General features: G+C 36.8%; 51 protein-coding genes and 3 pseudogenes (1 of these 54 running past the window's edge). 24 read left to right on the top strand and 30 right to left on the bottom strand.

The genetic code is table 11. The features are described 5' to 3' along the window. Window positions 1–1,301 (top strand): L-glutamate gamma-semialdehyde dehydrogenase (gene pruA, locus ACHABW_RS15875; protein ID WP_435756565.1); only part of this gene is annotated, 1,301 nt, incomplete at its 5' end. A gap of 108 nt (window positions 1,302–1,409) precedes the next feature. On the opposite strand, the gene ACHABW_RS15880 is transcribed toward pruA, so the two are convergent. Further along, window positions 1,410–1,544: a hypothetical protein gene (locus ACHABW_RS15880; protein WP_435756567.1), complete on the bottom strand. Its 135-nt coding sequence runs from the start codon at window positions 1,542–1,544 to the stop codon at window positions 1,410–1,412. Between the two features lie 252 nt (window positions 1,545–1,796). Between ACHABW_RS15880 and ACHABW_RS15885 the strand changes: the two genes are divergently transcribed. The 15 genes from ACHABW_RS15885 to ACHABW_RS15955 all read left to right on the top strand — a co-directional run bounded on the left by ACHABW_RS15885 (window position 1,797) and on the right by ACHABW_RS15955 (window position 19,130). Further along, entirely contained in the window at window positions 1,797–3,173 is a 1,377-nt protein-coding gene (locus ACHABW_RS15885; protein WP_435756569.1) for a sigma-54 interaction domain-containing protein, read from the top strand. A gap of 360 nt (window positions 3,174–3,533) precedes the next feature. Next, window positions 3,534–3,806, top strand: coding sequence for a hypothetical protein (locus ACHABW_RS15890; RefSeq protein ID WP_435756571.1), 273 nt, complete (start codon window positions 3,534–3,536; stop codon window positions 3,804–3,806). Window positions 3,807–3,835: 29 nt separating this feature from the next. After that, entirely contained in the window at window positions 3,836–3,979 is a 144-nt protein-coding gene (locus ACHABW_RS15895) for a hypothetical protein (protein ID WP_435756573.1), read from the top strand. Between the two features lie 389 nt (window positions 3,980–4,368). Continuing rightward, complete coding sequence (locus tag ACHABW_RS15900) at window positions 4,369–5,409, top strand: DctP family TRAP transporter solute-binding subunit (RefSeq protein ID WP_435756575.1); 1,041 nt, start codon at window positions 4,369–4,371, stop codon at window positions 5,407–5,409. A gap of 190 nt (window positions 5,410–5,599) precedes the next feature. Further along, a complete protein-coding gene (locus tag ACHABW_RS15905) occupies window positions 5,600–6,076 on the top strand; it encodes a TRAP transporter small permease (protein ID WP_435756577.1) in 477 nt (158 codons plus the stop codon). Between the two features lie 14 nt (window positions 6,077–6,090). Further along, window positions 6,091–7,374, top strand: a complete 1,284-nt coding sequence (locus ACHABW_RS15910) for a TRAP transporter large permease (protein ID WP_435756579.1) — start codon at window positions 6,091–6,093, stop codon at window positions 7,372–7,374. A 97-nt stretch (window positions 7,375–7,471) separates the two neighbouring features. Then, window positions 7,472–8,641, top strand: a complete 1,170-nt coding sequence (locus ACHABW_RS15915; RefSeq protein WP_435756581.1) for an aminotransferase class I/II-fold pyridoxal phosphate-dependent enzyme — start codon at window positions 7,472–7,474, stop codon at window positions 8,639–8,641. Window positions 8,642–9,153: 512 nt separating this feature from the next. Continuing rightward, window positions 9,154–10,767 carry an amidohydrolase gene (locus tag ACHABW_RS15920; protein WP_435756583.1) on the top strand — a complete coding sequence of 538 codons (1,614 nt, stop codon included), beginning with the start codon at window positions 9,154–9,156 and terminating at the stop codon, window positions 10,765–10,767. A gap of 51 nt (window positions 10,768–10,818) precedes the next feature. Next, window positions 10,819–12,183 (top strand): alanine/glycine:cation symporter family protein, encoded by a 1,365-nt coding sequence (locus tag ACHABW_RS15925; RefSeq protein ID WP_435756585.1) that lies wholly within the window; start codon window positions 10,819–10,821, stop codon window positions 12,181–12,183. A 490-nt stretch (window positions 12,184–12,673) separates the two neighbouring features. After that, window positions 12,674–12,805 carry a helix-turn-helix domain-containing protein gene (locus tag ACHABW_RS15930; RefSeq protein WP_435756587.1) on the top strand — a complete coding sequence of 44 codons (132 nt, stop codon included), beginning with the start codon at window positions 12,674–12,676 and terminating at the stop codon, window positions 12,803–12,805. Window positions 12,806–13,147: 342 nt separating this feature from the next. Next, complete coding sequence (locus ACHABW_RS15935) at window positions 13,148–14,764, top strand: amidohydrolase (RefSeq protein ID WP_435756589.1); 1,617 nt, start codon at window positions 13,148–13,150, stop codon at window positions 14,762–14,764. Window positions 14,765–14,843: 79 nt separating this feature from the next. Beyond that, window positions 14,844–16,019 carry an amidohydrolase gene (locus ACHABW_RS15940; protein WP_435756591.1) on the top strand — a complete coding sequence of 392 codons (1,176 nt, stop codon included), beginning with the start codon at window positions 14,844–14,846 and terminating at the stop codon, window positions 16,017–16,019. Between the two features lie 67 nt (window positions 16,020–16,086). After that, on the top strand, window positions 16,087–17,529 hold the full coding sequence (locus tag ACHABW_RS15945; protein WP_435756593.1) for a YfcC family protein: 1,443 nt from the start codon (window positions 16,087–16,089) through the stop codon (window positions 17,527–17,529). 764 nt (window positions 17,530–18,293) lie between these two features. Then, on the top strand, window positions 18,294–18,518 hold the full coding sequence (locus tag ACHABW_RS15950) for a hypothetical protein (protein ID WP_435756595.1): 225 nt from the start codon (window positions 18,294–18,296) through the stop codon (window positions 18,516–18,518). 108 nt (window positions 18,519–18,626) lie between these two features. Continuing rightward, window positions 18,627–19,130: a spore coat protein gene (locus tag ACHABW_RS15955; protein ID WP_435756597.1), complete on the top strand. Its 504-nt coding sequence runs from the start codon at window positions 18,627–18,629 to the stop codon at window positions 19,128–19,130. Between the two features lie 625 nt (window positions 19,131–19,755). On the opposite strand, the gene xerS is transcribed toward ACHABW_RS15955, so the two are convergent. The 3 genes from xerS to ACHABW_RS15970 all read right to left on the bottom strand — a co-directional run bounded on the left by xerS (window position 19,756) and on the right by ACHABW_RS15970 (window position 22,779). Further along, the gene (xerS, locus tag ACHABW_RS15960) at window positions 19,756–20,841 is read right to left on the bottom strand and encodes a tyrosine recombinase XerS (protein WP_435756599.1); all 1,086 of its coding nucleotides are present in this window, start codon (window positions 20,839–20,841) and stop codon (window positions 19,756–19,758) included. 763 nt (window positions 20,842–21,604) lie between these two features. Further along, window positions 21,605–21,775 (bottom strand): hypothetical protein, encoded by a 171-nt coding sequence (locus ACHABW_RS15965; protein WP_435756601.1) that lies wholly within the window; start codon window positions 21,773–21,775, stop codon window positions 21,605–21,607. Then, the gene (locus ACHABW_RS15970) at window positions 21,772–22,779 is read right to left on the bottom strand and encodes a TIR domain-containing protein (RefSeq protein ID WP_435756603.1); all 1,008 of its coding nucleotides are present in this window, start codon (window positions 22,777–22,779) and stop codon (window positions 21,772–21,774) included. The genes ACHABW_RS15965 and ACHABW_RS15970 overlap by 4 nt, the downstream gene beginning before the upstream one ends. A 691-nt stretch (window positions 22,780–23,470) precedes the next feature. On the opposite strand from ACHABW_RS15970, the gene ACHABW_RS15975 reads away from it, so the two are divergent. Continuing rightward, window positions 23,471–24,373 (top strand): LysR family transcriptional regulator, encoded by a 903-nt coding sequence (locus tag ACHABW_RS15975; RefSeq protein ID WP_435756605.1) that lies wholly within the window; start codon window positions 23,471–23,473, stop codon window positions 24,371–24,373. Between the two features lie 16 nt (window positions 24,374–24,389). On the opposite strand, the gene ACHABW_RS15980 is transcribed toward ACHABW_RS15975, so the two are convergent. The 7 genes from ACHABW_RS15980 to ACHABW_RS16010 all read right to left on the bottom strand — a co-directional run bounded on the left by ACHABW_RS15980 (window position 24,390) and on the right by ACHABW_RS16010 (window position 31,923). Next, window positions 24,390–25,010 (bottom strand): hypothetical protein, encoded by a 621-nt coding sequence (locus ACHABW_RS15980; RefSeq protein WP_435756607.1) that lies wholly within the window; start codon window positions 25,008–25,010, stop codon window positions 24,390–24,392. After that, on the bottom strand, window positions 25,007–25,636 hold the full coding sequence (locus tag ACHABW_RS15985) for an aspartate/tyrosine/aromatic aminotransferase (RefSeq protein ID WP_435756609.1): 630 nt from the start codon (window positions 25,634–25,636) through the stop codon (window positions 25,007–25,009). Before ACHABW_RS15985 ends, ACHABW_RS15980 begins: the two co-directional genes overlap by 4 nt. 20 nt (window positions 25,637–25,656) lie before the next feature. Then, window positions 25,657–26,418 (bottom strand): ABC transporter ATP-binding protein, encoded by a 762-nt coding sequence (locus ACHABW_RS15990; RefSeq protein ID WP_435756611.1) that lies wholly within the window; start codon window positions 26,416–26,418, stop codon window positions 25,657–25,659. A 23-nt stretch (window positions 26,419–26,441) separates the two neighbouring features. Then, on the bottom strand, window positions 26,442–28,076 hold the full coding sequence (locus ACHABW_RS15995) for a dipeptide/oligopeptide/nickel ABC transporter permease/ATP-binding protein (RefSeq protein ID WP_435756613.1): 1,635 nt from the start codon (window positions 28,074–28,076) through the stop codon (window positions 26,442–26,444). Beyond that, on the bottom strand, window positions 28,069–29,073 hold the full coding sequence (locus ACHABW_RS16000; RefSeq protein ID WP_435756615.1) for an ABC transporter permease: 1,005 nt from the start codon (window positions 29,071–29,073) through the stop codon (window positions 28,069–28,071). The genes ACHABW_RS15995 and ACHABW_RS16000 overlap by 8 nt, the downstream gene beginning before the upstream one ends. Beyond that, window positions 29,066–30,700, bottom strand: coding sequence for an ABC transporter substrate-binding protein (locus ACHABW_RS16005; protein WP_435756617.1), 1,635 nt, complete (start codon window positions 30,698–30,700; stop codon window positions 29,066–29,068). Before ACHABW_RS16005 ends, ACHABW_RS16000 begins: the two co-directional genes overlap by 8 nt. 1,001 nt (window positions 30,701–31,701) lie before the next feature. Further along, on the bottom strand, window positions 31,702–31,923 hold the full coding sequence (locus ACHABW_RS16010; protein WP_435756619.1) for a hypothetical protein: 222 nt from the start codon (window positions 31,921–31,923) through the stop codon (window positions 31,702–31,704). Window positions 31,924–32,455: 532 nt separating this feature from the next. Here ACHABW_RS16010 and ACHABW_RS16015 point away from each other — a divergent pair. Continuing rightward, a pseudogene (locus tag ACHABW_RS16015) lies at window positions 32,456–33,140 on the top strand (IS110 family transposase); the annotation flags it as partial. 1,159 nt (window positions 33,141–34,299) lie between these two features. On the opposite strand, the gene ACHABW_RS16020 reads toward ACHABW_RS16015, so the two are convergent. Then, window positions 34,300–34,548 carry a zinc ribbon domain-containing protein gene (locus ACHABW_RS16020; protein WP_435756667.1) on the bottom strand — a complete coding sequence of 83 codons (249 nt, stop codon included), beginning with the start codon at window positions 34,546–34,548 and terminating at the stop codon, window positions 34,300–34,302. A gap of 116 nt (window positions 34,549–34,664) precedes the next feature. Here ACHABW_RS16020 and ACHABW_RS16025 point away from each other — a divergent pair, with 116 nt between their 5' ends. Then, window positions 34,665–35,690: an ROK family protein gene (locus ACHABW_RS16025; protein WP_435756621.1), complete on the top strand. Its 1,026-nt coding sequence runs from the start codon at window positions 34,665–34,667 to the stop codon at window positions 35,688–35,690. Between the two features lie 284 nt (window positions 35,691–35,974). Here the strand turns inward: ACHABW_RS16025 and ACHABW_RS16030 are convergent. From ACHABW_RS16030 to ACHABW_RS16070, 9 genes and pseudogenes are all read right to left on the bottom strand, one after another. Further along, window positions 35,975–36,328 (bottom strand): annotated as a pseudogene (locus tag ACHABW_RS16030) (transposase); the annotation flags it as partial. Between the two features lie 176 nt (window positions 36,329–36,504). Further along, window positions 36,505–37,716, bottom strand: coding sequence for an FAD-dependent monooxygenase (locus ACHABW_RS16035; protein WP_435756623.1), 1,212 nt, complete (start codon window positions 37,714–37,716; stop codon window positions 36,505–36,507). Between the two features lie 321 nt (window positions 37,717–38,037). Next, the gene (locus ACHABW_RS16040; RefSeq protein ID WP_435756625.1) at window positions 38,038–38,535 is read right to left on the bottom strand and encodes a DinB family protein; all 498 of its coding nucleotides are present in this window, start codon (window positions 38,533–38,535) and stop codon (window positions 38,038–38,040) included. 2 nt (window positions 38,536–38,537) lie between these two features. Then, complete coding sequence (locus ACHABW_RS16045; RefSeq protein WP_435756627.1) at window positions 38,538–39,482, bottom strand: fumarylacetoacetate hydrolase family protein; 945 nt, start codon at window positions 39,480–39,482, stop codon at window positions 38,538–38,540. Window positions 39,483–39,802: 320 nt separating this feature from the next. After that, window positions 39,803–40,906, bottom strand: a complete 1,104-nt coding sequence (locus tag ACHABW_RS16050; protein ID WP_435756629.1) for a cupin domain-containing protein — start codon at window positions 40,904–40,906, stop codon at window positions 39,803–39,805. A 216-nt stretch (window positions 40,907–41,122) separates the two neighbouring features. Next, window positions 41,123–42,394 (bottom strand): TRAP transporter large permease, encoded by a 1,272-nt coding sequence (locus ACHABW_RS16055; protein WP_435756631.1) that lies wholly within the window; start codon window positions 42,392–42,394, stop codon window positions 41,123–41,125. 2 nt (window positions 42,395–42,396) lie between these two features. Further along, complete coding sequence (locus ACHABW_RS16060; protein WP_435756633.1) at window positions 42,397–42,885, bottom strand: TRAP transporter small permease; 489 nt, start codon at window positions 42,883–42,885, stop codon at window positions 42,397–42,399. A gap of 2 nt (window positions 42,886–42,887) precedes the next feature. Continuing rightward, window positions 42,888–43,904 (bottom strand): TRAP transporter substrate-binding protein DctP, encoded by a 1,017-nt coding sequence (gene dctP, locus ACHABW_RS16065; RefSeq protein ID WP_435756635.1) that lies wholly within the window; start codon window positions 43,902–43,904, stop codon window positions 42,888–42,890. 698 nt (window positions 43,905–44,602) lie between these two features. Further along, window positions 44,603–44,918: pseudogene (locus ACHABW_RS16070) on the bottom strand (IS4 family transposase); the annotation flags it as partial. A gap of 207 nt (window positions 44,919–45,125) precedes the next feature. Here ACHABW_RS16070 and ACHABW_RS16075 point away from each other — a divergent pair. Genes ACHABW_RS16075 through ACHABW_RS16090 form a run of 4 tightly spaced genes read left to right on the top strand, consistent with a single transcriptional unit; the run spans window position 45,126 to window position 49,280 of the window. Next, window positions 45,126–46,733 carry a spore germination protein gene (locus tag ACHABW_RS16075; RefSeq protein ID WP_435756637.1) on the top strand — a complete coding sequence of 536 codons (1,608 nt, stop codon included), beginning with the start codon at window positions 45,126–45,128 and terminating at the stop codon, window positions 46,731–46,733. Continuing rightward, window positions 46,734–47,843 (top strand): GerAB/ArcD/ProY family transporter, encoded by a 1,110-nt coding sequence (locus tag ACHABW_RS16080; protein ID WP_435756639.1) that lies wholly within the window; start codon window positions 46,734–46,736, stop codon window positions 47,841–47,843. Further along, complete coding sequence (locus ACHABW_RS16085; RefSeq protein ID WP_435756641.1) at window positions 47,836–49,059, top strand: Ger(x)C family spore germination protein; 1,224 nt, start codon at window positions 47,836–47,838, stop codon at window positions 49,057–49,059. The genes ACHABW_RS16080 and ACHABW_RS16085 overlap by 8 nt, the downstream gene beginning before the upstream one ends. Then, entirely contained in the window at window positions 49,056–49,280 is a 225-nt protein-coding gene (locus ACHABW_RS16090) for a hypothetical protein (RefSeq protein WP_435756643.1), read from the top strand. Before ACHABW_RS16085 ends, ACHABW_RS16090 begins: the two co-directional genes overlap by 4 nt. A gap of 268 nt (window positions 49,281–49,548) precedes the next feature. On the opposite strand, the gene ACHABW_RS16095 is transcribed toward ACHABW_RS16090, so the two are convergent. From ACHABW_RS16095 to ACHABW_RS16135, 9 genes are all read right to left on the bottom strand, one after another. Continuing rightward, on the bottom strand, window positions 49,549–50,406 hold the full coding sequence (locus tag ACHABW_RS16095; RefSeq protein WP_435756645.1) for a hypothetical protein: 858 nt from the start codon (window positions 50,404–50,406) through the stop codon (window positions 49,549–49,551). Beyond that, complete coding sequence (locus ACHABW_RS16100) at window positions 50,399–51,034, bottom strand: hypothetical protein (protein ID WP_435756647.1); 636 nt, start codon at window positions 51,032–51,034, stop codon at window positions 50,399–50,401. The genes ACHABW_RS16095 and ACHABW_RS16100 overlap by 8 nt, the downstream gene beginning before the upstream one ends. 208 nt (window positions 51,035–51,242) lie before the next feature. Beyond that, the gene (locus ACHABW_RS16105) at window positions 51,243–51,593 is read right to left on the bottom strand and encodes a hypothetical protein (RefSeq protein ID WP_435756649.1); all 351 of its coding nucleotides are present in this window, start codon (window positions 51,591–51,593) and stop codon (window positions 51,243–51,245) included. 202 nt (window positions 51,594–51,795) lie between these two features. Continuing rightward, complete coding sequence (locus ACHABW_RS16110) at window positions 51,796–52,515, bottom strand: helix-turn-helix transcriptional regulator (RefSeq protein WP_435756651.1); 720 nt, start codon at window positions 52,513–52,515, stop codon at window positions 51,796–51,798. 1,052 nt (window positions 52,516–53,567) lie between these two features. Next, window positions 53,568–54,691, bottom strand: a protein-coding gene (locus tag ACHABW_RS16115; RefSeq protein ID WP_435756653.1) for an IS3 family transposase whose coding sequence is annotated in 2 segments (ribosomal slippage) — window positions 53,568–54,436 and window positions 54,436–54,691 — 1,125 coding nt in all. Because the reading frame shifts where the segments join, the coding sequence is not laid out codon by codon here. Window positions 54,692–55,240: 549 nt separating this feature from the next. Next, window positions 55,241–55,852, bottom strand: a complete 612-nt coding sequence (gene wrbA, locus ACHABW_RS16120; RefSeq protein WP_435756655.1) for an NAD(P)H:quinone oxidoreductase — start codon at window positions 55,850–55,852, stop codon at window positions 55,241–55,243. Between the two features lie 209 nt (window positions 55,853–56,061). After that, window positions 56,062–56,478, bottom strand: coding sequence for a DoxX family protein (locus ACHABW_RS16125; RefSeq protein WP_435756657.1), 417 nt, complete (start codon window positions 56,476–56,478; stop codon window positions 56,062–56,064). A gap of 422 nt (window positions 56,479–56,900) precedes the next feature. Next, entirely contained in the window at window positions 56,901–57,122 is a 222-nt protein-coding gene (locus ACHABW_RS16130) for a glycerate kinase (protein WP_435756669.1), read from the bottom strand. 53 nt (window positions 57,123–57,175) lie between these two features. Continuing rightward, a complete protein-coding gene (locus tag ACHABW_RS16135) occupies window positions 57,176–57,406 on the bottom strand; it encodes a helix-turn-helix domain-containing protein (protein ID WP_435756659.1) in 231 nt (76 codons plus the stop codon). Window positions 57,407–57,596: 190 nt separating this feature from the next. Between ACHABW_RS16135 and ACHABW_RS16140 the strand changes: the two genes are divergently transcribed. Next, window positions 57,597–57,671, top strand: the 5' end (the start) of a protein-coding gene (locus tag ACHABW_RS16140) for a ParM/StbA family protein (protein WP_435756661.1). Its footprint extends 777 nt past the window's final position; the window shows 75 of its 852 coding nt (coding positions 1–75); the start codon lies at window positions 57,597–57,599; the stop codon falls past the right edge of the window.

Here is a 57,671-nt window from a genome sequence, read left to right on the forward strand (position 1 = left end):
ATCAGACATTTCAAACTTGGAGAAATGTCAATGCAGAAGAAAGAGCGAACATCCTTGTTCGTGCGGCCGCCATTATTCGTCGTCGAAAGCATGAATTTTCAGCATGGCTCGTAAAAGAAGCAGGAAAGCCTTGGAAAGATGCCGATGCAGATACGGCTGAAGCGATTGATTTTCTCGAATATTATGCACGCCAAATGATTGAGTTAAAAAACGGCAAGGAGATTACTAGTCGTGTCGGCGAACAAAATCGATATATTTATACGCCAACTGGTGTTTGTGTGACCATCTCACCGTGGAATTTCGCCTTAGCGATTATGGCTGGAACTACTATAGCACCGGTCGTAACAGGAAATACAGTGCTATTAAAACCTGCAAGTACAACACCTGTGGTTGCCTACAAGTTTGTAGAAATTCTCGAAGAGGCAGGTCTTCCAAAAGGTGTTGTAAACTTCATTCCAGGAAGTGGGGCAGAAGTAGGCGATTACTTAGTTGACCATCCGAAAACTAGCTTAATTACATTTACAGGATCTCGTGATGTCGGTGTCCGCTTATATGAACGAGCAGCGATTGTTCAAGAAGGTCAGAATCATTTGAAACGGGTCATCGTTGAAATGGGTGGAAAAGATACTGTTGTTGTTGATAGCGAGGCAGATTTAGATCTAGCTGCAGATTCGATTGTCGCATCTGCCTTCGGGTTTTCTGGACAAAAATGTTCAGCAGGATCCCGTGCCGTCATTCACCAAGATGTTTATGATGAGGTGTTAGACAAAGTTGTCACGTTAACCAAGGAACTAACTGTGGGGGAGCCAAATTCTAGGGAAATGTATATGGGACCTGTCGTAGATGAAAAAGCTTATAATAAAATCATGAGCTATATTGACACTGGCAAAGAGGAAGGTCGTCTCTTGGCAGGAGGAGAAGGAGATAGTTCTAAAGGCTTTTTTATTCAGCCGACTGTCTTTGCAGATGTAGATCCTAAGGCTAAGATTATGCAGGAAGAAATATTTGGTCCAGTTGTTGCATTAAGTAAAGCAACAGACTTTAATCATGCGATTGAAATTGCGAATAATACAGAATATGGTCTTACTGGGGCAGTCATTACAAAGAATCGTGCTCATATTGAACAGGCAAAACAAGACTTTCATGTAGGAAACCTTTATTTCAATCGAAATTGTACTGGGGCAATCGTAGGGTATCATCCGTTTGGTGGATTCAAAATGTCAGGTACAGATTCGAAAGCCGGCGGACCAGATTATTTAGCCCTTCATATGCAAGCTAAAACCGTTTCAGAAATGTACTAGGATCGTTTTATAAAAGGGTGTTTTCTAAGAGGGTTTTCTTATAAATGGATATGAGGGCACTTGAATTTACTACAGGCGGACGCTTTCACCACAAGCACAAGTGCAACATCAGCAAAATCTTCCTATCAGTCGGTTTAGCTGTCTTTTCTTTGCCGCCGGGTAACACCTTCCTGCGGGGTTTTCAGCTAATCTTCCGTCACTTCGTTTGCTCGTCGCAGAAAGACCGGTTGTTGGTTTTCCCACTGGAGCCGCCACCCTTCGCTTCTCCGAGGCTTTCAACAAAAACAATAAAGTTTGCGAAAACAGGCACGATCGTCCAGTGGTTCATTTCATGAGTGTATTTATAAATGATTAAATAGAAACTATACCAGTGGGATATAGTTTCTATTTTTTTGTGAACTTGAAATTCCTCATCCGTAATACATTAATGTTCCAAAATGATTAGGTGATGCGATCGTTAAAGTATGGTATTCTGATTTTGGATAGGAGTGGGTCATGTTGAATATTGATTTTGATTTGAAAAAATTTGAAAACCTAGCTGATTTTGATCATATCTTAGTAGCAGATAAAAATGGAATAATTATCTTTTATGATGTAGGGGATTTAAACGTGTTAAAAGAACTCGGTATAAGACCTGAAGAGTTTTTAGGGAAAAATGTGAAGGCATTTTATAAACACTTTACTGATGAAAATAGTACAGTGATGAATGTCTTGGCGACTGGAACTGCTCAATGCAATGTCAGGCAAGACATGCTTACGAATGATGGAAATAAGATTATTTCTCAAAGTTCCACATACCCGATTAAAGAAAACGATAAGATTGTTGGAGCGATCGAATTTTCGAGTCGCCTATTTGCAAAAGAAAACATTCAATCCTTAGATAAACTTGCAGGACATAAATTATTTAGAAAAAACAATACGATTTTTACAATAGACGATATCATAACCGTCAACGAAACGATGGAAGCGATTAAAAAAAAGATTAACAATATTGCTAAAACGAATTCAACGGTTTTAATTAATGGGCGAACCGGGACTGGAAAAGAAGTTGTAGCTCAGGCAATACATAATTTGAGTGACAGATATGCAAAGCCATTTATTTCGTTAAATTGCAGTGCAATTCCTGCCAGCTTAATGGAAAGTACGTTGTTTGGAACGATGAAGGGGAGCTTTACTGGTTCGGAAGATATGCCAGGTTTATTTGAACAAGCAAATGGAGGAACGTTATTTCTAGATGAGATTAATTCCTTAGATATTTATCTTCAAGCAAAACTTTTGAAAGTTATTGAGGAGAAGGCAATCAGAAGAATAGGTGGCAAGGAAAGTCTCAGTCTAGACATAAGAATCATTTCGGCAACCAATGAAGAGCCTAATACCTTGCTCGATGATAAAAGACTAAGAGAAGACTTATTTTATAGACTTGGTGTTGTACAGATTGACTTACCAAACTTAACCGAGCGAATGGAAGATATTGAGGTACTTGTTGAGAGTTTTATAAATTTTTATAACAATAATATGAATATAGTCATTGCGAATATCGATCGGGAGGTTTTAGATAGTTTTAAAAGATATCATTGGCCAGGGAACGTTAGAGAACTGAAAAATGCGATTGAAATGGCTTATAATCATGTTTCGTCAAATCAAATCACAATCAATGATGTCCCTAGAAGGATCGTAGAATTTACTGGGAAGACGACAGTTCAGCGGAAGAATGTCAACATAAATTCTTTGAAAGACGCGGTAGATGGATACGAAAAAGAGATTATCGTTAATATACTAAGTACAGGAGGAAAAATAGCAGAAAGTGCACGACGTTTAGGTATTTCTAAACAATCTTTAAAGTATAAAATGGATAAATATCATTTAAGGTAAAAATATTTTTACGAAGGAGGGGGAAAATTTCCCCCTCCTTCTCTTTTATATGGTCCAATTGACCCTGAATATTCGAAATAATTTTTTAAAAATAAAAAATATATAAACTCTTTGAAGTAAGGAATTCCCTCTTTTTTATAGGTTAATAAACTGAAAATTTAATTTATACTAAATTTTGGCACGGAAATTGCAATTTATAACATTAAGGAATAAATTTTTTAAAGGGAAGGTGTTTAGAAGAACATCATCATTTAAGGATTTTACACAAAAGCAGTTTAGTTTTAATGCAGCCAAGAAGAAACAATACATCGGTATTGTTATAGGAGGAATGAGATTATGAAAGATACACGTATTTTTTAGATGCCATACGCCAACGCCATGGTGGTGCTAGAGGGAAGAGTTACTTGGATTGGGATTGGTGAAAAGAAAGATTTAGAAGAGGAGTTAGTTAGTCATAGTATAGATTTACAAGGTCGCAGAGTACTGCCAGGTTTTATAGATGCTCATTTACATCCGTTATATCTAGCTAATGCATCGAAGCAGATTGCGTGTACGCCGCCAATTGTTTACTCAATTCAAGATTTAGTTTTAGAAATCCGCAAAAGGCAAGAATCTCAAAGTACGGAAGAGTAGATTGAAGGTTGGGGGTATGATGAAGAGAAATGACTGAGAAAAGGGCACCAACAAGGGTAGATTTAGATCGAGCCACCACGGATGGCTCCAGTGATCTGGTTAATCCATTTGTTGGGATAAAGGCAGCTGTGACACGTATTGCCCATGATGGGACAGATACTGGTCAGGACTGATGTCGGTACTGCTATTTCACTTTATACTCGATCAGCTCTCAGCTCAAGCAATGACTTGAATTCCAGGTATTGGACAGTTAGCTCCTCAATATCACGCTGACTTTATTGTTCTTGATTAAGATATCTTAGAAATGAATCCGGAACATATTGATCAAACTGAAGTAGTGCATACGTATTTAGGGGGAGAGTTGGCTTATGAGAAGGGATAGTGTGTTGAAATAATACAATAAGCCACAAACTAGTATTCATTTGAAGCACATTAGGGGTAAGGCTACATTGCAATGAAAACATTTCAGGCAGGGAATGTTTTTTCAAAGAAAGTGTAAGTCTTAGAATATTCTTTATTGAGTAACAAATAAATAACAAGCAGAAAGAAGGGGGAATTTTAGATGAAAAAATACTTAGGAGTCATGATGTTGTTAATCGTTTTAGTGATCAGTGCCTGTGGGAGACCTTCTGGTGGTGACTCGGTGTCAGAGTCCAATAGTTCGGGTTCAGGAGATGGGGATAAAAAGTATAAGTTAAACGTTTCTCATGTCATACAGGAAGAGGCATCTGGTCATGTCGCTGCAGAGTTATTTAAGAAGAATGTTGAGGAAAGAACGGACGGTCAAATTGAAATAGAGTTATATCCTAACGGTCAGCTCTATGGTTCGGATCGTGAAGCAATAGAAGCTGTTCAATTGGGGAACCTTGAAATGACGCTTGTAGCGGCTGCTCCTGTTGCTTCATTTAACAGTAAGTTTATGGTTTTTGATCTTCCGTTTTTATTTAAGGATCGTGAAGCAGCTCATAAAGCTATAGATGGAGAGCTTGGCCAATTATTATTAGAAGACCTTGAAAGCAACTCGATCAAAGGACTTGCTTTTGCAGAAAATGGTTTTCGCCATATGACAAATAACAAAGGCCCGATTGAGAGTCCTGATGATTTAAAAGGTCTAAAATTCCGTACTCTCGAGAACCCTCTTCATACAAGTACATTTAATGATTTTGGAGCTAATGCATCACCTTTTGCGTATGGGGAGCTTTATACGGCACTACAGCAAGGAACATATGATGCAATGGAAAATCCGATTGCTTTAATTTACTTCAGTAAGTTTTATGAAGTTCAAGATTATCTAACGTTAAGTGGTCACGTTTATGCACCTGGTCTCATGCTCATGAATAATGACCTTTTTAACAGTATGCCAGAAGACTTTCAAACGATCATAATGGAAGAAGCCCAAAATTTAAAAATAGAACACCGTAAGCTCGCAGCTGAAGAAGAGACGGAATATTTCAAGAAGCTCAAAGAGACAGGGATCAAAGTGAATGAGTTAACGGAAGAACAAAAGGATTTATTTAGAGAAAAGGCAGAGTCTGTTTATGAAAAGTATACACCTGAAATTGGAGAAGACTTAATAAATAAAGCACTTGAAGCTAACGAATAAAGAGGAAAGTAGTCGAGTCCGCATCCAACCAAGTGAAGAAAAGGTATGCGGGATTCACTTATAAATTTCACCACTCGATTCAATAAAGATTGTTTGTGAACAAGTATACCTCACCCCATGGTCACTCTATGAATCTATTGACAGTGATACGAGCTCGCTCCCCCCCTAAGAAAGGAGAAATCAAACTATAATGAAGAAAAAAGTTTTGTACCTAGAAGAATTTCTCTTAATACTAACCTTGATCGTAATGGTCATCCTAATTTTTGGTCAAGTAGTTGGGCGTTATGTTTTTCAAACTTCTCCGAGCTGGACAGAAGAGCTTGCCAGGTATATCCACATTTGGCAAGTTTGGATAGGAGCAAGTTATGCGATAAAACTTAGACGTCATCTACGAATTGAAGCATTTGTCAATTTACTCAATTCCTTTCAGCAAAAAATAATAGAAACGGTTTCGGTTATTGTCTGGTTTGTTCTTGCTGTATTCCTTGCGGTTACAGGAAGCCAAATTGTACTTGGGAGTATCAATTTTGGTCAAGTAACACCAGCTATGCAGGTACCAATGTGGATTGTCTTTTTAGCTATTCCTCTTGGTAGTATTGGAATGGTGCTTCGATTAATAGAACAACTGTGGCTCTTATGGAGGCCATCTAAACCTGAACCAAGTTAAGGGAGGCGATCAATTTGACGGTCACAATTCTTTTTGCTTCATTATTTTTGTTCCTTCTATTGGGGATACCGATTGTTGCATCAATTGGAGCGGCTACCCTGTTGACGATGTATTTCACGACAACGTTGCCATTAACGATTATCGCTCAAAAAGCATTTAGCGCACTAGATTCCTTTCCTCTATTAGCGATTCCATTCTTTATGCTAGCTGGTTTATTAATGGGAAAGGCTGGGGTATCTCAGCGGCTACTGAATCTAGCTACGATTCTAGTAGGGTGGATGGTTGGTGGACTAGCGATGGTGACCGTTTTAGCCTGTATGTTTTTTGCAGCTATTTCAGGATCTGGTCCAGCGACAGTCGCAGCAATTGGTTCTTTTATGATACCTACTATGCGTGAAAAAGGATATAATGAGGGATTTGCAGGAGCTCTTACGGCTGCGGCAGGTTCCATTGGAGTTCTTATTCCACCAAGTATCCCATTTGTCATCTACGGTGTTATCGGAGGCGTATCGGTTGGAGGGATGTTTCTAGCGGGCATCATTCCAGGGGTGATTTTAGGGATAGGATTAATGGTTGTTTCTTATTTTATCGCTAAGAAAAAAGATTATAAACCTGAGAAAGTGATTAATTTAACTTTTAAAGAAGTGTTAAAAGCTCTCTATGATGCAAAATGGGCATTGCTTATTCCAGTTATTATCTTAGGTGGAATTTACGGGGGAGTTTTCTCTCCAACTGAAGCCGCAGTTGTTGCAGTTGTTTACTCATTGATTATAGGGTTATTTGTACATAAAGAATTGTCTTTAACCGATTTATACGATTGTTTCAAACAAACGGTTATTATAAACACGATCACGATGATCATTATAAGTTTCTCGATTACAATGTCTTATATTATGATAGTTGAACAAATCCCGGGTACGATTGCTTCATTTATTATGGGATTATCTAACAGCCCGATCGTGATTTTATTAATAATAAACGTTTTATTGCTCATTGTCGGGATGTTCTTCGATACAATATCTGCCTTGGTTGTATTAACACCTATTTTACTACCTATTGTTACAGCAGTCGGAATAGATCCTATGCATTTTGGCGTCATTATGGTCGCAAATTTAGCGATTGGCTTTATTACTCCTCCGCTTGGTGCAAACCTATATGTCGCCTCGAGTGTAAGTGGAATTAAAGTAGAAAAGATTACGAGGGGAATCATGCCCTTTTTGTTATCGTTGATTATTTGCTTGCTTGTCATCACCTTTGTTCCAATATTATCAACATGGTTGCCAGGTCTAATGCAATAAATTCGTTTAAGAGTAGTGTAGTAGGATATAGACTGCCTTTATTTAACTAGCATTCTATTTTTAATAACAAATTTTCACACGAGAGGTTGATATAGATATGGGACGTTCACTAAATTCGCGTGTTTTGAATATAGAATCATCTGGAATTCGAAAGGTATACAATCAGTTAATCTATTATCCTGATGCGATTAACCTAACAGTAGGTCAGCCAGACTTTTCTACACCAGAACATATTAAGGACGCTGCGGTTTCATCCATCATGGCCAATGAGAATGGCTACTCTGTTAATTCTGGATTGTTGTCACTCCGCCAAGAGATTCAATCTTATTTTGAAGATCGCTATAACTTGTTTTATCGAGCTGAGGATGAGATTACTGTTACGATTGGTGCTAGTGAAGCTCTTGATATTACATTTAGAACGATTCTTGAAGAGGGAGATGAAGTCATTTTATTTGCCCCTGTTTATTCAGGATATATGCCGTTGATTAAATTAAATGGCGCTACACCTGTTTTAATAGATACTTCATCTAATCATTTTAAGCCTTCGCTAGATCAATTGAAAATAGCTGTTACAAACAAAACAAAAGCGATTGTGTTTAATTATCCATCCAATCCTACTGGAGTGACTTTAACGGGAGAAGAAATAAAAGTATTGACTGATTGGATTCAGACACAGGATTTATATGTCATTAGTGATGAGATTTATAGTGAGAATACGTATAATCATAAGCATGTTTCTTTTGCTTCAATGGAAGGAATGCGAGATAAAACGGTTGTCATCAACGGCTTATCCAAATCCCATTCGATGACTGGTTGGAGAATTGGGTATACACTGGCCCCGGCCTTTTTAACGAAGCAATTGGAAAAAATCCATTTATTTACAGTTGTCTGTGCACCAATCACGAGTCAATACGCTGCCATTCAAGCATTGAAGTACGGACGTAGTGATGCAGAGCCGATGAATGTTGAATATAAGAAAAGGCGTGATCTCGTATATAACCGCTTAATAGAAATGGGTTTAGAAACAGAAAAACCTGAAGCTTCTTTTTATATATTCCCAAAGGTTCCAGCTGCTTTTAAAGATTCGTTTACTTTCACGATGAGGCTTCTTAAAGAGGGGAGAGTGGCTGTTGTACCTGGGGATTCATTTTCATCTTTTGGAGAAGGATTTTTTAGGATTTCATATGCCGCTTCAATAGAGCAGTTAGAAGAAGCGCTAAATCGAATAGAGAGATTTTTGCATCATGCATGTGTAGAGACGAATTAGTGTTAAGTGAAGTTGTTACTAAAGTTTAAGTTTCCAACTTCACTAAATACAGTAAGGTTATTAAACTAACTTTTATGAGAGTGGTATATCAACAAGTTCCCGCCCCCCATGGAGGTATAACTATAAAGTGCTGAAGGGCAAGAGCTTTTTCCCTACAATCTTTAGACCTATACCCATTACCCTACTTGCCTGAATTATTTATAGAAAATTAATGATAGGCTACAATCGCCTATCTCATAAGGTATTTTGTTAAAAGGTAGTGTATTTTAAAAATAATGACGACAGACTTCACTATGTTCATTCAAATATGAACTTGCTTCGTCAAAAGCTCTATCAAATCATTGCCGGGTATTATAGAAGAGTATTAAGCTAAGAAAATAGTAAATGAAAGCTTTTAGATTAGTGTTTAAGTGTAAATATTTAATACTATTCAAAAATTGGTATGATATTTGCTAGTACTAAAGTAGAGGTGAAATATATTACTGAATTATTAATAGGAAGGGGTAATTAGTATGAATGAATTATATGAATGCGCTTTCTTTAATGGGGGAATTTTCACATCTAATCCGGAACAGCCCTATGCAAATGCAATGGCCGTTTCTCAGGGGAAAATTGTATGGATTGGTGATCAATCTGAATTGGATACAGAAGGAAAATCAGTTGTAGACCTCCATGGGAAAAGAGTAATCCCCGGATTGATTGACGCCCATATGCATCCGTATTTTACTGCAATGGTGACAAAGCAAGTACCATGTTTACCTCCAGTTGTGAATTCAATAAAGGAATTTATAGATAAGATTCGAGAACGTATTGCCTCTCAAGAAAAAGATGAATGGATAGAATCCTGGGGATATGATGAAGGGAAATTAGCAGAAAAAAGAGCACCACTGCGTAATGATTTAGACGAAGCTTCGACAGAGGTTCCTGTTGTTGCAACCCGAACATGTGGACATATTATTTCAGTAAATAGCAAGGCATTAGAAATTGCGGGAATTACAAAAGACACGCCAGATCCAAAAGGTGGGAAAATTGATAAAGATGAAAATGGGGAACCAACTGGTATTCTGCAAGAAACTGCGCGAAATTTAGTATTAAGCAAAATACCAAAGAAGGAATTAGAAGAATCTGCAGATTTACTTGTCGAGTTAAGTCCTAAATTATTTTCTTATGGAATAACGGCTGTTACAGAACTTTATGCTAGAACACAACCCTTAGATTATTTAACAATGTATGATAAAGCAAAAGAGAAAGGTTATAAACACCGTACTGCTTTGTATTATATCTGGGAGGATATAACTGATGCACCTACCTTTACAGAAGAACAGAAGAACAGAGAAAATCAGAACCATATTGGTGGGATTAAACTAATCGCTGATGGTAGTGTTTCTGGCCACACCGCATGGGTAAAGGAACCATTTGTAGGAGGAAATGACGATTATGGAATTCAAACCTGTTTTGAAGATGAATTACTAACAGCTGTGGAATCTGCAAAGGAAAATAGTGTCCAATTGATCGTACATGCTATGGGGGATCAAGCGATTGATTTCGTTGTAGATACACTTTATCAGCATAAACCTTGGATAGAAGATGGGCCATCGATTCGCATAGAACATGCAACTTTACCCTCCGAACAAACACTTAAACGATCAGCTGAGGCGGGGATTGCTTTTGTTCCACAACCAATCTTCCTATATGCTGAAATTGAAAGCTATTTAAAAAACCTCGGTGTAGAGAGAACAAAGAAAGCATACCCAATTAAAACAATGCTAGAAGCTGGTCTCAAGGTCGCTATCTCATCTGATGCACCTGCAACTGCATTGGTTGACCCCATAAATCCATATGTTGGATTACATTTAGCAGTGAATCGAATAGCGTATGACGGAACGGACACAGGGCAGGACGAACGGATTGATATAACCACTGCCATTGAGCTTCACACCCGTGTAGCTCAAGAAATAACAAGAATACCGAATATTGGACAACTTAAACCAGGCTACTATGCAGACTTCGTCGTACTTGATCAAGATATTCTACAAATGGATTCAATTGAAATTGTCCAGGTTCAAGTGGACGAGACGTATATTGGTGGGGAATTGGTTTATCAAAATGAGCAAGTAAAATCTTAATATAATATTGTGAATGGTTGGTTAACAATAAAATAGAAGGAGAATGTTCATATGGATACATTTATGGAAATAGTAGGAAATATTACTAAATTATCATCGGTACCTTTAATGATATTACTGGTTGGTGGTGGTATCTTTTTAACCTTTAAACTAGGGTTCTTTCAATTCCGTTACTTCCCACATATTATGAAATCAACATTTGGAAAGATGTTTAAAAAATCAGAAGGAGAAGGAACGATCACTGCATTCCAGGCTCTGGCAGGATCACTTGCCTCAACAGTTGGCGCAGCAAATATTGTGGGGGTTCCAGTTGCGATTGCTTTAGGTGGACCAGGTGCAATTTTTTGGATGTGGATGGTAGCTTTGATAGGAATGGCAACAAAATACTCCGAAGTTGTTTTAGGTATGATGTATCGAACCAAAAATAAAAGAGGGGAATACGTTGGGGGGCCAATGTATTACATTGACAAAGGTCTTGGCTGGAAATGGATGGCGATACTTTTTGCTTGTGTCCAACTCTTGGTTGTATTTGGAAGTACCTCTGCTCAAGCTAACTCTCTTGCAGGGGCAATCAGTGGTTCTTTCGAAGTCCCAGGCATTATTACAGGAATAGTTGTAAGTGTACTAATTGCTTTGGTTATGTTTGGTGGACTTAAATCGATAGGAAACTTTGCTGAAAAGGTAATTCCAATCATGGTAGTACTTTATATTGTAGCTTCACTAATCGTTCTTATTGTTAATATCACTGTAATTCCAGAGGCTTTTGCATTAATCTTTAAATATGCGTTTACACCGATCTCTGCTGCTGGTGGTTTTGCTGGAGCTGCAATTGCTGCGGCAATTCGTAACGGGGTAGCAAGAGGATTATATTCTAATGAAGCTGGTATGGGTAGTGCGGCCATCTTTCATGCAGGAGCTAAAATAAAACATCCTGCAAAACAAGGATTTTGGGGAGTTTTTGAAGTATTTGTTGACACAATCATTATTTCTACAATAACTGCACTAGTCATTCTAACGACTGATGTTTGGCAAGTAATAGAAGTAAATGAAGCGGCTGGTATGACAGCCGCAGCCATGTCATCCGTATTTGGTAGTGACTTAGCTGGTATTATTATCACTGTTGCCATCTTCTTCTTCGCTTTTACAACAATATTAATGGTTGTATATGCTGGGGAAAAACAAGCGGAATACTTATTTGGATACAATGCATCAGTTATTTTTCGCTACATTTTTATTGGTGCTATCTTATTTGGGTCTATGAGCAGCCTCATATTAATTTGGTCATTATTAGATATCTTGTTAGCCTTAATTGTAATTCCTAATATGATTGCTGTTATTTTATTAAGCGGAAAAGTAAAAGAAATTACAACAGATTACTTTACGAATCACTATAAGAAAAAAACTAATTTAGATTAACTATAATAGGTAGCACAGATCCTTGATATTTGGATGTGTTCGAAAATTATTAGTAGTCCTAAAAAACTTAAAGTATTGAGTTTTTAGGGCTATTTTTTTCTTTCATATCGTAGAAATGACTAATAGCATTTATACATAATTTGCAAATATAATTATGGATTTTCATACAATATGTAGCCTGAATTATTCATAGAAAATTAATGATAGGCTATAATGGCCTATCTTATAAGGCATTTTGTTAAAATGTAGTGCACGGAGCGGGGGTGTCTATCGGTAGCCTTGACGGCTCCTGCTACTGTGGGGATAGCACAGTCCATATCTGAACTTCCATAATATTCAGGTATTGAATTAAGGTTGACTGGTCCAATTATTGTGACTAGTTTTGGAATATGGTACGTGAGCAGATATGCAAGTAAAGTTTTACATGACCCTTCTACTAGTTATATATATGAGGATGAATATGATTCGGACTTTTTGGATGATAGTCTAGATGAGTCTCCATAAATTAACAGGCATTAATATACTAAGTACTACAGGAGGAAAAATAGCAGAAAGTGCACGACGTTTAGGTATTTCTAAACAATCTTTAAAGTATAAAATGGATAAATATCATTTAAGGTAAAAATATTTTTACGAAAGAGGGGGAAATTTTCCCCCTCTTTCTTTTTTTATTATTCAATTGACACCTGAATATTCGAAATAATATAAAATTTTTATTTTTAAATGGTATATAAAAACCCTTTTCAGTAAGGAATTTCACCTCTTTTTTATAGATTAATAAACTGAAAAATTAATTTGGCACGGAAATTGCACTTTATAACATTAAGGAATAAATTTTTTAATGGGAAGGTGTTTAGAAGAACATCATCATTTAAGGATTTGTTACACAAAAGAAGTTTAGTTTTTTACTTAATGCAGCCAAGAAGAAACAATACATCGGTATTGTTATAGGAGGAATGAGATTATGAAAGATACACGTATTTTTTACAATGGACAGATTTTCACATCAAATCCTATGATGCCATATGCCAACGCCATGGTGGTGCGAGAGGGGAGAGTTACTTGGATTGGGATTGGTGAAAAGAAAGATTTAGAAGAGGAGTTAGTTAGTCATAGTATAGATCTACAAGGTCGCAGAGTACTGCCAGGTTTTATAGATGCTCATTTACATCCGTTATATCTAGCTAATGCATCGAAGCAGATTGCGTGTACGCCGCCAATTGTTTACTCAATTCAAGATTTAGTTTTAGAAATCCGCAAAAGGCAAGAATCTCAAAGTACGGGAGAGTGGATTGAAAGTTGGGGGTATGATGAAGGGAAATTGACTGAGAAAAGGGCACCAACAAGGGTTGATTTAGATCGAGCCACCACGGATGCTCCAGTAATTGTAACCCGAACATGCGGTCATATTATTGCGGTGAATAGTCTAGCGTTAAAATTGGCAGGTATCGATAAGGACACTCAGGATCCACCAGGCGGTAATATTGACAAAGACTCAAACGGTGAACCAACGGGTATTTTACGAGAAAGTGCGAGAGATTTAATTCATGCCATCTTACCAGAGCAATCAATCGAGGAGAGTGCAATTTCTCTTGCTGAACTTAGTCCGAAACTTTCTGTCCATGGGATTACGTCCATAACAGATCTTTTGGCAAGGAAGGAACCAGTTGATTATTTGGATATGTATAATGAAGCCAGAGAGAAAGGGTTAAAGCAACGTACAGTTCTTTACTATAATTGGGATGATATAAAGGAACAGCCTAGTTTGAGTAAACAAAAAACGAATAGAGAAAAAGCGGTTCATATTGGGGGCGTGAAGGTATTCTCTGACGGGAGTGTTTCAGGCCAAACTGCGTGGGTGAACCCGCCATTTGTAGGTGGAAAAGAAAATTATGGAATCCCTACGACTTCTGAGACTGATTTATTGGCTGCGGCTGAGGGGGCGAAACAAAACAATATACAATTGGTTGTTCACGCAATGGGAGAGCAGGCTATTGATTTAATTGTTGATACATTCTATAACAAAAAAGGCTGGTTAAAAGATGCACCTTCTATTAGGATTGAGCATGCTGCGATGCCTACTAAAAAAGCCATTAAACGTGCGGCTGAAACAGGTATTGCCTTTGTTCCACAACCCATCTTTCTATTTGCAGAAATTGAGAGCTACCTTCAAAATCTTGGAACGATACGAACGAAACAAGCATATCCTGTGCAGACCATGTTAAATGCAGGAATAAAGGTAGCGTTCTCTTCTGATGCACCTGCAACAGCGTGGGCGGATCCAGTAAATCCATTTATTGGAATTCAAGCTGCGGTTACACGGATAGCTTATGACGGGACGGATACAGGTCAAGATGAAAAAGTAGATGTATCGACAGCTATTACACTATATACACGAGCAGCACAAGAGATTACAAGAATTCCTGATGTTGGACAACTTGCACCAGGCTTCCATGCAGATTTTATCGTACTAGATCAAGATATTCTTCACATGAAACCAGAGGATATTGGTCAAGTTCAGGTAGAAGAGACTTACATAAGTGGAGAATTGGTTCATCAAAAAGAAATAGTGAAACAGTGAGCAGATAAATTTTATTGGAATAGTTGTAGCATCCTGTTCTTGTAACGGGAGACATTTACTTTTTAGGGGAGGTATATTAATGGACACAGCAAGAGTAAATCAGGAAGTGGAAAAGGTTGAGCAAGAAGTGATTGATTGGAGACGACATTTCCATCGTAATCCGGAATTATCTATGGAAGAATTTGAAACGTCGCAATATATCTATGACACGCTTCAGTCCTTCGGGAACATTGAAGTAATCCGTCCTACAAAAACGAGTGTCGTTGGACGATTAATTGGAAATTCAGCAGGTAAAACCATCGCTATTCGCGGTGATATTGACGCATTACCGATTCATGAAGAAAATACATTTGATTTTGTTTCAGAAAAACCTGGAGTTATGCACGCGTGTGGTCACGATGGTCATACTGCAATGCTTCTTGGTACGGCAAAAGTTTTGTCTGGTTTAAAAGATGAGATTAATGGCGAAGTTCGATTTTTATTCGAGCATGCTGAAGAGAAATTTCCAGGTGGAGCGAAAGATATGGTGGAAGTGGGTGTCATGGAGGGCGTCGATCACGTCATTGGTGCTCATCTGGTGTCAACGCTTGATTTGGGGAAATTTGGTTTAATATCTGGCCCGATGACAGCTGCCGCAGACGGCTTCTGGCTGACTGTAAAAGGAAAGGGTGGTCACGGTGCGAGGCCGCATGAAGCGGTGGATAGTATTGTGGTGGCATGCCAGGTAGTGACAAATCTTCAGCAAATCATTTCCCGTAAAGTTGATCCGCTAGATAGTGTGGTCTTAACGGTTGGGAATTTTGTTGCCGAAGGGGCTGGAAATGTTATTGCTGATAGTGTGCAAATCAACGGGATTGTCCGGTCATTTGATCCAAAGTATCGAGAGACTGTACCACAACTAATGGAACAAATCGTTAAAGGAATTACTGACGCACATGGTGCAACATACACATTGGAATATGTACATGGTTTTCCGTCTATAAATAACGACGAATATATCACAAGTATAGTAGAAGAAACAGCCGTAGAGCAATATGGTGAAGAAGCAGTAGATCATATGAGGCCGACGATGGGCGCTGAGAGTTTTTCCTATTTTTCAAATGTTGCACCCGGTACGTATTTTATGGTAGGTGCCCGTAATGAAAAAAAAGGGATTGTCCATCCGCACCATCATCCGAAATTCACTGTTGACGAAGATGCATTTCAACATGGGATGAAAATTTTTGTGAATGCTGTATTCAAAATTCTTGACTAGTTAATAAATTATTGTAATTAACTCTTTAGAAGGACAAGGCTTCTATGAAAATTCAGGGGGTAAAAAGATGGACTCAATGCATAAGGAGAAAGTTGAATCATACGGAGCAAACAGTACAGGAGAAAACAGAAAAACTGGATTTAAAATGCCGCACGTATATGTTATTATGCTTTCTCTTATACTTTTTTCCTTTTTACTTACATTATTAATCCCTAATGGGGCATATGAAAGACAAGAGCTTCCGAATGGAAGAACTGCTGTCGTGCCTGGGACATTTGAATTTATAAATACACCAAATATTGGGTTTTTTGACTTAATTTTTTCGATACCATTTGGTATGGTGAAGTCTGCTGAATTGATTTTAGGTGGTATCTTTATTGGTGGTTTGTTCGCAGTTGTTCAAAGAACGGGATTGCTTGCTCTTGTGATCCGATTTATTATGAAGATTTTTCGGACAAAAAAATTGCTCGTTATTCCTGTACTTATGATTATCATGACGACATTTACAGCAGTGACGGGAGCAATGGAGATGGCACTTGTATATATTCCTGCACTCATTCCGTTGATGTTGAGAATGGGATTTGACCGATTTACTGGTTTCGCGGCTGTCATAGTAAGTACGGGAGCGGGGTTGTCGGTAGCTTTAACTGCTCCTGCAACTGTAGGGATAGCGCAGTCCATATCTGAACTCCCTTTATATTCAGGTATTGAATTAAGGTTGATTGTTCTAATTATTGTGACTGGTTTTGGAATATGGTACGTGAGCAGATATGCAAGTAAAGTTTTACACGACCCTTCTACTAGTTATTTATATGAGGATGGATATGATTCGGACTTTTTGGATGATAGTCTAGATGAGTCTCATAAATTAACAGGCAGAGAAATTATCGGTGTAATATTTATGGTTTTCGGATTTGCTGTTATGCTTTGGGGACTTCTTTCACAGGGCTGGTATTTCTTGGAGCTCGGTGGTTGGTATGCATTTATGGGGATTATGTTAGGTATTATTTACGGTATGAAGCCAAGTGCCATTGCCGAAACTTTTAATGACGGTTTCAAAAGATTCATTATCGCCATCATGGTTATTGGTTTGGCCAGGTCCGTTTCGATTGTTCTAGAAGATGGACAAATTCTTGATACGATTATTTATGGTTTAAGTGAACTTGTTAGCATGGTGCCAGCGTATATTTCTGCTGTGATGATGATGATCGTTCAGGCATTGTTTAATTTTCTTGTCGGTTCAGGAAGTGGACAAGCTGTCATTACGATGCCAATTATGGCCGGGTTAGCAGATATTGTTGGTATTAATAGGCAAACGGCTGTTCTGGCATTCCAGTTCGGTGATGGATTCAGTAATATTATTTATCCAGTTGGAATGCTTTTGGCATTTTTAACCCTTGCTAAAATTCCATACACGAAATGGCTTCGTTTTGTTATTCCGTTGTTAATTGGCTGGTATACCATTGGGGCGGTTACACTAATTGTTGCCCAGTTAATAGGATGGCAGTAATTTCTCCGAGAAATTTTAACAGTGAGTGGTGAATCTAACTAATACTCAGATCCCCTTGGTGAGGGCCTCTTACCAAGGGAATTGTTTCACCTTGATCTTTTGCACAACCAGTTTTTTGGATGAGCTGTTCTTAAATTGTGAATAAGAACCAACTAAATTACAAAATAAAAAAAATTATTAGAATCTACGGGTGAGTTCAGTCCTATTTAGTATGCTTAAGCATAAGGTCCTTAAGAAGACTTCAGTCTAAAGGACGACTTTAAGTAGCGGACACTTTATGTCTAAATCCACCTACTTTAGCAGGTGGTCGGTTAATAGTCTGTTTGGATATTGATTTGAAAGAGTTTGAGAGTTTGTCTGATTATTAGTAGATGAACATGGAACGATTTTTTTTGATGTGGCAGATTTAAATGTGTTAATAGAACTCGGTTTAAGGCCAGAGGAATTTTTGAGTAAAAATGTGACGACTTTTCATCAAAACCTGGGAAGCACTTATCGAATTATTACGAATAAAGCAAGCATTATGTGTATGATATTAAAAACTATGTCAAGGATGGTACGTTTCATTCGCTGTAATCAATTTGATGAAAAGATAGTTTATGATATAAAATTTCCTTGAATTGTAAAGGGAAACTTGAGAAATAGGCGGATCATTGGTATCATAGAATTAAAATTACATATTCATAGGGAATCCCCCAGTCAAAAACACGTGTGTCATTTGTGTTTTTTTCTGGGGGAATTTTTTTTAGGAAGAGGGATGAAGCGTGAAGATATCCATCATTGGTAGCCAGTATTTATTTTTGGAAGGTATCAGAGGTTTGTTAAAATCAGACGGATTAGATTCATCTATTCACTTATTTGATGAGAAGAACGTAAATGACTTAATTATGGATGAACCTGATCTAGTTATATTTGAAATGGATGAGAAGACAGCAGAAAAATGGCTTCGAGATACTATGGGGTTAACGGTCATTCTAATGATGGAGTAATTACCGATTTTAAACAATAAAAGGTTTCTTTAAAGCCCAATAACTTCGAGACAAAGTCCCAAATACTCTTCCTTGAATAGTGTATGAAGTATTAAGGAGGAAGAAAAAATGGAAAATTATCATCCACCAGATCATCTTGCCTGGCATGAAACATTGGAAATTCATGAATTGACTTCTTTTCAATCTATTGGACTAATGAAGCTAAAGAAAGCTTACCCAGAAGTTACTGATCCTGCTTTAAAAGAATTGTACACCCATGCTATAAAGGGTTTGAGTACAAATATCCTTGAACTTCTCGAGTTTTACCCTTTGGCCCCCAGATCAAATGAAGATGAGCTTCGTAAAGATAATATCCCTTTCTATGCTGGGGATTTGTTGGCCCTTTTTAAAACAGGAGTAAGGAATTATGCTATTGCAATTACTGAAACAGCAACTCCTACTGTTAGAGATGTTCTTAAACAGCAATTAAACCGTGCCATTGATACACATGCCAAAGTATTTAATTACATGTATGAAAGAAATTATTATCCATCTTACAATTTAGAACAATTACTCCAGAACGACATAAACCTTGCTAATAAAGCATTAACTAAACCTTTTAACCACAGATGAATCCTATGGTTTTTGTTACTAGAGACTTAGCTATGCATTATTGTTACTAGAAAAGTAGAGCAAAAAAGATTAATGAAAGGAAGAAACAGAGAAAAAAAGATTAATCAGAAATCATGTAATAATTTTGGTTGATATGTGATTATATGCAATGGCCGTAAACTGTATCCTATAAAAAATAGCCTCCTTCTTCCAGGTCAATACCATGTATTTGAAGGGAGCTGAGGTAAAAAGTGAATGTAAAACCACTACCCAACACCGTGAAGACCAATACGAAGTAACTAGTTAAATAAACGGAATATGTAGGAGAGGCGGATAATTCTAGCTTCTTCTTTTTATTGTTACTACAACTCTTTTCCTCTTTAGGTCAACAGGATTTTCCAATACAAGTGTATATATTAATTTATATACAACTTAACCTACATATAAAATTATACATCATTAACGATATCAGACTGCCAAAAACATCATTAGTTAATTGCTTTATACAGCTCACTAATAAAAAGAAGGCAAACTGGTAAACAGCCTGTCATTTACTGGTACATTCTTTGTCATTCAGTGGTAAGAACTATGTCAATGGTGGTACATATCAGTGGCTGTAATCACTAATCCGATTTGTGGCTTTTGATTATTTTTGATCAGTGTATTCATCCATCTTATCCATTTGCTTTTCTAAATCGGTTATATCAATATTCGTATATATTGTTGTTGTTTCCATAGAATTATGTCCCAACTGGCGCATAAGAGAAACCTGATCTTTATTGGCTAACCAGTGCTTTGTAGCAAACGAATGACGAAATTTATGGGGGGACATTCTTTTAAGAATAAACGTTTCTGTATATTTTCCAACTATATGCTGAATAGATCTTATAGATAAAGGATTACATTTTCCTGCGTACTTTGTGACAAAAACATACTTTTGATTATCAAGGGCAATGTATTTTTCTTTTCTGACCTTCAAGAATTCTCTAACATCATCTAGAGACGTTTTTGTGGCCATAATAACTGATTTTTTATTTCCTTTTCTAAGGACATTTAACGAATTCTGTCTAAAGTTGATATCATCAAGAGTTATTTGTACCAGTTCAGACACACGGATGCCTGAACCTAGAAAAAGCGAAACGATGGCAAGGTCTCGTTCTATATTTCGCTGATGATGAGCCAAAGCGCGATGACTTAATTGTCGGGGGTATTCTTCGACCATATGCTGAAGAAATTCTTTATCTGTATTTCCTTGAAAGATTTTACTAGCAATGGTTGCAGCTTTTTGTGAGTGATCCTCTTCACTACGAATGAGATCGATTTTAGCAAATACATTCCGATAGAAGTAACATTCACCATCGGCATCTTCCGTTTGTGTAGAAAGGTACTTAAATAAGGATTTCAAAGATGAGATGTTACGATTTACCGTTACGTCAGACAACTCACGATCTATGTGTAAGAAATCTATATAGGATTCGGCATCTGACTTCCTTAACTCCCCGAAGCTCTCAATAGGGACATCTGAGAGTTTTCTCTGATGGGTGATGTCCTGTTCAATTAACCATTTTAAAAAGTTAATATAATCCCTCGAGTACTGAGCAAGAGTAGTAGGAGACATACGATGTTTCTTTTTAGCCTCAATATATTCGGTAATGTACCAGGGGAACTCTTTTTTTAGTTCATTTACCTTTTTAAGATGGATTGATTTTTCTCGATTAAATCTATCGGCCATTGTAGTTTTTACCTCATTTCTGTAAGTGCTGGATTTTTACGTGATTTTTTTTACTTAAGTATAGAGTATAATTTGTACTAATGAACAGCTGTAGTTAGTTATTTAAACTTACTTCGGTTAATTTATGTGAATTTGACCATTCATAGTATTTCATTTGTTGTAAAAAACCTGTGATCCTAATAAATTCACTACTAAATAAATTTGAGCTTTTTCTTCCTGCTTGAATAAGGTGGGTTAGTAACAATAATTCTAACCATTCCTAAAAGAATGTCCATGGACTCTAAACCAATTTCGTTTACTTTTGTTGTCAATTCTCTCTGGTAATTTAATAGCGGAATCACAAAGGTTTTCGTTTACATCTTTATGTTTTAAAAAATGGGGCATAATATAATTAATAATCATATAAAATATTATTAATAACTCGTTGCGCCATTGTTTAGCGACGTGACATATCTGCTATTTATAATTTTAAAATTTTCTCCTCGGTAGATGGCTTGGATGTTTAATTGGTTTAGGAAGTTGTTCTTTTATATTCAGTCGCTTCCTAAATTATGATCTGTGCATTTATATTACTAAGTTTTCCGTAATTTCTTATTAATCCGTACACAATTATAAAGTTAAGAGAGCATCTCGTGGAGCCATTAAATTCCATGCGATGCTCTTTTTATTATACCATATTTTATATTCGTGAAATTAGAGTTTCACGCAAATATATATAATAGGTATCAAAAAAGATCGGATATAATTATCCGGTCCTCTACTTTTATTCTGAACGAACGTAGTCAGCTTTATCGTATTGTGCTTTTCTTTTATAAACAACGACTTCTGTGTCGGTTCTTCGTGCATATCTTCCAGCTGGTTTTACTGCTCTGCCGACTTTATGTGAGGCTTTATCAACTGGATTGATTGTCGGATATGATGTGTTCTTTTTCATGAAGCATCACCTCCAAAGATATGATTAGCTACCCTTAATAGTTCGTAATTAGTCATGAATAATAAATCTATACTTTCTTCACTTAATTCATCTTTCGAACCAGTCAAATGGATTGTAGCAACTAAGTTATTTCCTATAGGATAGCATAATAAGTACGTTTTCACAATATAGTCATCTTTAAGGATCACTATATCTTCACTTTTAAGGAAACTGTCGACAACTTGTATTTTTTCTTCCTCTGGCTTTCCATCGTTTACATCAAAAGCGAAAGATCTCCCTTTACCTTCGTTTCCCGAGACATGACTTAACGCATTATTATCTGCTTTCCAAATGGCTCCGCCACTAACTGTAAATCCTTCAGGGGTGGAATATGCGGTTCGTAAGCTTTCATAAAGGGCATTATATTTGTCTGTAGGATTATTTAAAACATGCTTTGAAAAAGGGAATAGAAATTCAATGACAATTGAACGTTCGAAGTCTTTTTTATGAAGTTCTTCAATTATGCTATGAGGATTTATAAACCCTCCTAATTTTTCAATTTCTTGCTTAATGATTGAACAAGGTCGATTTATTGCTGCTAAATGCTTGCCATCTGATCGTACTTCGTATTGCAAAGGGGTTAGTCCAGTAAAATCAGTTGGTATCCTGATTCCTTTTACTTCTTGACCTTCAACTTTAGGTAGTTTGTCCGGCATTAAAAAGAATACACGTTTTCGTTTGAGTTTCCCCCAAAATAATCCTAATTCGAATAATGTATTGTCTCGTGAAATAAAAAGTATTTCGTCGCGAATGTTTACTATATCATCTGGAGAAAATACAAAGACAGCAAAGTCAGCATTATCAAGTTCTCTTTCTAAGTGTTCCATGTTGTATGTATTAGGAGTTGTGAATGCTGTGTGCCAAGGTGTGACCTCTGCACTGTAACTTAGTGCTTCATGTATAGCGTCAACATACTTCATTGACTCTCTTGCTGATCCAATAAATACCTTTGCTTTGTTAGGCATAATATCCCCCTCTAAGTTCCATGATACATTAAATATTACGATATTGACGAAAATTTAGTAATTAGATTATATTGATATTGGATGACGTAGAATGTAGGGACTTTTATGTCATTAATAAAAACGATCATAAGGTTATGTATGATCGCCAGGTATCCTAAATTTGTCTTTTCTCATTAGAGGGGTTTGGTAGATCTTACTACTCCTTCCACTCGGAATTCCTATTTCAGACATAATGGAGCCTATATTTATATATTTTGTATATTAGTATTAACTCCGTACCCCACCAAATTAAAAAGCAGCCGGATATCCAGGTGCTAGTTTAAACCCATTTCTTTTAATTTCTGGTCAAAGATATAAACCCTATAACCAAATAATTCTTTGTAATTTGAACTATCATCCAATTTATTATTAACAAATTCTTTTAATAAAAATAGAACCTGGGACTGCTGTACGTTGAAGCAAATATCCCTACATTAATGAAGAGAATATCCCTACATAACATACAATATGGCCCTATAAATAAAAAAAGGGCGAAATTCTTATTAAAGAATAGCGCCTGATTGTTAAATAGGCATTACTTAACTACAATGATATATTAATAAGATATCCAGAGTGAATGGCATTGAAAACCATTATCATTATCTTTATAATTAATTTAAGTACTTTTTTATACCACATAGAGGTGACTCGTTTGAAAACGATAGACAAACTAAAAACACTTGTTATTTTAGCAGAATGCAACACTTTTACAGAAGCCGCAGAAAAGCTCTATTGTTCACAACCAACTGTAAGTACGCAAATTCATTCTCTTGAAGAAATTTTTGGGGTGAAATTATTTGACAGGATAGGTAGAAATATTTCGATAAACCAAAATGGTAAAGAATTACTATTGTACGCACAAAAAATAATTGATCTCTTTAATGAAGCACAGCTACACTTTAACGACAAAGAAAAAGGAGCACAAAAAGAATTATCAATTTGTGCTAGTAATTATATCGCGATATATATTCTTCCAATTATATTAGGGAATTTCAGAAAAAAATACCCTCATATAAATATTAAACTTCAAAATTATTCATATGCTGAGATTTTGGATTTGATTTTTTCTAATAAAATTGACGGTGCCTACATGCCTTTCTATGAATTAGATCCTATTGATTCCCGATTATCTATCGAAACACTAGTAGAAGATCCTTTTGTCTTAACAGTCTCACCGTCACACCCATGGGCAAAAAATGAATTCATTACAAAAAGTAATCTCGAACAAGAAACCATATTACTTCCTCAATCTACTTCTGCAATGAAAAACTTTCTAGAAAACAATTTGAAATTAAATGATATCACAATAAATAATGTTATTGAACTAAGTAATATAGAAGCCATTAAGAAAGGGGTTATATCAAATCTTGGTTTCTCTATTATCCCAAAACTTGCAATAGAAACTGAATTACAGCAAGGAATTTTAAACACAGTTGAATTAAGTGAAGTAAATATAAAAAGGAAAATTTGCTATGTTCAACATAAAAATAAAAAACTGTCCACAACAGAAAAAGTATTTCTTGACTTAGTTTTACATGATTTAAAACCGAAATGACCACCTACAAATAAAATCAGCAGGTGGTTAAATTTTTCTTGTATTCGTCTTGAATCCATCGTAAAAATCCATATAAAAAGTCTTCCGTTTGAGGTATAAACCTTGCTCCAATATGGTACGTAGGATCAAGGGTTGTAGCAATCAACTTCCCTTTAAAACTTACATCATCTTCATAAATGATAGCGGCACCTTTTTCATTCGTGAGGACGATACGCGCTCCCTCTGGAGGCCAAAATACGCCATGATAATGCCAACGGGCATCATCTACTGTAATATAGTTAAATAAAGAATGTTCGGGATCTGGTGCTATAAGTGGAAGCTCTCCCCCTTCTTTTATCCACCAGCTAAAATTGGTCTTACAAAATTCCCAACCTGTATTTGGAAGCCATGGCCGATACACTTCTCCTAAAGATATAATCCATTTTCCTTCATTTAAAAAGTGCAGAAACTTGTCTTTGTATTCATAAAGAATTTCCTGGTTCGTTCGAGCTGGTATGATTAACATATCGTATAAAGTCAAATCTAATTCAGGTAAGTCAAGTATATAAATGTAATCATTATAAAATGATCGAAACTTTTCATTATTTATAAATTCATAATGATAACTATGACCAGAATATAGTATTGCCGATTTCACATAAATCCCCTCTTCTTTTGTATTTCTTCATACTCATCCTCTATCCATTTAAATAATTGTGGTCCAATATTTTGTGCAGTACTTGGTGTTGAACCAGCATATCCTAATAAATCAGCACCAGCTGTAGATAAAATCGTGCCCTTTGTTGAATGATGATCAATATACATGACTGTGTAGCCACGGTGGTCTTCTATTATAACTTCTGCTTCTGATGGGGGCTCAATCGTTCCTCTATAAAAGAAACCAGCAACGCCCTCTTTAAAATTAAGGTCATACTCATCAACTCCTGTAAAAATAGGATGTTTTTTCTTAAATGTAACCCTATGATCCTTTAAATTAAGGTCCGTTTTTTTCCATAGAGTATTTCCAGGCAACCATGAGCGAAAGTTCTGTACGAATGAGCAAACAATTTTACCCTGATTTAAAAAATCCTTTATGATTTCTTTTTCTCTAAAAAGGAACTCTTCATCTGCTATACGTGGTACGATAAGGCCGATATAAGAATCAAGAGAAAGGGTGGGTAAATCATAGATAGGAATCAAATCTATGATATTGTTATACTTTTCTTTACTAAATTCTATGTCCTGAAATATTACACCTGAATATAAAACAGCAATCTTAGCCATCGTTCTCCCTCCCCTTGCCATTATTTACGAAATTTAGGATGTGAAATTGGAATAGCTTCTAATAATTTCTGAGTATAGGTTTCATGAGGATACTCAAATAGCTTTCTTGTCTCAGCTAATTCAATTAACCTTCCTTTTTGCATGACACCTACTCGATTTGCAATCGAATGAACGATTTCAAAATTATGCGTAATGAGTAAAATGCTTAGTCCTGTCTCTTGATGAAGATCTTTTAATAAGTCGATGACTTGTCGCTCAATTAATACATCTAAAGCTGATGTAGCTTCATCCGCTACGAGAATTCTTGGTTCCAATGCTAAAGCTCGAGCTATTGCTACTCGCTGTTTCTGTCCTCCTGATAACTCAGTAGGAAGTCTGTCCTTTACATCTAAAGAAAGTTGCACTTGATCTAATAACAGTTGGATTCTTTTTCTTCTATTTGACCGTGGTACATTATGAAGAAAGAGCGGTTCCTCAATAAGCTCTCCTACCGTCATTTTTGAATTCAAAGAACTATCCGGATTTTGAAATATCATTTGAACTTCTTTTGCATAATTTTTCCTTTGATAAGAATTAATATCTTTTCCATTCAACTGAATTATTCCACCACTCGTTTGTTCCAAACGCATGATCATGTGAGCAAGTGTAGATTTCCCTGAACCACTTTCTCCAACAAGAGCAAAAATTTCTTCCTTTTTTACGGAAAAACTAACATCTTTCACCGCTTCAATCTCTTGCCCCTTATGTATAAACTTTTTTCTTACATCCTTTATTTGTAACAAACTTTCACCCCTTTACGGTTGCCTTAAAGTTTCAGGAGTCGTCTACTCCCTATTAATTCTTTTGTATAATCGTGTTTAGGCTTATTAAATACATCCCATACCGATTCATTCTCTACTATTTCCCCATTTTTAATAACGGCCACCGTATCTGCTAATTCGGCGACAACCCCCATATCATGAGTAATAAATAGCATCGATAAATTATACTGTTCTACTTTTCCTTTAAGTAAGTTCATCACTTTCTTTCTCGTAATCGTGTCTAAAGAACTTGTCGGTTCATCTGCTATGAGTAATTCAGGTTCACAAGCGAGAGCCAGTGAGATCGCCACTCTCGTACACATTCCACCGCTTAGTTCATGCGGATATTTAGTTATCACTGATTCATCTAAGCTAACGCTCGCTAGCAGTTCCTTTGTTCTTGCTCTAGCCTGTCTTTTCTTCATTCTAAAATGATAGATCAATACTTCATCCACTTGATCCCCAATTTTCATCACAGGGTTTAACGTTTGTTTAGCATCTTGGAAGATCATCGATATATCCATCCACCGGAGTTTTTTCTGCTCCTTGGCACTCACTTTTAATAGGTTTTCTTGTTTAAATTGAATTCTCCCGGAAACGTCACAAGTAGACAACATTCCTAGAAGAGCTTTCGCAATCGTTGTTTTACCTGAGCCCGATTCTCCAATCAAGGTCAAAATTTCTCCTTTTTTAACAGACAGTGATACGTTTTCAATAGCTGTCTTATATTCATATTGATTTATATCAATAGGATATTTAATTTTCAACTGATTGACTTTTAATAAAACGTTGTTGTTTAATAATTCCATTTTCGTATCTTCTTTTTTAGGTGATAACGAAAACTTCCTATGAACTATTTTTTTAGCTTCTTTTCCATAACCTAAAAATGCAAAGCTTACGATCAACAAAGTAATACAGAAGGTTGGCGGCAACACCCACCATTTCCAAGCTGATGTAATGAAAGTACTATCCGATTGAAAGGCATAGTGAAGCATCGTTCCCCAACTAATCTCTGAAGCATCTCCCAATCCCAGAAAAGAAAGACTTGCTTCTGTTACAATGGCAGACTGAGTAGTGATGATAAATTTTGCAATTGCTAAAGGATAGATCCCTGGAAGAATATGCTTAAATAGAATATAGGTTTGCCTTGCTCCAAAAGTACGAGCCGCTTTTACATACTCTCTTTCTTTTAAAGACATAACCTCTGATCGAATAACCCTGGCATATCCTGGCCATGTAAGTAAACTTAAAACTAAAATCACATTCCATAACTCCGCACCTGTAAACGCAACAACGATAATGACTATTAACAAATTTGGAATAGCTAAAATCATATTACATAGTCCCATAACATAAGGATCTAACCTGCGATTAAATCCTGATAATAGACCTAAGCCAACACTTAAAAACGTACTGATAATCCCAACTGTTATTCCGATAATGAGTGAGATTCTCGATCCATAAATAATTTGACTAAGGATATCTTGACCTACATCATTTGTACCTAAAAGATACTCATGACTCGGAACTGATAAGGTTGGACCATCAAAGTCATGAGGATCGGCTGGACTAATGGATGGAGCCATTATAGCGACGATTGTAAACAAAACTAATATTCCTATTCCAAAATATTTATGCATATTTCTTATTATCCTTTCTACGAATCCGTGGATCTAGTATAGGATAAAGTAAATCCGTCAATAAATTCATTAACAATATCGCTGTTGTAAACACTAAAAAGAGCCCATGCAGTAAAGGGTAATCTCGTGCAATAATCGCCGTATGCAAAAGCTTCCCCATACCAGGATATGAAAAAATCGTTTCTACCAGGATTGCTCCTGTAAATAAAAACCCTATTCTCAAACTAACCAAAGTAATCACAGGCAACAAGGCATTTCTTAACGTATAGTGAAATAAAATTCGTATACGTGATAGCCCCTTTGCTTCAGCTGCAAAAATATATGGCTCACTTAAAATATTTAAAGAAGAATTACGTATGAGTAAATAAATACTAGATATATTGGCTAGCGTTAATGTAATGACTGGGAGCGCAGCATGGTGGAACAAATCCTTCAGATAACGAATACTCCCCATCACACCCCCTCCATAGTCAGCAAAAGGGGTTAAGCTCCCACTTAAAGGGAACCACTGAAAATGAATACTAAACGCTAATAATAAAAGAATGGCAATAACAAACTCTGGTATTGCACCGAATGATAGAAGTGATGCAAACATAACATAATCTCGCTTTTTCCCTCGTAACCATGCCGAGATGACCCCAAGAAAAGTGCTGATGAGTATTGTTAGGAAAATTGAAACACCAACTAACAATAATGTCCATTTCGCATGTGAGAAGATCACATCGATAACCGGCGATTTCAAATGGATGGACATTCCTAAATCACCGTGAATCATTCCTGCAAAAAAATGCGTAAATTGTTCATAAAGGGGCTCGTTTAAACCGTAATAAGAAAGTAACTTCTCTTTTTGCTCCTGTGTCATAACTGACATCATGGATTCATCTCCACCGCCTTCAAGGTAGGCAATAGGCCCCCCCGGCATTAACCGAGGAAGCGAAAAGTTAAGAAGGCTGATACAGATAAATAATCCGAAATAAAACAGTATCTTTCTATTCATGTGGTAAAAACGCCGCCTTATTTTCCCAAAGTGGAATACCATTTGCTATGCCACCCCACGTGTTAAACCATCCATCAAACGTTGAAGGATCATATGCCCAATAAAATGGACGATGATAAATTGGCAGTGTCGGAATCTCATCTGCTAGGATTTCTTGAATATGGTCGACGACTTCTTTTCTTTCATTAAAATCAGCAATGGTTAACTGCTTTTGAGTAAGCTCATGGAACTTTTCATTATTTAACACAGAACCTCTTGCAGCAAACTCATTATATTCTGTACCTGTAAACCAGCGACGCAGAAAATCCGGATCACCACTAACACCAATATGACCAGTAATCGCCATATCATAATTACTTTCTCCCATAGATGCTGTAAATGTTGCCTTATCAACTTTTTGTAAATTCACTTGAATACCAACGTTTTCTAACATATCTTTCATTAACTGACCATCACGCTCATTACTTGCTACCATTAAATTCATTGATAATGGTTCACCAGTAGACGATTCTAGAACCCCATCATTGTTTTCATGATATCCTAATTCATTAAGGATTTCCTTTGCTTTGTCCTGATTAAAGTCATACGCTTTGACATCAGGGTTATACCATGGAGAGCCAGGAGGAATAATTCCAGCGTTACCAACAACAATGTCACCACCTAGCACCTTTTCAGCAAGCGTTGCCCGATCAAGAGCGTAAGCAATCGCTTGTCGCATTTCTTTTTGTCCTAATAATTTATGGTCAAGATTAAAGACAATACGTACAATACTTCCATGTGGATCACTTTCCATCACTTCATAACCAGCGTTTTCAAAATCCTGAATTTCCTTATAATTAATTCTGTAAGCATCAAGATCTTTGTTTGTAAGAGCGAGTGCCCCATTGTCTATCGTAATATATGTAATTTCATCAAATTCCGGTTTCCCTTTAAAATAATTATGATGTGCTTCGAATTGATATTGTCCAGATTCTTGTTTGTGAGTCACAAGCTTATAAGGACCTGTACCAACAGCGGCACCTTCCCCACGAAAGGCTACTGGATCATCCACATTGGACCATACATGCTCAGGAATAATCGGTATAATACCCAATACTTCTTCTACAAATGGAGAATACGCTTTTTTCAAGGTAATTACAGCAGTTAAATCATCTTCAACCTCTACTTTATCCACCATGCTGATATCTCCCCATGCAAATCCATGTTGTTCAATATAATCAAATGTGAATTTCACATCAGAAGCCGTTAGAACTTCTCCATCGTGCCACTTGATACCTTCTCGTAAATGAACAACATAATTCATTTCATCATCAGAAATTTCCCAGTTTTCTGCTAACCATGGCTGTATTCCTTTTTCATCTTTCCATGCGATTGAATCATAAATATAACTCACTCGTAAGTATCCAGCGGGCCCTGTTGGACTAAAGGCAAACGGTGATGGGAATCCTGCATCAGCCCCCCACCCTAGTCTAAGACTCTTCTTTTCTTGCGTTTCATTACTTTCCTCTTCTGATGAAGCTTTGTTTTTCGTCACTTGCTCAGTACTAGAATCTGAATTGGCTTGAGGACTGCATCCAACCAATATCGCAAATAAAAACATCAAGAATATTATTGCTATACGCTTCACTTTTACTCCCCCTCATCTAATTGATAATGATTATCTTTATCATAGTTTTCATTGTACATATAATGAAATTAATTATCAATTAGATTTCTTTTGGGATTCATAAGGATATCGAATAGGTTGGGGATTATTGTAAATATCATAAACGAAATTTTAACTATTCTTATCTATTACAAAGCCTATTACAATCAATCGCATCTTGGGTACCAAAAGACGCAATCCATATTGAGGTATTGCGTCTGATTGTGAAATATCATTCATTGAAAAAATTGCCCGTTACATGATTATCGACCAGAGAATAATATATCAACCAATGACGTGACATATTACTTTATTGTATCTTTTTTATTAAATAATAGTGTTCATTTATTTCAAGGTCTTCACCCGGAATGAAAGTTATCTTCATGACGTCACCTTCATCCATGTACTCCAATTTACCCTTTGACAAGTTTTAAACACTCTAAAGAAATTTATTATTTTAAAGACTACTATCATGAGGAAAGAGCAAACCTTCATGGGGATTGGATTCACACCCTTATTAAAGACCGACCCAATAAAACTAAATGTCCCCAAAAACAGCTATTCTATTAGGAGGAGGTGCTGGAGGAGGTAGTCTCGCGCTGTAGGAAAGACATTCCCAACCGGGTATACCAATAGTAAGTAAACTAATTGGAGGTTTGCATATGAGTTACATGGACTTCTTATTAAGAAACCTCGAAAAAATGTGCCCATAGTTATGGAAGACATCAAAAAAGAAAAAGAGAAAATCGCACACAAACATAATCCTATAAGTTATGAAGAGGTAAACGAACTGGTCAAAGAGTTCTATCAATCAGATACGAAATAGGTCAACAATTAACTCGTAACTAATAAAAAAGACAATATACATTTGTGAGACTACATTCAAGTAAAAAACAAGCATTCATATTACGGATGCTTACTTTTCCATTATTTCCTACTTTAAAACGCCAATTCTCTTACTATCCCAAAGGGAAACTCCTCATTCATCCAAAACCGCTAAAACCTCCCAAAACACCCCACTCGGCTTCCAACTCCTTATACCCAACCACTTTATAAAACTCATCCTTCACAATCTCCACCTGACTCTTTAACCCGTTCATCCGAACCTCAATATCCTTAAACCGATAACGCTGCACCTCATTCGCTTCGTCCAACTGTTTCGAATCCAACTCAACCGTAATCCGATCCGACACTCTCCTCAGCATCCGCCAAACCGCCAGCTCATCACTTGACTTCATGAACAGCTCCGGCAATTCCTTCGCTCCTTTAAATGAGTCAACGTCGTCATTGCATACCCAGCAATGCCATAATTCGTAGGCTTAAAGATTGATCCACGATTCCACCGTAAAATGAACAGAGCCCTCATCACGAACCGCAACATCCTTTATAAACAGTTCTCCGTTTTCCCATTTCCTACTTTCCATCACGCTTAATAGGTCACTAAAGTTCTGAATGATCAACTACTTTTTCCATACACTTGTCAACGGACCTTCTTTAAACTCACCCTTGATATCCGTATAGCCTAGTAAATCTAATCCATTACTCCAATCTGGACTCACAGGATGAATACAAACTGTCCTTCGTCTTCTGTTGCCCCTATACTTTGGTATAAGTTAGAACCACAAACCGCTTTATTTTCTGAAGAAAATGACCCGAATTAGTTTACAAATACAAAAACAGCCGCTTCCCTCTTATTAAGGAAAAGCGCCTGATTGTTGAAGATCATTCTTCTATTGCATAATATCCTTGTACTATTTTCTCGTTGTTGGTGTTGATATTGCCCAACGTATCCATGTGGCTCGTGCAGTGAATTTCCGCGGTATTGTTGTAGGTGATCCCCTATCCTTCGAAAATAATGAGGATGGATTTCATAGGTTAAAAGAGTGGATCAACGATCGTTGGGATGGAACCAACGGGACATTACTGGACCAACTTGTCTAAGTGGCTATTAAATCAAACCATTGAGGCTGTCACAGTCAACCCTCATGTAGTTAAACGTAATAAAGAAAATCGGGATAATACCCAATCGAAGAGTGATAAAAAAGATGCACTCGTAATCGCTGATATGGTCTTATGCCTTTATTCACAAGACGCCTGAAACCTTCGAAAAGCTCCAAAGTACTGATGTCGAATCGAGACGTTGTTGTCAAACTGGTCAGTTCCGTGAACCAAATCAACTGCTGGGTAGATATCGTTTTCCCTGAGTTGCGAGAAGTTTTCAAAAACGTGACATGTAAAGGAACCATTGCGACCCTTCGGTTATTTCCTATTCCAGGTGAACTTAAAAGCTTATCTCCGCAAGACATTATTCAAGGTTGGAGATCCATCATGAAGAGAGAGCCTGTTCCGGAAAGGAAAGCCCGTCTACTAAATGAAATCTATCGGCAGCCAGACAGCACTCGATGCGTATACCTTTCACTTGATAAATAAGTATATATATTGGTAGGTCAACAAAAAAAGAGGCCTTCATCAAGATTGGTAACTTGATGAAAGACCTCTCCAATCAAATATCAGTCAGAACATGAAAAAATCATGAACAGAAGACGAGTGAAAGGCTAATAATACCTTTATTATCAAGGGATTATGATGTATATTACATCATGCCGCCCATCTAGTAACCTGTTCAATATAGTGAAATAGATACAATTAACACTACTACGTCAACATTTAGTGATTTCTCTTAAAAATGAAAATGAGCAGTCTTAAAACTTCCCGGTGGTTTTTCGGTGGTTTGGTCTGACTATAATCTTTGTTTCAAAAACAACAACAAATCAGAAAAGGTAAGTTCATATCAATTCGCTTCACTAGAATAACGTATCGATCATGCCTTCCATTTCGAACTTGATTAATGATACGTTTCAAATCACCTTTAATCATAACAAAAGCTTGGTATTTAAGGTATTTCAATTGTATTCATTACAAACCTTTTCATATCTTTTCAAGTTGAATCGGCACTATATCGGCATATATCGGAAACGATATAGTATTAAATTCCCTCGTAAATATGAAGCCACATCTTTTATCAATACAATGTCAATTTTTAGTTTCGCTGAAAATGGCCATATTAACCTAGATTTAATTGATTTGTATATTTGGTAAATTCTTCTTATCACGAAATTATCTTTTAAGTTTATCTTCTGAACTTACACGTAGCTCTGGAATATTATTAAAAATGATTTTTTCCCGATTAAGTTTCTTTTTTTAGATAAAAGTGTATAGTTAAATTCACTATATACCTCTGAATTTATTAGTTCAAAAACTCACAGACCATGTTAAAGCAAGTTCTATATTTTTCTACTTACTTGATATCCAAAGAATTAAAAAGTTCTTCTAATTGTCTGGTTTTTGGAAACTGGTCGAAAATGACAAACAGATTGCAACTCCCCCTTGATGATTCAATGGACTGACTTTCCTTCTTACTCTTTACACATACCTGCAGATTGCAACTGCTATATAGTCGAACCTAGGTGTTTTTACAATATATAGTGTAAAGTTACATAATCTCGGTTTACCGCTAGTAAGCTAACAGAATAAGTGCGAACGTATTATTCTATTTATGTTCACTTCATATTCGCACTCTATTATTTTGTTATTAAATTATCAAACTTATTAAACCATTCTTCTTTTTCAGACTTGATTATCTTAAATATACCCTTAATTGCCAAATTCTTTGAAGCATTAGCATCTGCATTTTCCGAATGATTACAATTCATACATTTAAAAGAATCAGTCTGCTTTCTCCAAATATGAACATCTTTCCCTCGATGAATTGCTCCACAAATATTACACCTTGCTGATGTATGGTTAGGTGGTACCTTTACAACCCGAATTCATTTGCTTTATACTTAATCTTTTCTTGTAAGTCAAAGTATGTCCAACGCTTTAGGAATTTACTATTGAAGGAAATTCCAGATAAATCTTCAAGTTGAATTGACCCAACGCCGTTTTGTACAGCATAATCTACAATATATCTACTCCATTATATCAAATTAATCCAATTTATAAATATATTGTTGGTGTTAATATCTCTAGAACATATACTGAAATAATGGTAACCGACTTAAATTTCAATATTATCGATAGAAATTCATTTATGATGACAAAGGAACACACACCACAACTGACAATAGAATTGATCGTTCACCAATTAAAAGTTTTGATGAATGATCATCATATTTCTTTAGCTCAATTACTCGGAATTGGAATCGGAGCAGTCGGTCCGTTAGATAGAGAGAACGGCATCATTCTGGAACCTGAATTTTTTCAAGCATCAGGTTGGAGAAATGTTAATATCGTAAAAATATTAAAAGATACCTTTCCAAACCAATTAGTATTACTTGAAAATGGTGCTAACACTGCAGCACTGACTGAGTATTACTTTACCTCGACACCTTCACGTAATATTCTCTACTGTATTAGTGGGGTCGGCTTGCGTTGTGGCGTATTAACCAATGGACAGTTTATGAAAAATATGACTGGTGATGCAAGTGCGTTTGGGCATATGATTATTGATATTAATGATGAAATTGATTCAGACAACCGAACGCTTTCTTCTTATATTTCCTTAGATTCTATTTTAGAAGAAACAATTAAGAGGATAGAACATCAAGAAAAGTCGATATTAGTAGAGTTAGTCAAAGGGGATTTAACAAAAATTAACATTGACCATTTACTCACCGGTTTGAAAAAAGGTGACCTACTGATACAAGACATAGTCATGAAATCAGCTTATTATTTTGGTATCGGACTCGCTAATATTATTAATATCCTACATCCGGAACGGGTAATTTTGAGTAGCACAATAATCTATCAGTTCCCGCCCTATTATCAAAAGGTGACTGATACTGCCCAAAAATATATATACAGATTTGACAAGGAAAACGTATCGTTTGAGCTGGGAGAACTGAAAGAAGATGCCGTATCTATTGGGGCATCTGTGCTTATATTTGACTCGTGTTTTCAATCAACGTAGTTTCCTATTATTCTATTCTGGCCAGAAATGTAAATACCCTGCTGGAGCACCAAATTTCATTTTTACAACTTGTTTCTAAATACTTGAATCAATTTCATAATGCATTTTCTGAATAAAGTCAGAAGTGCAGTATATAATATAACCTTTGAAAAATTGGGTGCTGTAAAAGCTAATGTTGATAGTTGAAAACTTGCTCACTTGCCGCAGGCAATGCTTCAGCTATTGCTTTTCCTGCAGGCGTCTCACAGGTTTTCAAAATCAACTATCAAAAATTCCGTGTAACTTTAAGCTGCTTTCTTTACTTGGTTTCTCTTTGTTTTTAGCCGTAATCCAGCGAGTTTCATGGCATTGTAAACAAGTGTAGCAAAGTCAAAATGAACTTTCGCTCTTTCTCCTGTTCGGTATCGTATATTGTTTAGTTGAAATTGCTCTTTTAGATACGCAATCACTCGTTCGGAGGAACTTCGTTCTTTATAGATCGTCTTCCATGATTGAGAACCTCTTGCCGGAGAACTAAATTTTCGCAAGTCTGTTTCCATTTTTATTTTAAAGAACTTTTGACATAGAGAATCATGGGAGAGTGGACACTCTCGACATTCTTTTGGTTGGGTAAATTTTAATGTTTGATACTTCTTATCATCTATACTTAGTAGGCTCTCTTGTCGTATCCTAGACATAGGAGTCTTCCTCCAATCTTTTGGGTGGTGTGATTACTTACTCAATTCGACATTTGGGGAGGTACTCCTTTTTTTGTCTCTAAGATTCGTTGGGCGACAAGAGCTCCGAATTATGAAATTGATTCACTTATAATAATTTATTGAATTGACTTTGTTACTTTGTTGAGGCCTTGACCGTATTTCTGTCCGTAGATCCAGTCCACATGACTAAAGTCTTTTGCATCACGTTGTTTAAAAATGATATCACGCAACAAGATAATAGTTGGGTCTTCTGCATGGATAATGTTTCCCCACGTCCGAGCACTTCTTTGGACTCTTGCCGTACGTGGAATACGTTCTTCTTGGAACGCTTTGAATGCCGCTTCATAGTTTTCGCCATGTTTCTTAAGCATGTCAGCTAAATAGGAGGCATCTTCCAATGCTTGACCGCCACCTTGTGCCAAGTATTGAAGCATAGGATGCGCAGCATCCCCAAGAAGACAAATATTCCCTTTTGTCCAGTTGTCGATTGGCTCTCTATCATACAGTGGCCAGCGTATTTGACGTTCAATAAAGGATAGGGCCGTCTTAACAAGAGGATGAGCTCCTTCAAACACCTGATCCATTTCTTCTGGAGTTCCCCAGTCAACAGAATCTTCTTTATAATTTAAGCTCTTAAATACAACAACTTGGTTGTAAAGCTCACCTCTACGTACAGGATATTGGACAACATGGTGATTTGGACCAATCCACATGATCACGTCATCTATATTGGCATTATCGCTAATTTCAGAAATTGGAATGGTTCCACGATAAGCGACATACTTCGAACAAACTCCCTTATCATCAGAGAAATAAGCACGTGTATTTGACCAAAGTCCATCTGCCCCAATTAGCGCTTTTCCAACCACTTTTTCTCCATTAGCATTTGTCGCAACAACACCCTCTGATGTTTCTTCTATCGTTTCAATGTGTTGGTCAGTAATAAGACTAACTAAAGGGTTCTTTTCACATACTTCTAAAAGCGCAAAGTGCAAATCTGAACGGTGTAAAACGATGTATGGAAAACCATAGCTTTTTTTGAACTCTTCGCCTAAATCTAAAGCAGATAGCTCTTCACCTGTAAACGTATCTTTTAACACAAGTCGTTTTGGAAACACCGCATTTTTTTCTATTTTTTCATCTACTCCAAAACGGTCTAAAACTGCCATCGCATTTGGTCCCATTTGTATTCCTGCACCAATTTCACCAAATTCAGGAGCTTGTTCAAGTACGGTTGTTTTTTGACCAGCTTCAGCCGCTGCTAAAGCAGCTGCCAAGCCTCCAATTCCGCCACCGACAATGATCATGGTATCTTCTATCTTTGTCATTTTTAGTCCCCCTCATTTAAAATAATTTATCAACTTCATTCATACTAGATCAGGCTTAAATTCACTCGTTACTTCTTGATAACCATTCCCTTGCTTTGCTCATACCCTTTTTCTCTACCAGGAGTGAGAATTTGTGCTTTTTCATCTAGCTTCTTTTTAAGAAGGTCCCATTTCCAAAGGTATGCCTGTGCATTCGGCTCCTACTGGAATCACCTTCCAAAGTTGTCCAAGATTATACTTTCTTATTTCGTAAAAACTTGAGTCATTACTTTTAAAGAAATTATTTTTTCTTGCATATATAATTCCAGCTTTCACTTTTCGTTAATTGTTTAATTTCGACAGGTTACGCTGGATTTGGCCATCATGTTTGCTCGCATGTTCCACTAACAAATGATCGACAATAAATGAAAGTGGCTTCGTACCGAAGCGAGGATTTCGGCTTGGGGCTTCTCTATTCAATTTTTCTTCATCTAATTTACTAAGAACCTTCTCAACTGATACTTTTTCTGCTTCAATCTCTTTCAAGACATCTTGAACCGACTGACGCTCAACCGCGCTCTCGGCTACTGCCATCAGGCGCCCTTCATGTTGCAAACCTCTTCCCCATTCCGTATCTGGAAACTCTAGAAGGTGCTCTATTTCATCCAGCCAATATTGTAGCGCTTCTACAAGGTGGCAAAGGATTTGCATGATTGACCACTCTTCTTCAGAAGGCTTCCAGCGAATCGTCTCTTCTTTTAGTCCTTCCGCTGTTTGGATGATGTGATCAAGTGACGTGTGAACAGATTGAATAGAGTCTTGAATGTTTACAGTTGCCATTATCACTTCCCCCCCCCTACTTTTTTTACAGTGTTTTCTAACGTACCCACTTTATCGATATCAATTTTAACGACATCTCCATCTTTCAAGAACACTTTTGGATCACGTGCGAAACCGACTCCTCCTGGTGTACCCGTTAAGATGACATCTCCTGGCTCAAGTGTCATGATGTTTGAAAAGAATTCAACTAAATTTTGAACAGAAAAAACTAAGTTTGCTGTATTAGAATGCTGACGCTCTTCGCCATTTACAGTTAAAACCACTTCTAATCCACTAGGGTCCGTTAGTTCATCAGTTGTAACAAGCCATGGCCCCATAGGTGCACTTCCTTCAACGGTCTTCCCTTGTAACCACTGAATAGTACGACGTTGGAAATCACGATATGTAACATCATTGACGATCGTATACCCAGCTACATAATCAAGAGCTTCTGCTTGTGATACGTTTCTAGCACGTTTACCGATAACAAAAGAAAACTCTGCTTCATAATCTAATTGCTCCGAAATCGGATAGAATGGAATATCATCTTGTGGTCCAACAACAGTATTAGCAAACTTAGCAAACACAACCGGATATTGCGGAAGTTCACGTTTCATCTCCAAAATATGTTCACGGTAGTTAAGACCAACACAAATCATTTTCCCTGGAGAAGGTACTGGAGCTTCTACTTTCACCTCATTATATGGATAAACAAGTTTGTAACCTTCGTCTTCCTTATTCGTTAACGCATAATCAATAGCTTTTTTAGCTAATTCCAAGCTTTCTTTTCCGCCTTGTAAAAAACCATTCATATCAGCTGGAACAAACGCTTCGGCAATTTGCTCTGCACGAATTTTCCCTTCTGCTTTAATAAATGCCCTATAAGATGCATGTAAATCGATCACTTCTTCATTAACAATTGCTCCAATACGTGAAATACCTGCATGTTTAAATGTAATTAGTTTCATTTTAAAACTCCTTTTTATTCATATTTATTAGGTGTTTTTTACATTCCACTCATTAATTCTGCAACTTCAGCTTCTTTTGGGAGATTTTTGATTGTAACGAACTTTTGTTTGAATGGCATCTACAATTATAGATTTATTTTAATGCTTCCTTTTTCTATAACAATCTCTATGGTTTTATTTATAAGCCTGTCCTAAACTCATTAATTCGACGTATAAGGTTATCCTTTGGAACGAAATGTCGATATATGGACTTAAAACTATTGATTGTTGTTGCTTAATCATAGTATCCACCACTTTTTAACCTAAATAAGCATTTTCAGTTAATCTTTTGGTTCAAACGTACTTATCACCTTCTGAGCCTCGCCCTCTTCTTCACGCTGCAAATTGAACGTTTCCATAATCGGGGTATCATGAACAGAAAACAGGTACGATTCCTCACTGGCTATATTTACATGTTCATGCCAACTCCAACTTGGGATGACAAAAAAGTCACCAGCTTCCCATTCAAACTTCTGCCCATTAATCACAGTATAACCTTTGCCTTTATAAACATGAACAATGGACGAATTCGTATGACGGTGAACCTTTCCGTGATAGTCTTTCGGCAACATTTGCATCCAGGATGCGACGTTAGCGTTGGCTGTATCTCCCGTAGAAGGGTTCACAAACTCAACCGTATGGCCGTCAAAAGGATCCGTATCAAAGCGACTTAAACCGTCTAATGCTGCTTTAGTTTTATCCCATTTATATGAACCTACTGGCGCTTTCATTGGCTTCCTGTCTGCTTTAGGGCGTACCATTCCCCCTTCGTAGCGTTGGGCAGAATAGTTGTCTGGGTGAGAGGGCGTTTCCAGCCCGTCCGGATGACCTTCAAAGAATGAACCACCGGTCGCAAAAATAAACGGAATATCCAACACGTCCATCCAAATCATCGGTTCATCACCTTCATGACCATGTCCATGCCACAATCCTTGAGGTGTCACTAGAAAATCACCTTCATTCATATGCATTTTTTCACCTTGAATGATGGAATACGCGCCTTTTCCAGAGATGATAAAGCGTAGCGCGCTTTGGGTGTGGCGGTGAGAAGGAGCCTTTTCCCCGGGTTGAATCAACTGAACAGCTGCGTATATATTTTGTGTCGTTGAGCCCCACCCCCATGGTTCTCGGTCTTTTAAACCGGGATTTTGAAAGTAGATGGCCCGACGTTCACCGCCTCGGTCTGGTGTGAAGATTTCCGTTGCTTCCATTAAATGCCTCTTCACCATATCCCATTTCCATAAAAATGGTTGGGCCGTCACTTTCGGTTCCATCGAAACGAGTTCAGGAATCGCACTCCAAAGCGGACCTAAATCATCTTTTTTAATCTTCTTATTGAAGGATTTCACTTCTTCGCTTTCAAAAAAATCATTTTTCTCTGCCATTTTAAATCCCCTCCTTTTATAAAATTAGACTGCGTTATTAGATCTTATATTGTTCCTGTTGGTTAGGATTGGAACCAATATCACTTTGATAGGTGCCAAAATGTTCGACTAGAAATTGATCGATAATATCATCATCTTAAAGAACACCAATACTTAGTTTTCCTTTTAGCGTAAAACTAACTAATTCTTTCTTTAAGTTGTGATAAATTTTTTTAATTAAAACAGCTCAGGTAACCAAGTAACAAGCTGTGGCCAATACGTAATAACTAATAGACCTCCTATAGCAACTAATAAAAATGGCATGTTAACTCTAACTAATGTTTCCATTTTAACTTTAGTTATGGAAGAGGAAATGAACAAGCCTGCTCCTATTGGCGGAGTGAGCAAACCAATCGCTAGATTCAAACATATTATTACCCCAAAGTGAATCGGATCTATTCCATAGGTGGCTAGAATTGGTATGAATATGGGTACGAGTATAATCAACGCTGCTATCCCGTCTAAAACCATCCCAACTAATAGTAAAAAAACATTTATTAAAAGTAAGAATAGTAAGGGGTGATCTGTCAGTGTGACCATCCAATCCGCCAAAGTCTGTGGAATTCTTTCGATAGATAATAACCATCCAAATACATTGGCCATCCCTATTAATAAAGTGACAGTAGCTGTCGTTATAGCCGTGTTTATCATGATTCTAGGTACATCTTTTAACTTTAATTCACGGTATATGAAAAAACCTGTGATAAATGCCACACCGCAAGCTACAGCTGCAGATTCAGTTGGAGTAAAAACGCCAGTAATGATCCCCAAGATTAATATTAACGGTACCGACAGAGCTGGAATAACGATAATAAACGATTTGCCTACTTCTTTAAGTGACTTCCTTTGAGCACTTGTCCATTGTTGTTTGTAACCTGTAAAAGCGATTAGTCCCATAAAAGACAGGGACAATAGAATCCCTGGAATAATCCCTGCTAAAAACATAGAACCAATAGAAGTACCTGATGTGACACCATAGATAATAAATAGCATACTAGGTGGAATAATAGGTCCTAATAAACCAGCAGAAGCGGTAGTTGCGGCACTAAACGCACGATCGTACCCCTCTTTTTCCATAGCAGGAACCATTGTTCGGCTCATCATAGCAATCTGAGCATTGGCCGATCCAATAATGGAAGCAAGAAGCATATTCGATATGACATTTACGTAGGCTAGACCTCCTCTAAAATGACCAAATAAAGCTTGAGCAAACATAATTAACCTTTTCGTTATACCCCCTGAATTCATAATTTCGCCAGCCATCATAAATAGAGGGATTGCTAACAAACTGTAATTTTCTAAGCCAGAAAATAGCCTCTGAGGCACAGTTACTAATGCTCCTATGCTTCCAGTCAATATTATGTACAATACTGTGATCATACCTAAAACAAAGGCAATGGGAACCCTTAACAATAGTAGTACAATAAAGGATAATAAAGTTGTTATCATGACTATCCCCCCTCCTCTGCAAAAAGGCTAGCGCTAAATAAATAGACTGAGTGAATGAAAATAAATACAAATCCTACTGCAACACTAATATAAGGAATGATCATAGGCATTTGCATTGCTGTAGACTGCTGAACTGCAATATTTGGGGAGGATAACCATTGGTAACATACATACAACATGAAAAAAGAAAATACAATTACGGAAAACAACCCCATAGATATGATAATTTTACGAGTTACTCCGCGTACTTTATCCACTAAAAACGTCACAGCAGCAGATTCTTGTTGTTTTACTCCCATACTGCCTCCAATAAAAGTTAGCCAAACAAGGGAAAACGTTGCCATTTCATTTGCCCATATTAAAGGCGAACTTAACACATAACGAAAAACCACTCCTAAAAATAAAGAAAGAAACATAAGGAGACATAACCCAATCGCTAAAATTTTCTCCACCGAATATATGGAATCACTGATTTTTTTCAAAAAGGTCATGTCTATTTCCCTGTGATCTCTAAGAAGTCAGCGATAATATCCGACTCTGCACTAAATCTTTCATGGATAGTATCTCTTACTTCATTGAATGCATCTATATCGTCAAACTCTTTAATAATTAACCCTACTTCTTCAGCTTCTTCTAAATTTGATTCTTCTCTTGTAATGGCATCTTCAACGCCCCAGTCAATAGCGTTTTTCATTGCCTCCTTAACAATCTCTTGATCTTCTGCAGATAAAGCATCGTGAGACAACTCACTCATCATGACTACGGCGGGCCATGTCATATGATTGGAGAGTGCTAAATGGTCCGCAGTTTCATATAAGTTCTCAGTAATCAAAGCATCTAAATCAATATCAATACCATCAATAACCCCTGTTTGAAGAGAGGTATAGACTTCTGGTAAAGGCATCGCAATTGGTCCAGCTCCTATTTCTTCCCAAAAACTTTGAATTGCAGGGCCACCTGTAATTCTAATTTGTTCACCAGCCAAGTCTTCAGGAGTTGATACCTCTTTTTCTGTGGTTAAAATGTGACGATTACCAGCGAATAAAAAGTCCATGCCAATAAATCCTTGATCACTTAATTCCTTTAACATGTCTTGTGCCGGCTCAATGTCCCTAGCTGCTACCGCTTCTTCTAAATCATCAAATACAAAAGGCATGAACCAAGCATTAAAACTTTCTACTCTGGAACTCATGTAGGCGTTTGTAATAAATCCAAAGTCGATTTCACCTGTTTCCATTTGTTGAAGCATATCTTGTTCATCACCTATTGCACCAGCCGGATAAATATTTACACTCATGCGTCCGTCAGATAATTCTTGTAGTTCTTCATTGAACTTCTCTGCGGTTTCATGCCATCCATGTGAAGTTTGAGTAATATGAGTCAATGTAAACTCGAGTTCATCTGCCTCACCACTTTCACCTTCATTCGTGTCTGTATCTACGCCACAAGCTGCTAACAGTCCGACGAGAGCTACACTTGCCGTCGCTATCTTGTATTTTTTATAAAACATAGTCTATCTCTCCCTTCATTTCTATAGTTTTTCAAAAAAATTGACTGGATTTGGTTATTAGGAGTAGAAAAATCTTTTTTAGAATAACCATACAATCATTTCACATGACTAAAATCTTTTGAATTTACCCCCATATTATGGTGTAGTGCTTACCCCCTCATAGTTTTGCTTAAATATCCAAGTAAAGGACAAAATATAAGTCAGACTATTCTAATAATTTTCCAGTGATCTTTCTCATTTTCGACCTCCTGAACACTCAGGTTTCCATAATATGAAATAGGTTTCTTAATACAGTCAAAATCCTTTTATTTGTCAATATAATTTCACTCTTGATATCTTTTGCTATTTATCCTGAATTATTCATAGTCCATAACAAAACTCACTCAGGCAGGGATTAATCAACAAACAAAGCCATTCTCAAAGGGTGACGACTTGAAAAAGAGCCCAGCCTTTGGCATATTCGAACGCCTATCCAAAAAAAATAGGGCAATCAGCATAAGCTTTCGTAGTCTTTGACTCAATACAAACAAAACATTTCTATCACTTAGCTGTATAATGCGATATCAAATTACAACGTTACTATCAAAACGCGGAAGTTGCTCCTTGAGTTTCGCACCCCTAAAACTGGATTTTAACCAGTTTCTTTGGCCGGTACCCGTTGATTTGATAGGACTGCGGCATTATTCCATATCGTGACCTTAAGCAGCATGATCGCTCTCAAATAGCTGATTTCCCAAAAAAGTAACTTCGAAAAGGTCCTTAATGTATTCATACTCTTCGGATTCTTTGAATGCGTTTAAATCAACTATTCCTGATTCGGAAATAGCTGTGATCACAACTTGTAAACGTTCATCAAACATTCCTCATAAGCGTTGGGCCAGGTTTTTTCTACCATCTCATCTTTGATCTCCTCAAAGAGTCCTCCCAGGGATTCGTAATCATTGATCCTGCGAAAATAGGATAAGAAGAGACATATAGAATGTAGGTTGTAGTCACATGAGCAATTGACAGATCGGTTACTGCCGAAGTTACCCTAATGAAGTTCCAATTAATGTGTTTGACCTAGATTATTAATAGTGGTTATGTTTCTTGATAATTATTATCCCACATTCCCTAAAAACATTTTTCGATAAATAGGAAGGGGTTCTAGTTTATACATAAATTTCCTTCATTGGTGGCAAAGTAAACAACAATTGATAACATTTCAAGGGGTTGTTAGGTTTGCGGAGAAATTGGAGGAAAATCAAAAATCTTGAACAATTAATTAAAAAAAACGAACTTACCCAGTCTCAAGAAACGAAGCAATCTAATTTACAAAATGCTCTAGCTAGTGATTTAGATGAAAACATTACTGCACTACGTTCTATTTATGAAAATTGTTCAGATGTGGTCTTTCGCTCCTTTTTAATAGAGGGAAAGGATAAAGCAGTCTTACTGTATATAGAAGGGTTATCCAATATTGAAGAACTTAACGATAATGTTCTTATACCACTTATGAAAAAATCAGAAGAACAGCAGTCAAACAAACAAACCGATCAACAATCGGATAGCTCGACATCATTTTCCGAAAAAAAAATCTCTGTATCCAATATCAAAGAAGTACAATCCTTTTCCGATGTGATCAATCAAATCTCTTCAGGAAACCCAGTAATACTTATCGATCAAAAGGATCGCGGGTTCTCCGTAGCTTTAGCTAAATGGGAAAAAAGAGCTATTGAAGAGCCATCAGCTGAATCCGTCGTACGAGGACCGCGTGAAGGATTTATTGAATCAATTGGAGTAAATATCGCTCTTCTTCGCCGTAAGATTAGAAGTCCAAAGTTAAAAATGGAAGAAATGGAATTGGGGTGTTTAACAAAAACAAGTGTAGTACTTTCTTATATTGATGGGGTAGCAGAACAAACATTGATCGATGAAGCAAAAAACCGGTTAAACAGAATTGATATCGACGGTATTTTGGAGAGCTCATATATTGAGGAGTTTATTGAGGATAACCCTTATTCTCCTTTTCCACAAGTATTAAATTCAGAACGGGTCGATGTTATCTCGTCTTATTTATTAGAAGGTCATGTAGCAATCTTAGTTGATGGCACACCGTTTGTGCTCGTTGTTCCTACTACCTTTTATTCTCTGATGCAAGCATCAGAAGATTATTACCAGCGTCCGATGTTGAGTACAGCTATTCGCTGGCTGCGCTATTTATTTATTGTGATGTCTCTTTTACTACCTTCCCTGTATGTAGCTATTTTAACGTATCATCATGAAATGGTTCCAACCACACTCTTAATTAGCATGGCAGCGTCTCGTGAACCGATTCCATTTCCTGCCCTAGTTGAAGCGTTCTTGATGGAGGTTATGTTCGAAGCCTTACGTGAGGCCGGACTTCGTTTACCGAAACAGATTGGGGCCGCAGTTAGTATTGTCGGGGCGTTAGTTATCGGACAAGCGGCAGTCGAAGCAGGGATTGTATCTGCTCCAATGGTCATGGTTGTGGCTTTGACGGGAATCGCTTCCTTTTCTGTTCCCCGCTATAATGCGGGAATGGCCTTAAGAATGTTGCGTTTTCCTATGCTGATTTTAGCGGGAATATTAGGTTTATTAGGGATTATGCTTGGTATTATTGCCATTGTCACGCATTTATGTACATTGCGTTCGTTTGGAGTGCCTTATTTGTCGCCAATGGCTCCAATGAAAGCTCGGGATATGAAAGATGTCATGGTGCGTCTTCCAAGATGGGCTCATACATCACGTCCTCATTTAACAGGAGACTATAACAAATACCGGGAAGCTCCCGATCAAAAACCAGATCCAACGAAAGGTGGGGAATAAATGATTGAAAAAGGAAAAATTTCATCTGCTCAGATGGCGCTCATGATGATTCCGACCATAATCGCTACTTCACTGCTATTAGTTCCTTCGATGACAGGAGCAAAAGCGGGACGTGATATGTGGGTATCGCCTTTATGGGCTTCTTCCATTGGGTTTTTGGTAGTGTTCATCGCTTATCAATTACATAGACACTATCCTAAAGAAACGATTATAGAATATAGTGAGCATATTGTTGGTCTTATACCTGGAAAGGTTATTGGTTTTTTATATTTATTTTTTTTTCTGCATGTAAATGGGCTTATTATAAGAGAATATGCTGAGTTTGTTATGGGGAATTTTTTTAAGGAAACTCCACGAGTAGTCATATTTGCTAGTATGGTACTCGTTTGTGCTTTTGCTGTTCGTGGTGGTTTGGAGGTGATCGCCAGAACGGCTGAACTCTTTGTCCCAATTGTTGTTTTACTCTATTTAATGATTGTTTTTTTCCTTACTACAGAATTAGAGCCAACCAATATGCTTCCCGTATTCGAAGAGGGTGTTATGCCTTCTATTTTGGGAGCAGCTTCTCCAGTAGCTTTGTATAGTGAATTTTTTCTCATCGCTTTTATGCTTCCTTATTTAACGGATCAAAAAAAAGGATTAAAATGGGGAAATCTCTCCGTCCTTAGTGTGTTGCTACTTATGGTTCTTACTAATTTAACAGCTCTTTTTTTATTTGGTGAAATCACAGCCGATCTCCTTTATCCAGTCATGAGTGCTGGGAAATATATAGAAGTTGCTGAATTTTTTGCACACTTGGAATCTATTATCATGGCCATTTGGATTTCAGGAGCATTTATTAAAATTTCTGTGTTCTATTACGTCTTATCTCTAGGTACGGCTCAGTGGTTAAAGCTCTCAGAATACAAATCAGTTATTTTACCAGTTGGTTTTCTTTTAGTTCTTTTTGCACGCTGGTCAGCACCTAATCTAACAGAAATGAAAAAATTTCTCGCGACGTCATCTAACTTTTACTTATTTTCTATACTAGTTGTATTGCCTATTCTCTTATTATTGATTGTTTTTTTACGGAAAAATTGGAGCAAAAGGGAGAAGTCCAAGGATGATTAACTTTTTTACATGCAAGGTAATAAAAAAAATTGTCATTATACTCCTCCTGTGTACTGCTTTTTTTCCGCTCACTGGCTGTTGGGATCGTCTGGAAGTAAATGATATAGCCATCGTCTTAAGTACAGGGATCGATTATACGGATGAAAAGGAAATAGAGCTATCGGTTGAAATTGTCATGCCGGAAGAGTTGGCTGGTAAATTAAAAGAAGGTGGAGGTGGTGGAGGGGCGCGAACAACGTTTGTTGAATCAGCTACAGGCGTTACGATGGCGGATGCTAGATCAAAGCTACAGGAAAAAATTGCCCGTTTTTTAATTTGGGGGCATGCGGAGGCTACTGTAATTGGAGAAAAACTGGCTGAACAGGGAATACAGGAACACGCCGACTTCTTTGGGAGGTTACCGAAAGCCCGTTTAAGAAACCAGATTTTTGTTAGTAAAGGAACAGCTAAAGACCTTATCTCAAGTCTTCCGCATCTTGAAGATAGTACCTCTGACACAATAAAAGAATTAGCTCAGTTTCAAATTGGGATGGAAGTGACAATGAAGGATTTGTTGCAAATGTTGAAAAGTGAGACTGGGGGAGCCGCTTTGCCGATGATTGAGGGCATTCCCTCAGAAAAAGAAAAAGGGAAAATGGAGGATAAAACTCAAATAAAGTTGAGCGGTACCGCTGTGTTTAAAGACGCTAAAATGATAGGTTCCTTAAATAGTGAAGTCACAAGAGGGTTATTATGGCTACGAGATGAGATTCAATATGCCACCGTTACGGTTAATGTTCCAGAAGATGAAGGAGAAGGTAAAGTTTCTATGGAAATGATACGTTCCCAGACAGAACTGATTCCACACATTGAGAACGATAATTGGAAAATGACTGTTAAAGCCGAAGTTGAGGGTGATATTATTCAAAATGCCAGTAACTTAGATTTAAGAAATCCAGATTTTATTAAGATGCTCGAAAAGGAATTAGAGAAATCGATAGAAGAGAGAATAAAGAAAGCAGTCGATAAGGTACAAAAAGAAATGAGAGTTGACATTTTTACATTTCATACTATTTTTCAGCGTGAATACACGAAAAAGTGGCAAACAGCGAAAGATAATTGGGATAAAATTTTTCCGGAGATTGAGATTGTTTATGAAATCGAAGTACACGTCCAACGACCTGGTAATTCCGTTGCACCTCTAGGGGGGCCAGAAAAAGAGGTGAAAGAAGAGTGAAAGGGCTTATGGTTTTAAGTGTTACTTTCGTGATAGTTCTTATGTTTTTGTATGAATGGCCGAAAATGAATCAAAAGCAAAAAAAGGAGAAGTATACATTTGTTGTCCTCTCAGCTATGAGTTGGATTCTTGCTGTTCTCCTTATCTTTTTTCCGGAAATGCCTGGCCCGACCGAATTGATCGATCAAATTTATAAGCCGTTAGGGAAAATGCTTGAATAAGAATTAGTTAGCTACGTCAATTACAATTGGAATAGTCTGTAACTTCACTCCTTGTTCAACTCTTGCATCAAATAGTTGAAGGAATTGATATGGCTCTGCAAAGTGGAGTTGCTATTGGTTAACCTAAAGCTATTGTTACAGAAGAGTTTAAGTATTCTTATAACCGGTAGAAATCAGGAAATGTAGATGCTACAATGTTTATTTTTCCTTGTCTACAAGCGTATAAAATTCCTCAGAGATGCTATAATTGAGAACAATGCTAGAATAATTAATGTTCATAATCAGAAACCTTTTCTTGTAATTGTTGAGAAATAATTATCTGTTCTTTTGGTCGTATCGAGTGGTGAAACTTAAGATTAATTAAGATTGTCTCTTTCAGTTCTGACCTATTTGTTTCCTGGTCAATGAGTGAAGGTAATAAATCGTTTAACTTTGATAGACGCTCCTTTGGAATGTGTTGTATGATCAATAAACCTAAGTTCATTTGTTGATTATCCATTTTGTTAGAAGGCGTTAATTGCCAGGTTTCTGATGTTTCATTTTTTGTTAAGCAATGAAAGTATTTTTTAGGATCTGTATGAAAAAGATCATCAATGCGATGGAGGTATCCAATCATATCACCTTCGGGTTCTTCCACTTCATGAATATTACGGTTGTCTCTTTCATCTTTAAAGGCTAACCAAACACCAAAATAAGCGAGCTCGGAACGAGCTTGAAAAATGTCGGTGGCTACATTTTTGTGTTGGTCAATCAATGCTGCTTCATATGTTCCTGTTACATCTGTGGTAATAGCTTGGTCAAAGCCATTTGTAGCTTCATCAAGAGGTTGAATAATTAACTCCTGAATTAACCCTTCCGGGCGAATTAGAAAGTCATCCGGTATATTTGTTTCATCGTGTGATAAAAACTGATCTCCCATATAATAGCCGGTTTCGATGACATTTTTCATATATTCAATGAATGAATTTTGAAAATCATTTCTCTCCTCTTTTGCTCGTATATAATGACCAAATCGGTGGAAATAAAAGTCCATGAGAAATGAGAAATATTTTAAAAATTGTTCATCGTCATTATAATGATTAGCTACCCTTTGGCTAACGGCTTCTTGATTTAATGTACTACTCATAAGTATCCCCTGCCTCTTCTTCACTGGTATAAGATTCCGTAAATTGTTTATTAACTGTTTCCCTGTTATCGTCAAATTTCCACACGTCATCTTCTAATATGATGTTTGTCTGATAATATTCAGGATCACTATGGTAAGAAGTGATTTGTCTAAAAAAGGTGGCCTCATCGTGCTGTTCATTAAAATGTAGGACAGAAATTTTCTGTTCAATGAGGTTTAATGTATTTGCCTCATAGTGATCTTGAATTTCCCTAAATAACTGGGTTGAGACGTGGTTATTTTCAATGTCTTCCACATACTCTTCTGAACCGAATGATTGCATAAAAGTAATCAGTTCATCGGGGGTGATTTCTACCATACGGAAATCTAAAAGAACCTCGCTTAAAAAGTGAGAAAATTCTTCCGGATCGTCAAAATCCTCTTTTTCTTCTTCATCAAGTAATTGTTCAATAGACTTGTTTTGTTTTAGAGATTCGGCATACTCTACGTTAGGGTGTTCTTGCTTTTGCTTGTCGAGCTCTTTTTGTTTTACTTCTTCCAATTCACGTTCAAGTGGGGAAGTAAAACAACCGGATAGGAGAATGGTTGCCATTGCAATTGTGATCCCTTTATAAAAGGTATGTTCCATGTTTTCGTTCCTTTCGTTCCGTTCTTTGCATTTTTTTATATCGTTCGTGGTCATCATTTGAAAGTAGTGTGCCAAGTTCCTAACGGAAGCCTGTGTTTTCATTTTGAGAGATAATTGATCAATTTTAAAAGCACGAAAGATTTTCGAATCATTGTAAGGAAATAATTCAATATCAAGATATTTTTTAAGATATAGGGTGACATAATTTTTAGTGAAAGTGGAGATGGACGATTTTGCGACGATACGATATAGTTTGGTAGGCTTTTACGTCTCCTTGATACCAGGTATCGTAATAGGGTTTTATAAGAGACTCTTCGACATGTAGGGTTACTTGATCATCCTTTAATTCGTACGATATTAAAGAAGAGGATGTTTTGATATCGTCTTCTAGTAAATGATAAATATAAGGTTGATTAGATGGCACTATATCAGATAAAAGAATATAGTCGTTTTCATTTGAACGAATAATGTCCCCTTCCCCTAAAAGAAAGGCTACGATTAATTGCTCCAAAGATGATTCTTCTCGCTGATGAATCGCATTAATTTGCATAAATACCATTTTTCTCCTCCTTTTGAACGCAAAAAACTCCTAAAAAAATTCACAATGAGATGCGAACGTTTCAGGAGCTTCCTGTTGACGTGATTTAATTACCACTATTCTAACATGCTTAGACCTGATTTGCCTATCACAAAATAAAAGATCGAAGAATCCTATTATTCTTGTGTGTATCATGGCATGTCTTAGAAGAAAAAACAGACCTTTATTTGTTGTTAGTTAACAAGTGTAAACACTCTGTTAAGTAGTGGTTGTTTTGCTTTGATGATTCCATAAGAGATTGTTCAATTTCTTTGAAGTGATAAGCCCCATCATCCGTAATTTGGTAATATTTTTTGGTTCGCCTATCATCCAACCATTGGCCAGTTATTAAATAATTAGATTCCATTTCGTGAGCAATATCATAGAAATACCCTTCAGTGGCTCCCCAGCCTAGATCGTTTTCGATAAGATCCTTCATTTCAGCGATATAAACCCTCTTGGTCTTGAGCAATGATTTCAATGTATAGTACCGAATAATATCTTTCACGGAAAAAATACGGCTAAAAAAGGACCGATAGGTTATTTTCAATGGAACAGCTGGGTATGGATGAAGGGATTTATTTAACATCACACGAAGTAAACGGTCATTCGTTTGTTTTAATGCGGACATGCTAGGTTGCAAGGAATCGGTGTAATGCGTATAGGCTTGGTGTCCATTTTCAGTGAGGGCGTAATAGATTCGTTTACCTTCAACATGAGAAAGACGTATTAAGGATTGTTTTTCTAACTGGGTGACGGTAGTATAAAAATGTCGTCGGTTAATAGGACGGTGGGTAATTTTCTTTTCGAGAGAGGAAACCATATTGGCTGGGTAATCCTCCTGCGCAGATAGGTGTTGAAATATAACTAAGGAAAAGAGATCTTTTTGAGTGAGTCTATTCAAGCGAATCCCCGCCTTTCTATATGTCATTATACCACACATCGCTAGAGCACTTATGAATAATATAGCTGCTCCATATATGTATCAGCTTCCTCTTGATGCTACTCTTCTTCCCTTCCCATTGCTTTCTTTTTTTCTTCTTTTTCATTCCTTATCTTTTCTTTTTCTTTTCCTATTTACTTCTTTATACGGTCGTAGACCGTGGCGCTTAGGACCTTCATCATTCCTATGCATATGGAAAGGAGCGGGAATTCGGTTAACTATCTTTATGTGTTCTACCGATGTCTAGTTAAATGACATATATATCCTGGGGAAATTCTTTGTTACTTAAATAACTATCCTTCAATAGCTGCAATGAGGTTCGATCATTACTTTGTGCACGATGTCTTCGACCTCTTTTTTTTATGATGATTGCCATATTTTGGGGCCCGGTAACAAAACCCGGAAAACATACGCTAAGCAAGTTTAGACATCAAAAGGCAATTTTCCCAGGTAAGAGATAAAAGAGTGCATCCAGAAATTCAGGAGATATATTTGACAAATAAAAGTAAGAGGCAGTCATTTGACGGACTAGGGTTAAACCAATTTATTTTCCTCTTCCTTCATTGCAATACCTCTTGCAATGCTTTTGTTTCCTCCCCTATTTGAAGTACTATTTTTAATCTTGTTTCGAAAATCTCATAATATAATCTATAACTATTTAAAAGAAAAAACGACTGATGATCCGCTCAGTGAAGTTCAAACATTTTCTAAGAGATATGTAATAAATCACATACCTGATTTGTCAATGTACCTAACAATAGCAATTCAAAGACATAATTTATAACAAAGATTGATCAAATTGTATTTGTTTTTTTACAATAACAGTGATAAATTCCTCAAGTTTCCAAATAATTCATTTGCATTTATGGAGAAATTCTGTGTGCGAGATGTCTGCGCGGAATCTGAGTTATATAGATGAATTAGATAGTACTATTGATGAACTAACTGAACAAATTACGTGAGCGTAAAATAGTCCACACCTATTTAACGCTATTTGGAATGTCAACACTAAATCAAACAATCTTTTTAAGGTCTCTTAACTTGTATTCGATGGGTGACAAGTAATCTAGTGATCCGTGAATTCGAATATGATTAAACCAGTGAATATAATCAAACAGTTGAAGGTCAAGTTCGTGTTGGTTAGCGAAAACCGCACCTTGAACGAACTCTATTTTGATGGTCTTAAAAGTGGCTTCAGCGACGGCGTTATCATAGGGAGTTCCTTTATTACTAAGCGATCTCTCAATACCAAAGGTTTCTAGGGCCTGGTCGATGAGTTGGTTCTTAAACTCGCTGCCTCGATCCGTGTGAAACAATTTAAAACGATGTAGATTGTACGGCACCGATGCAAAGGCACGCTGAACTAACCCAGCGGTCTTTTTAGGTCCTGCACTGTGTCCAATAATTTCTCGGTTATATAAGTCTACTAAAACACAGATATAGTGCCATTTTTGATTGACACGAACGAAGGTTAAGTCACTCACAATTACATTGAGTTCTTCCTCTTGGTTGAATTCTCGATTTAATGTATTTCCTACTTCAGATTCGTTACAAGACGTACGAGATGGCTTAAATTGAGCGACAGTATATTTTGAAACAAGTCCCTGTTCTTTCATGATTCTCCCAATACGTCGTCGAGAAACCGTCCACTTCCTCTTTTCTAGTTCGATCTTAATTTTTCGTTGACCAAAGTTATCCCGGCTTTCCTTGAATATATTTAGGATTAATTCCGGTAATTCTTCGTCTTTTTTGTCTCGAATTTTCGCTTCATAATAATACGTACTTCGGGCAAGTTGGAGGACGTCGCACATTGCTGATACCGAGTATTTGTGGGTATTGTTTCGAATCACATCTACTTTCGTCCCATGATCAGCGCGGCTTGTTTTAAAATATCATTCTCCATGGCTAGCTTTTGATTCTCTTTCCGCAACCTGATCATCTCTTCTTGTTCAGGCGAACGGTTGTCCTTTTCTTCAAATGATCCGCTATCTCGATGCTGCTGTACCCATCTGTCAAAGGTAGATGACGTTAACTTGTATTCTTTGATTATTTCCGCTCTGGACTTTCCAGCATCATGCAACTGGACCATTTGCGCTTTAAACTCTTTTGAGAATGTCCGTCTTTCTCTCTTAGTCATATTTACTCTCCTCAGTTTTTATTTTAACCAAGTTTATATGACCTTAACTTTATTGTCCAATTAAGCGTAACCTATCCAATTTAACCCATGTTAAGGATCATGAATTTATCAGATCGATAAACATGATCCCAGTAGAATGAAATAAAGATTGAGCAAAATAAGCTAATTAACTTTACTAAATAAGGGGGGACCAGTAACACTTCAGAAAATTTTGTATTTTGTACACTAATAAAAAGCCGATTCCTTGTTAAGGAATCGGCTTTTTAGGTGGCTTGTTAAACTAAACGCATCTTTTTTGAATGTTTCCACAATTTATAAATAAAAATTGTTAGGGTGCAAAACAGTTAACTTATTGTTAGTCAAAAACATAATAATAAAAATTGACTGTCTCAAAAGGTCATATATAATTGAGCTTTTAGCGACACCCTATTGCCCCTATAAAAACGTTCACTACATTTGTCGCAAATTCACTTAAGTGTTATATTCAATATTTCATCAATCATTTTATAAGTAAGAAACAATCGGAAAAAACGATAAGTATTGTTTCATTTATTGATTGCCTTTTTTAATCCACTCTGCTACCTGTACTGTACGCTTTGCTTGGTATTTTACAGCTTCTTCTACATCCTCTTGCATATTACCGTCTTGACCTACTGTTACGCTTACTCCGTATGGGTTACCACCTGAAGTAAATTGAACTGGGTCTGTGTAACCAGGAGAAGCGATGATCGAACCCCAATGATGCATTGTGTTATAAAGGGCAAGAATCGTTGCTTCCTGTCCGCCATGCGCGTTGCTTGCAGAAGACATAGCACTTACTGCCTTGTTTGCAAGTTTGCCATTAAACCAAAGACCACCAGTTGTATCGATGAATTGTTTCATTTGTGCAGGCATGTTACCAAATCTTGTCGGTACACTGAAGACAATGGCATCGGCCCATTCAAGGTCATCTAGTGTTGCTTCCGGAACATCTTTCGTTTCTTCCACATGGGCTTTCCAAGCTGGGTTGGAATCAATTGCTGCTTGCGGAGCAAGTTCAGGTGCTTTTAATACTTTAACTTCTGCACCTGCTGCTTTACCACCAGATTCAGCCCACTTTGCTAATTGATAGTTTGTTCCTGTTGAACTGTAATAGATAACTGCTAATTTAACATTTGACATGTCATTCGTCTCCTTTGTATTTCCAAATAGTTTTTCTAAAAATCCCACAGTACTACACCTACTTTTCTTCCTTGAATTATTATTTACTAACTTTAATAAGAACCACCTCCATTGAAAATCACTTATTTTCAATGTTCTTATGTTCTTTTTCCCTTTGTTAGGATACTTTATTACAAGTCTCAATTCCATTATTCTTGAATTAGAGAATATTAAGCTGACTTTCCAAATGAATTTTTGTTTTCTTGACCTCTAAAGAAAAGTTGACCAAGAGAAAATAACTTGCTCCCATTTAATAACAAGTGAACGGATACGATAAGTAATACAAGATCGTAAGCATATCCACCTAAGAAGCCTACTGCTAATTGCACTCTAATAATGGCTCCAATTAATATAAGTGCCAATAATACAGAAACTATTCGAGTTCCTATCCCTAAAATTAATGCGATGCCTCCGACCAGTTCAATTGTCGCAACAACGTAAGCGAGAAAACCTGGTACACCAACACTATCAAACCAACCTACTGTATTTTCGATCCCACCTAGAAACTTATCAGACCCATGAGCTAAAAATACAATCCCTAACACAACTCGTAATAATAATGTACCGATTTCATGTTTGTTATTCATCAAATTCTCCTCCAATTATTTATTAATTATTTCTAATTCATATACTATCATAAAGTATATTATTAATTCAAGATAAGTTACTTTATTTTTGTAAGTCGATTTCAACTACCTACTTATTTTTCCCTATCCTAAATTCACATTACAAATTATTCATCCGTAGAACATTTATATATTTAGTAATAGAATAAATAACCCGAAAGGTAAATGTAAATTTAACCGATATAATATAAATATGGAAACTATTTTTGACCCGACAATGTTTTGAATGTAATTCACTCAAATGCATATTTTTGGTACTTATTATTGTACGGGCAATTTATCATTGGTAAAAAGGATGGCAAGGGTGGTAAAAACTTGTGGCTGTAATCACAATCAATATAAGCGAACTAAAAACAGCATCGATTCCTACGTCATATATTGCTTCACAGGTCCTGACTAATACTGCCGCAAATCACGATAACTGGTACATAATACATTTTTGCTACTTCTTCTACACAAATTAGGGTTTTCCCAAAGACTGTGTGATGATTTATACTACCTTCACCAGTTACGAAACCTGCACCTAGAACATGAGTTTCTAAACCAACAGCTTCCGTAATAATTCTTCCATCATATTCTAATTTAGCCGATATAAAGCAAGGAATGCTGCTCCAGCCCCTGAAAAAGCCTTTCTTTTAATTAAATGACATGAATAACATTAATTAAAGTAATCTGTAATATCCTCGTTGAGTCCTAGTTTGTCTAGTCCGCGTTGTGCCTTTCGGTAAACTTTCGATGATGGCTCGTACTTATCCTCGTTACACATCCGGGTTAAAGTGTCCTCATGTATTTTTGATTTCTTTGCAAATTCCCTTTGTGTAATTCCCTTCGCGTCCAACAGTTCCCCAAACGCCGACCTCCGCTTACCAAGCCCTAATAATCCAAACATTTGGGCCACCTCCTTTTTAAGAACCCTTGCCAAATAATCCGAAAAGTATACAACCTTGTATCTATAAAAATCGGAATGTTGGACGAGCAAGTGGGCATAGGTATCTATCAAACCTTATTAACCACGTAATAATAGAGTGACGAAAAAAACAACGGTTAATAACTGCTTAATTACTACGGGAGGTGTTCGCATGATTGTTGGTTACGATTGGGGAAACAGCGAAACAAAGATTATGTGCTCGTTGGGGTTGGCGAAGTTCCCGTCT

The organism is Salipaludibacillus sp. CF4.18 (genome assembly GCF_051262595.1).
Taxonomy (GTDB): domain Bacteria; phylum Bacillota; class Bacilli; order Bacillales; family Salisediminibacteriaceae; genus Salipaludibacillus; species Salipaludibacillus neizhouensis.

Bases quoted from the DNA above. Each gene is read 5' to 3' on its own strand.
- ACHABW_RS15965 (WP_435756601.1), bottom strand. From the start codon at position 21,775: ATGAAAAAGAACACATCATATCCGACAATCAATCCAGTTGATAAAGCC.
- ACHABW_RS15895 (WP_435756573.1), top strand. From the start codon at position 3,836: ATGACTGAGAAAAGGGCACCAACAAGGGTAGATTTAGATCGAGCCACC.
- ACHABW_RS15890 (WP_435756571.1), top strand. From the start codon at position 3,534: ATGCCATACGCCAACGCCATGGTGGTGCTAGAGGGAAGAGTTACTTGG.
- ACHABW_RS16060 (WP_435756633.1), bottom strand. From the start codon at position 42,885: ATGACCTTTTTGAAAAAAATCAGTGATTCCATATATTCGGTGGAGAAA.
- dctP (WP_435756635.1), bottom strand. From the start codon at position 43,904: ATGTTTTATAAAAAATACAAGATAGCGACGGCAAGTGTAGCTCTCGTC.
- ACHABW_RS16125 (WP_435756657.1), bottom strand. From the start codon at position 56,478: ATGAATAACAAACATGAAATCGGTACATTATTATTACGAGTTGTGTTA.
- ACHABW_RS16085 (WP_435756641.1), top strand. From the start codon at position 47,836: ATGATTAACTTTTTTACATGCAAGGTAATAAAAAAAATTGTCATTATA.
- ACHABW_RS15940 (WP_435756591.1), top strand. From the start codon at position 14,844: ATGGACACAGCAAGAGTAAATCAGGAAGTGGAAAAGGTTGAGCAAGAA.
- ACHABW_RS15925 (WP_435756585.1), top strand. From the start codon at position 10,819: ATGGATACATTTATGGAAATAGTAGGAAATATTACTAAATTATCATCG.
- ACHABW_RS16010 (WP_435756619.1), bottom strand. From the start codon at position 31,923: ATGCTGAGGAGAGTGTCGGATCGGATTACGGTTGAGTTGGATTCGAAA.
- ACHABW_RS15955 (WP_435756597.1), top strand. From the start codon at position 18,627: ATGGAAAATTATCATCCACCAGATCATCTTGCCTGGCATGAAACATTG.
- ACHABW_RS16105 (WP_435756649.1), bottom strand. From the start codon at position 51,593: ATGGTATTTATGCAAATTAATGCGATTCATCAGCGAGAAGAATCATCT.
- ACHABW_RS15985 (WP_435756609.1), bottom strand. From the start codon at position 25,636: ATGGCTAAGATTGCTGTTTTATATTCAGGTGTAATATTTCAGGACATA.
- ACHABW_RS16050 (WP_435756629.1), bottom strand. From the start codon at position 40,906: ATGGCAGAGAAAAATGATTTTTTTGAAAGCGAAGAAGTGAAATCCTTC.
- ACHABW_RS16000 (WP_435756615.1), bottom strand. From the start codon at position 29,073: ATGAATAGAAAGATACTGTTTTATTTCGGATTATTTATCTGTATCAGC.
- ACHABW_RS16100 (WP_435756647.1), bottom strand. From the start codon at position 51,034: ATGGAACATACCTTTTATAAAGGGATCACAATTGCAATGGCAACCATT.
- ACHABW_RS15900 (WP_435756575.1), top strand. From the start codon at position 4,369: ATGAAAAAATACTTAGGAGTCATGATGTTGTTAATCGTTTTAGTGATC.
- ACHABW_RS15885 (WP_435756569.1), top strand. From the start codon at position 1,797: ATGTTGAATATTGATTTTGATTTGAAAAAATTTGAAAACCTAGCTGAT.
- ACHABW_RS16035 (WP_435756623.1), bottom strand. From the start codon at position 37,716: ATGACAAAGATAGAAGATACCATGATCATTGTCGGTGGCGGAATTGGA.
- xerS (WP_435756599.1), bottom strand. From the start codon at position 20,841: ATGGCCGATAGATTTAATCGAGAAAAATCAATCCATCTTAAAAAGGTA.
- ACHABW_RS16040 (WP_435756625.1), bottom strand. From the start codon at position 38,535: ATGGCAACTGTAAACATTCAAGACTCTATTCAATCTGTTCACACGTCA.
- ACHABW_RS15970 (WP_435756603.1), bottom strand. From the start codon at position 22,779: ATGCCTAACAAAGCAAAGGTATTTATTGGATCAGCAAGAGAGTCAATG.
- ACHABW_RS15920 (WP_435756583.1), top strand. From the start codon at position 9,154: ATGAATGAATTATATGAATGCGCTTTCTTTAATGGGGGAATTTTCACA.
- ACHABW_RS16055 (WP_435756631.1), bottom strand. From the start codon at position 42,394: ATGATAACAACTTTATTATCCTTTATTGTACTACTATTGTTAAGGGTT.
- ACHABW_RS16135 (WP_435756659.1), bottom strand. From the start codon at position 57,406: ATGTTTGGATTATTAGGGCTTGGTAAGCGGAGGTCGGCGTTTGGGGAA.
- ACHABW_RS15905 (WP_435756577.1), top strand. From the start codon at position 5,600: ATGAAGAAAAAAGTTTTGTACCTAGAAGAATTTCTCTTAATACTAACC.
- ACHABW_RS15915 (WP_435756581.1), top strand. From the start codon at position 7,472: ATGGGACGTTCACTAAATTCGCGTGTTTTGAATATAGAATCATCTGGA.
- ACHABW_RS16080 (WP_435756639.1), top strand. From the start codon at position 46,734: ATGATTGAAAAAGGAAAAATTTCATCTGCTCAGATGGCGCTCATGATG.
- wrbA (WP_435756655.1), bottom strand. From the start codon at position 55,852: ATGTCAAATGTTAAATTAGCAGTTATCTATTACAGTTCAACAGGAACA.
- ACHABW_RS15935 (WP_435756589.1), top strand. From the start codon at position 13,148: ATGAAAGATACACGTATTTTTTACAATGGACAGATTTTCACATCAAAT.
- ACHABW_RS15930 (WP_435756587.1), top strand. From the start codon at position 12,674: ATGAGTCTCCATAAATTAACAGGCATTAATATACTAAGTACTACAGGA.
- ACHABW_RS15995 (WP_435756613.1), bottom strand. From the start codon at position 28,076: ATGCATAAATATTTTGGAATAGGAATATTAGTTTTGTTTACAATCGTC.
- ACHABW_RS15945 (WP_435756593.1), top strand. From the start codon at position 16,087: ATGGACTCAATGCATAAGGAGAAAGTTGAATCATACGGAGCAAACAGT.
- ACHABW_RS16045 (WP_435756627.1), bottom strand. From the start codon at position 39,482: ATGAAACTAATTACATTTAAACATGCAGGTATTTCACGTATTGGAGCA.
- ACHABW_RS16095 (WP_435756645.1), bottom strand. From the start codon at position 50,406: ATGAGTAGTACATTAAATCAAGAAGCCGTTAGCCAAAGGGTAGCTAAT.